This is a genomic window from Catenibacterium faecis (assembly GCF_014306455.1).
GTDB lineage: Bacteria > Bacillota_I > Bacilli_A > Erysipelotrichales > Coprobacillaceae > Catenibacterium > Catenibacterium mitsuoka_A.
In genome coordinates, this window is the sequence record NZ_JACRWG010000006.1 from 1 (window position 1) to 57,671 (window position 57,671).

The following is a 57,671-nucleotide window of genomic DNA, read 5'->3' on the forward strand; positions in this document are numbered from 1 at the left end:
TGACGTTTCTAAATTAACTAAACCATAAAATTCAACTATTCTATTTTTTCTAAATTATTCAAACTTGTTTTTAAGTTTGTCTTTTTTTATACGTTTTGATTGATTTTTGTTTCACACTTATCCTCCTTTCTCTATCTTTATTATTAATATTAGCGACTTTTTAAAAATTGACAACCAAAACCATTTCCACTTAGAAGTGGAAGCGCTTAATATGGTAACACTTACATTTCCTTTTGGAAGTGGAAATTGCATAAATTGAGAAATGGAAGAAGATTATTTATACTAGGTATTGTCGAAGAGAGGTGAACAGCAATGAACGAATTACTAAACGAACAGACAACATTCCTAGATGTTGATGAGAAAGACAAAGATGGCATTCTTAAGTTTATCAGTCATAAAGCAAAACTGCTTGATATTACTGATGATGAAGATGCTTTATATCATGACTTTCTTGAAAGAGAAAAAGAATTCTCAACAGGATTGCAAGATGGATTTGCAATTCCACATGCAAGAACAGATAACGTTAAGAAAGTAACAGTTATGTTCTTACGAAATAAAAATGGTATTGATTGGCAGACTCTAGATGACAAGCCAGTTAAATATATTTTCGCATTACTAGTACCTAAGCAGAGTGCTGGTGATGTGCATTTGAAGATGATTTCTTCACTTGCAACAGCATTATTAGAAGATGAATTTAAAGATACAATTATTTCATCAAATGATAAGGCTGAATTAACACGTTATATTTTAAAAATGATGGAGGAGGAAAATTAAAATGAAAGTTGTTGGTATTTCAGCTTGTCCAGCTGGTTTAGCGCATACTCCAATGGCTGCAAAAGCATTGGAAAAGGCTGGAAAGAAGATTGGTTTTGATGTCAAGATGGAACAGCAGGGTTCAATGGGGCAGGTTAATGCTATTACAAAAGAAGAAGCTCAGGCTGCTGACTTTGTATTAATTGCATCTGATCAGCATATTGAAGGTATGGACCGTTTTGAAGGTAAACCAGTTATTCGTGTCAATATTACTACTTGTATTAAGGCACCTGAAGCAGTTTTAAAGAAATGTGCTAAAGCTGTTGAAGAAAAAAAAGGATAAAAAAATTCATAGGCCTATTGCGGAGACCTATGAATACATACTATATAGTGAGTACGCACTCTCATTATATAGCAAAAAATTTATATTGAGGAGAAAAAGTTTATGAAAAAGTTTTTTAATGAAGCTAAAGGTCATATGATGACTGGTATCGGCTACATGTTACCACTTATCATCGGTGCTTCTTTAGTCGTTGCAATTCCATTAATTATCGCATTATGTACTGGCGTACAGAGCTTAGATCCATATGCTAAGGCAACTGGATTCTATCACACTTTATGGCAGATTCAGCAAGTAGGTTGGGCTGGTATCGGTCTTGTTAATACAGTTCTAGCTGGTTTTATTGCTTACTCTATCGCTGAAAAGCCTGCTATTGGTGCTGGTTTAATCGGTGGTGCTATCGCTTCTAATTATCAGGAAGGTTTCTTAGGAGCTGTTATTGCTGGTTTCTTAGCTGGTTACACTGTAAGATGGTGCAAAAAGACATTTAACTTACCTGAATCATTCCAGTCAATGATGCCATTAGTTATTTCACCATTCTTTGCTACAGCTGTTATTGCTCTTGTAATGGGTGTTATCTTAAATACTCCATTATCAATGTTAAATACTGCATTAATTTCTTGGATTCGTACTATGACAAAATCAGGTACTAATCAGGTTCTCTTAGCTATCATTTTAGGTGCTATGATCGGTTCTGATATGGGTGGACCTATCAACAAAGCTGCTTGGATGGCTGGTAACGTATTAATGGCAGAAAAAATCTATCAGCCAAACGTTTATATTAACTGTGCAATTTGTATTCCACCACTAGCATATGCTATTTCTACTGTTATTAAGAGCAAATGCTATTCAGATTCTTTCAAAGATGCTGGTAAAGGTAACTGGGTAATGGGATTTGTTGGTATCACTGAAGGTGCTATCCCATTCACATTAGTAAAAGCGTCTCGTCTAGTTCCACTTAACATGATTGGTTGTGCATTAGGTGCTGCTGTAACATGTCTTTTAGGTGCTAAGGCTACTATTCCTCCAGTTGGTGGTATTTATGGTTTCATCACTATTGGTAGTGGATGGGCTTATTTAGTAGGTATGCTAGTAGGTGCATTATTCATCGCATTTGTTGCTCCATTACTTGCTAACTTCAACGTTGATCCAGAATCAGAAGACGAAACTATGACTGAAGACGACGTAGAAATTTCATTTGAATAAAATTTAATAAAGAAGGCAATGCCTTCTTTATTTTGTTAAGGAGAAGATTATGGCAAAGAAAATTCATATTGTTCCACATTTTCATTGGGACCGTGAATGGTATTTCACAACATCACGTTCAAAAATATATTTAATGAAGGATTTAGGAGATGTACTAAATACGTTAGAAAAAGATCCTGAATTCAAGTACTTTATGTTAGATGCACAAGGTTCATTGTTAGATGACTATATTAAATGGAGACCAGAAGATGAGGCAAGAATCAAAAGATTAGTACAGGCTCACCGATTAGTTATTGGCCCTTGGTATACACAGAGTGATTTAATGGTTATTTCTGCTGAATCAATTGTTCGTAATATGTACTATGGTATGAAGACATGCCTTAAATATGGTCCATATATGAATGTAGGCTATGTACCAGATTCATTTGGTATGGCTGGAAATATGCCTCAGATTTATAATGCATTTGGAATTAAAGATACATTATTCTGGCGTGGTGTAACGAATGATATGGTCAAACATACAGACTATAACTGGCGTGGACATGATGGAAGTACAGTATTTGTAACTCAGATTCCTCATGGATACTATATCGGTGGTAATATTCCTGAAGATGCTGAAGATGCAAAGAAATTCTGGAAAAATGAATGTTTAATCAAAGCTGGAACTGGTGCAACAGACAATATTTATTTTCCAAATGGCTTCGATCAGGCTCCGATTAGAAGAAATCTTGTTGATTTAGTAAAAAAACAGCAGGAAGCAGATCCAGAAAACACATATGTTATTAGTTGTATTGAAGATTATATTAAAGATGTAAAAGCTGCACATCCTGAATTAGAAGAAGTAGAAGGAGAATTGATTTTAGGTAAACACAGTCGTGTACATAAATCTATTTTCTCATCTCGTTCGGATTTAAAGGCTTTAAATACAAAGCTTCAGAATTATGTAACTCATGTTTTAGAACCTTTAATGACAATGTCTTATTCTTTAGGTAATGAGTATCCACATGGTCCTATGGAAACTATCTGGAAATTATTGTTTGAAAATGCAGCACATGATTCAATCGGATCATGTATTTCAGATACTGCTAATGAAGATGTTTATATGCGTTATAAACAGGTGAGAGATATTGCAGATGCTTTAGTAGAATTACATACAAGACTTATTGCAACTAGTATTAAAAATAATGCTGATATGACTATTACATTGTTCAATACATTACCATTTGTCAGAGATGAAGTTGTAACAGCAAAAGTTTATCTTCCAGGTACAGATTTTGCTTTGAAAGATAATAAAGGCAATGATGTAAATTATACAATTCTAGAATCAAAAGATTTAACTGATTATGTTCTATCTCAAACAATTAAATTAAATCCAAGCAAGAAGGTTTATACACCTGAAAGTGTTATTGAAGCAACTGTTGCAATTGAAGCTAAAGACCTTCCAGCAATGGGATATGTTCAATATACTTTAGATTTCTCTCATTTTTCTAAGAAGGAATTAAAAGAATCTACAATAGTAGAAAATGAATTCTATTCTATTCATTTAGAAGAAGATGGAACTCTTACTATTGTTGATAAAACAAATAATCACGTTTATAAGAATCAGGCAGTGTTTGAAGAAAATGGTGATGGAGGAGATTCATTCAACTATTCACCAGCACATCAGGACTTAGTAACATATTCAAAGGATCATTTAGTAGATAGCAATATTCAAGCATGTGACTTATATGCTACATTGAATGCAGAATATAAATTACCAATTCCAAGTGATCTTGACGAACGTGCATTAGGTAAACGTTCTATTGAACTTCCAGTTAAGATGTCTGTATCCTTAAGAAAAGGTTCACCTGTTATTGATTTTGATGTACATGTAGATAATGTTGGTAAATCACATCGTCTTTGTGTTGTATTTGATGCTGATCTTGTTTCAAAAGTAAATATTGCGGATGAGCAGTTTGGTGCTATTGAAAGAGAAAATGTTCATGAAAAAGAAATGGCTCTTTATAATGCAGCATTAGAAAGATCAAAAACAGTAAAAGAAGAAGTTAATAATGATTTGCCAGTTAACTTCCGACAGAGTGATACTACATGGCAAGAACCACCTATCTCTATTGAACCTACACAGAGCTTTGTAAGCTTAAGTAATAGTGAAAGAGGAATAGCATTAATTCCTCAGGGAGTACGTGAATATGAAGTTATTGATGATCATGCAATCCGTTTAACACTATTTAGAACTTACTCATTTATGGGTAAAGAAAATCTCATCTATCGTCCAGGACGTGCGAGCGGAGAACGTATTATTGAAACACGTGATGCTGAATTACAGAAACCACTTGATTTCTTATTTGGTTTCACTACTTTTGCGGGTGATTTCAATAGTGCACATATCGCAAATACAGCAAAAGCATACAATACTCCAGTTGTTGCAAGAGAATATTCAGAATTCTTAAATGGTAGACTAATCTTCTCAGAACCAGAAGTAGAAGGTACAAAAGAAGATAGTTATTCATTATTCTCTACAGAGAATAAACTTGTAGTAAGTGCAATTAAGAAAGCTGAAGATAAAGACGGATATATTATCAGACTTTATAATGGACAGTTCCATGAAGAAGAAAGTGATACATTAGTATTTACTCAAAATATTAAGAAAGCATATTATGTAGATTTAAAAGAAGAATATGCAGATAGTATTGAAGTAGTAGATAATACTATTCATGTTAAGCCTCTTACACATTGTAAGTTCACAACAATTTATGTAGAAACAGAATAAATATGAACCCCAGGGATGAATATGTCATACTTGGGGTTTTTTTTGCGTGAGTAGAGAAGTAGAGGAATGTGGATAATAAGTGTATAAAAATAATACAAAAATGTATTATAACTATTGAAAGTAATGCAAAAATGTATTAGTATTAAACTGTAAAGTAAATATCGTGTACAGAGGAGAACTGAATATGGAAAAAGTATCAAGATACATTTATGAAATCGATTTAAATATAATTACGGAGTGGAATGAAGAGATGGAGTTTCCTACAGATATGGATCCTGTTGAAATTGTAGATTTTAATATTCCATACAGTACAGCAAATATATTAGATGCAATCAACTTTTTTGAAAAACAAAAAGATATTATTTCGGAAGACGAATTTTTGGAACTTGTCGCAAGAGAGATAGATGTGACAGATGAAGAGTGGTATAAGCTTGTTAAAAAGGAAAAACTGGAATTTAGTGATTATTCAGATTTTATAAAGACAAAAGAATTGAGAACTTTAGCATGGAATTTTTCATATAAAGGACATTATGATTCAGATGATAGTTCAGCATTAGATGAATTACTTATTGTTCAATCTGAGAATTTTAATATGAGAGTAATTTGTGATAGGGCAGGTGTTAGCTATTCAACATATAGAGGATTTAAAAATAATAAACAACCATTCTCGGTTATGAAGAAAATTAAACTATTAAGATGTATGAATGAAGTGGGGAATATGTGTTGGGATAAAGACCTTGAACAGAAATATCTGTATTATTTAGAAAAGGAACTATAGAATAATATAGGAATTTGATAAATGTTATTTATCTGTGATTATTATTCTATGAAATTGGAAATTATATTGGATCATACATTTTATGGAGTAAAGGAAATGATGGTTTATAAAAAGATTTATTTGGAAAATATAAAAGAAAACTTATGATTATTGCAGATATTCCTTGTCAAGATTAAGAGCAGACTTCCGATTTATGTAATGTTTTATATGAAATTGGTAACTGCTAAACCTTTTGATCAAGAATTTATATGACCGCCTAATAATAGGCGCTGTAGCGCTACTATATAATGCATACATTTAAAAAGAAGAGTAATATATATATTAGGATAGTAAATGAATTTATTGATTGTAGGATAAGTGGTTTGTTGTAAAGATATGCTTAAAAGTGAATAATTGTTTGAAACAAGATATAATATAATTATGCTTTTTGTTTACAATGATTTAGAAAATAATAATTGAAATCAATAAATATTGATTATTGTTGAAGCCTGGAGGACAGAAATAAATGATAGATATAATGGGACAAGAAATTCTTGAAATGTCAGAAAAAATAATAAATACATTATTAAAGGATCAAACTACTGGTAACAATATTTGCTGGGGAACAGAACATTATATTGAATTGGGACAGGATTACTATCCACAAGAACCAATAACAAAAGGTTTAATTGTTGGAAATAGACAGAATGTTATTCGTCCTAGAATAGTTAAAGATAATGAGGAAAAAGCAAAAAGAACTAAAGATAAAGCAGAGGTATTTACACCTTCATGGATATGTAATGAGCAGAACAATTTGGTGGATGAAGCTTGGTTTGGAAAGAAAGATGTATTTAATACAGTTATTGATAGGACATGGAGGGCTACTACAGAAAGAATTGTTTTTTCTGAAGATAAAGATTGGAGAAAATATGTAGATGCTCGAAGACTAGAAATAAGTTGTGGGGAAGCACCTTATCTTGTGAGTAGATATGATACTGTTACAGGTTGCGAAATCCCTGTTGAGGAACGTATCGGTTTATTAGATAGAAAATTAAGAATAGTAAATGAAAATACAGTATCTGAGGAAGATTGGTTTAAGTGGGTCAAAAGGGCATATGAGAGTACTTATGGATTTGAGTATCAAGGAGATAGTTTGCTGATAGCAAGATGTAATTTGTTATTTACATTTATAGAATATATGGAACAGAGATTTGGACATAAGCCAACTGAAGCACAACTTCAGGCAATTACAAAAATTATTTCTTGGAATATCTGGCAGATGGATGGAATTACAATGACAGTACCATACAGTGAAAGACCTAAAGCAAATGTGCAGTTTACTATCTTTGATTTTATGGATAATGAGGAAACATCGGATAAAGAACAAGTACCATGTTTAGTTAAAGATTGGAGAGCTAATAAAAAACTGGAATTTAGAAGCATGGTAGAAGGAGAATAATAATGAGTAACGACGGGAAAATTGAATTTCAAAATTGTTTTAATTACAAAGTGATTTATGTGTTTACAATAGAAGATGAAGTACATAAAGGACTTGTTAAAATTGGTGATGCAACATTGAATACTGAATCTACAATTGATAACTTGGAACCTAATTGTAGAGAGTTAAATCAAGCAGCATTAAAAAGAATTAAATCATATACTAATACTGCAGGAATAAAACCTATACTTTTACATACTGAACTAGCAGTTAAAGAAATTCATAAAGATGATGGTAGTATAGAAATAAAAGCTTTTAGGGATCATGAAGTACATAGAGTATTAGAAAACTCAGGAATAAAAAAGAAAAAAATTAATGGTACAACAGGAAAAGAATGGTATCAAATCGATAAAGCTACAGCTATAGAAGCTATTACAGCCGTTAAAAAGAGTTATGCCAACTTAAGTAACACAAAAGCATCTAATTTCACTCCGATAATTTTTAGACCAGAGCAAAAAGAGGCTATTGAGAAAACTATAAAACAGTTTAAGAACGGCAATCGTATGCTTTGGAATGCTAAGATGCGTTTTGGAAAAACTCTAAGTGCATTGGAAGTAATTAGAAGATGTGAATTCAAAAAGACACTTATTTTAACTCATAGACCAGTTGTAAATGATGGGTGGTATGAGGATTTTAAAAAAATCTTCTATGATACAGAATACTTATATGGATCTAAGTTAAATGGATATTCAGTAGATGAATTAAATAAGAAAGATACTCATTATGTTTATTTTGCTTCTATACAAGACTTGCGTGGTTCTTCAATGGTAGGTGGAAAATTCAGCAAAAACGAAGAGATATTCGATACTATTTGGGATTTATTGATAGTCGATGAAGCTCATGAAGGTACTAAAACAAGTTTAGGTGATGAAACAATCAAAGCTATTTTAAAAGATGATTCAAATGAAACTAAACTATTAGCTTTATCAGGTACACCATTTAATATCTTAGAAGAGTACGATGAAAAATCTATTTACACATGGGATTATATTATGGAACAGGAGAGTAAATCTGAGTGGGATAAGAACAATTTTGGTGATTCCAACCCATATGATGAGCTTCCTGAAATGAGAATCTATACTTATGATTTAGGGGATTTACTTCATAATACTAACTATATTACATACGAAGATAAAGCATTTAACTTCCATGAATTTTTTAGAACTTGGACAGGTGATTATAAGGTAGATTATGCTCAAATGCCAGAATCTGCAAATGTAGGAGATTTTGTACATGAACGAGATGTTTTATCTTTATTAAATTTAATGACAAAAAAAGATGCCAAAAATAATTATCCATTCTCAAAAGAAGAATATAGAGAATTATTCAAACATTCTTTATGGATGGTTCCAGGTATAAAAGAAGCAAAGGCGTTAAAAAAATTAATGTTGAAACATCCAGTATTTGGAAGTGGTCAATTTGAAATTGTAAATGTTGCAGGTAGTGATGATGAAGAATCTGCTGAAGCATTACAGAGTGTAAGAAATGCAATTAGTAGTGCTGAAAAGAATGGGACATATACTATTACTTTATCTTGTGGAAAACTAACAACCGGGGTAACTGTTAAAGAATGGACTGCTGTCTTTATTCTTGCAGGATCATATTCAACTTCTGCAGCAAACTATTTACAAACTATTTTCCGTGTACAATCTCCATGTAACAAAGATGGAAAAATTAAGGAAAAGGCTTATGTATTTGACTTTGCACCTGATAGAACGCTAAAAATGGTATCCCAGGCAGTTTCTATTTCTACTAAGGCTGGAAAAACAACTACAAACGATAGAGTAATACTAGGGAAGTTCCTGAATTATTGTCCAGTTATTTCAATATCTGGATCTAAGATGCAGGAATATAAAACAGATAGACTCTTACAACAATTAAAGAAAGCATATGCTGATAAAGTTTTAAAGAATGGATTTGATGATTCAAAATTATACAATGATGAGTTAATGAAACTTGATGAACTAGATATTGAAAAGTTTAATCAGCTAAAAGGTATTATTGGCAAATCAAAAGCTACTGAAAAAACAAACGAAGTAGATGTTAATAAACAAGGGTTAACAGACGAACAATATGAGAAAGCAGAAAAATTAAAAAATAAGAAGAAAAGGGAGCTTACTCCAGAAGAACTTGAATTTTTAGAGAAATTAAAGAACAAAAAGAAAGAACGTAATAATGCCATTTCTATTTTAAGAGGTATATCTATACGTATGCCTTTGCTTATTTACGGAGCAGATGTTCCTTATGATGAGGAAATCACTTTAGATAAATTTATAGAGAAAGTAGATAAATCATCATGGGAAGAGTTTATGCCTGATGGGGTTACAAAAGAAATTTTTAAACAATTTAAAAAGTATTATGATGAAGATGTTTTTATTGCTTCAGGTAGAAAAATAAGAAATGTTGCTAGAGAAGCTGATACTTTAGAACCTACTGAAAGAGTCAAAAAGATTGCCTCTTTATTCTCAAATTTTAAAAATCCAGATAAAGAAACTGTATTAACTCCTTGGAGGGTTGTTAACATGCACATGTCTGGTACATTAGGTGGTTATGATTTTTGGAATGAAAATCATGAAAATGAATTAAAGGAACCAAGATATGTTGACCAAGGAAAAGTCACTGACGAAACCTTGAGTAATTCAGACTCTAAGATATTAGAAATTAATTCTAAGACAGGCTTGTATCCATTATATGTTACGTATAGTATCTATCGTGCTAAGTGTAATAAGTATCATGAAGAAGAGTTGACTATTGAACTAAAGAAACAACTATGGAATGATACTTTAGAAAATAATGTATATGTAATTTGTAAAACGCCAATGGCTAAACAGATTACAAAGAGAACTTTAGCAGGGTATTCTGAGGCAAAAATTAACGCACATTATTTTGATGATTTAATTAATCAAATGGAAAATAAAAAGAATGATTTTATTGATAAAATTTCTCGTGCAACATATTGGAAGAAAGGAACGATTGGAAAAATGAAATTTGATGCGATAGTAGGTAATCCGCCATATCAAGAAAATGATGGAGGTAATGGTTCAAGTGCGAGACCGTTATATCATTATTTTGTGGAAACTGCGAAAAAACTGAAACCGTTATATATATCTATGATTACTCCATCGAGATGGTTTGCTGGAGGAAAAGGATTAGATAACTATAGATTAGAAATGTTAAATGATAATCATATATCAAAAATGGTTGATTTTATTAATGCAAAAGATTGCTTTCCGGGTATAAGTATTGGCGGTGGAGTCAATTATTTTTTATGGGACTCTAAGCATTTAGGTAATTGTGATTTTTCAAGTGTACATGATGGAGAGATATCATCGTCAAGTCGAGTTTTAAATGAGTTTCCAGTTTTTGTAAGATACAATGAAGCTGTTGACATTATTCATAAAGTTAATTCATTATCTGATAGAAAAGTTAGTGAATTTGTTTATTCAAGAAATCCTTTTGGATTCTCTTCTTCTTATAGAGGGAATAATATGCAAGACAAAAATCATGATATAAAATTGTATTCTAGTAAAGGTGTTAGTTATGTGAAAAACGATGATGTCAAAATAAATATGAATATTATTGATAAATATAAGATAATGATAAGTAAAGTAACAAGTGAACATGCTGGTGAACCTAATAAATCTGGTAAGTTTACAGTGCTTTCAACTATTAAATTATTAAAGCCTGGAGAAGTTTGTACAGATTCGTATTTAATTATTTATGCTACTGATACTGAACAGAATGCTTTAAAGTATTTAGATTATGCTAAGACTAAATTTTATAGATTCCTTTTACTTCAATCTATTTCATCAATTAATTTATCTAAAGATAAATTTGATTTTATACCAAGCATTGACTTAACGATTACTGAGAAAATTGATGATTTATATTTATATGATAAATTTAGATTGAGTGACAATGAAATTAATTATGTGGAACAAATAATGAACGAAAAAGGCTAGGTGAAGATTTATGGAAAGCATACAAAATAGAAGTGCTATATGGGATATGCATATACATACTTGTGATTGTCCAAAAGGTTCTAATGAATTTGTGAAAATGAATAGGGAAAAGTATATTGAAAGAATTATTGAAATTTTTGAATCTAATTCAGATTTAGAATTATTTTCTTTTACTGATCATAATCAAATTAGTATTGAAGTATATAGAGAGTATATAAAGCAAAATGGAAAGACTAATTTTCTGGTTGGAGTAGAGCAAGATGTGATTTTTGATCCTGAAGATGATCCGGATGCAAAACATTTATTGATTTATTTTGATATAGAGAAACATAATTTTGAAAATCAAATAGATTTTATGAATGATTATAATAACTTCGTAAAAAAAGGAACTGTCACAGTACATGATTTATTAAGTTATCTAATTGAAAAGTCAATAAAATTTGTTTTATCACCTCATGCTTTCAAACAGGGAAAAAGAGGCATAGAAAACAAGTGGACAACAGAAGAAATTACTGTTGATAAAGCTCATAAATATACAGGTCAATTTTTTTGCTTTTGGGAAGCACAAGGATACTCACAAATTGCTAAAGCTGAAGAATTTTTAGAAAACTTTAATCTTAATAATAAAATTTCTATAATTTCGTTTTCAGATTCAAATAATTTTACGAAATTAATTAATTATATTAATCAGCCAACACAATATTTTCTATCTTTACCTAATTTTAAAGGACTAGAATTAGTTGCTTCAGAGAATAGAAGAATATTATCTAAAAGATATGAAGTGGCTTCGGGAAATTATGGAAATTTAATAGGTAAAGTTACTTTTGGTGAAAACGATATATTTTTTTCCAATAAATTGAATTGTATCATTGGGGGTAGGGGAAGTGGGAAATCAATATTGCTTGACTCTGTTGAGTATTCCGCTAATGGAAGACCACTCGTTACGGTAGAGAAGTCCACTTAATACGCTGGACAAGTCCACCTCACCAAAAAATTGAATACGGTTAGAAGTCCACAATTAATTTAAAAGAAGGCATAATAATTCTTTATCATTATTATGCCTTCTCCATTTTTATTGTTTTATTCTTGAGTATTCCTCACGTAATGATTTTCCGTGTAAAGTAATAAGATAGGAACTATTAATGATTCTATCTAGAATAGCGTCTGCAATAGGTCCTCCATCTAATAATTGATGCCATCCATCAAAGGAGTATTGACTACAGAAAATGGTTGATTTTCTATTACAACGAATCTCCATTAACTCTAGAAGGTCGCTTCTTTCAGATTCGTTTGTTGGCTTCAATAAGAATTCATCAATAATCAACAGATCATATTTCCCTAATCTTTTTAAGTAATCGCTGTATTTTCCTTGAATTCTCTTTTCTTCAAATTTTGAAAATAATTCAGGCAATCTGATATATAGCACTGTCTTTCTATTGCGACAGGCATGTACGCCTAATGCATTAGATAGCCATGTCTTTCCACATCCTGAAGCACCTACAAATATGACATTGAGACCTCTTTCTATGTAGTTGTTTGTAGCCAGTTCTTCCATTTGAGAGCGATTAAGTTTTCTATCTGGATTATAGTTGATATCTTCTATGCTCGCTGTAGAATCATAAAAATGGGCATCTTTTATATATTTTGTGATTGTATGATTGACTCTGCTTTCATATTCCATATCAATCAGTTCATTAAATCTTTCTTCAAAAGATAACTGATTATAGCTTGGATCACTGATTTGAATTTCATATTGTTCAGCTATTACAGGCAATCTCATCTGTCTGAGTTTTTTTACTGTATCCTGACTACTCATTGTTTTTTCCTCCGTAATAATCTTTACCACGTACAAATGCAAGCGTATCTGAGACGTGTTTATTATTTGTAGTACTTCTATCTTTCATGTCTTGATTTGACTGTAGAATCATTTTAATATTCTTATAGCTAGGCTGATAGATGTGCTTCAACGCCAATTTACACGCATCTTCAAGTCTGGCTTTTCCATATTTATCAGATAATTTGAGTAATGATAGACAGCCCTTATAAGCCTGTTCTTCTACTTTGCATCGTTCAAATAATCTTTCTACAACTCTGGTTGTTTCTGGACCAATGGATAATGCCCAGTTTACAAAACGTTCCTTATTCCACTGGAATTTTCTGTGATTTTCAGGCATATGACTTTCATTGGTCGAATATTGATTTACACGTCCATAAAGTCTCTGATGTGAACAAATCTGATTCGTTTTATAGTAGACAGTTACAGTACTTTTGGTCAGCTTAACATCTACATAATTGCCTACATATTCATGCGGTACAGAATAATTCATCTTATCAACTGAAATATGATAATTGAGTTGAACCTTTGCACGCTTCCAGGAACTCAGTTCAAATGGAGTTTCAGGAAGAGGGTGCATATAATCTTTTTCCTCATCCAGATAAACTGATCTTCTTGAGCCTTCTCTTTTCTGGAAGGGTTTATTATTGAAAACATCCAGTTCCTTTAGTATAGCTGCATTTAAATCATTAAAAGAAAAGAACTTTCTGTTTCTTAGCTTACCAACAATAGCGATTGTACAATCACCAACAGACCCTTCGACAGCAGCTTTATCTCTCGGTTTTCGGACTCTTGCAGGAATAATAGTTGTATCATAATGATCAGCCATTTCCTGATAAGACTTATTGAGAACAGGATCCTCGTATTTCTTATTGGATATGACACCTGTCTTAAGATTATCAGGAACCAGAAGTCTTGTTACGCCTTCAAAGTAGCTGTAGGCATTGATATGACAATCAATCCAGTCTGCAATCTTCATAGTAGGACAAGCCTGAACATAACAAAGCATGCTGAATGGGAGTGTTGCTTCAAATAGATACGCTTTAATACTTTCACCAGTATAACGATCGAATACACACATGGTGGTTCCATTCCAATCCACCATTAATTTATCCCCTGGCTTATGTGTGATATGCATTGTAAGATTGTTTTTCTTTACATAATCACGATACTTTTCACAGAAGTAACTGTACTGATAGAATGGGAATTTACTATTTCTGCAATCTTCTGCATATTCTTCCCATAATAATCTGATGTTTGTCCCTGGTCTTAACAGTTCTTTATGAATATACTGATAATCAGGTTGTTTAATGATTAGATTAAGTTTAGTCTCCTTTCCAAATAATAGTTTCTGTACTTCCATTTCATTTTGATTCTGGATCATTGACCAACAAATATTATTTTCATCAGCTGCTTTAGATACTTTTCTTACTGTATCTCTTGATACCTTAAGTGCTTCAGCTATCTTTCGCTGACTGAAATTTTGAGATCTCATTTCCAAAATCTTCTTAACATCTCGCATATAAAAACACCTCCTAGTTGCAAGATTTGATAAGTATTTATTACTTATCAAATCCATTTTACAACCAAGAGGTGTAAATCTTCATATTAAATATGGTGGACTTGTTTAACGGATTCACTGGACTTTTCTAGCGTAACGTATGGACTTATTTTACCGTATGGAGTGGCCTTGCCACTCCGTAATATTCATCTATAGCCAATAGACTGGAAAATGTTGATTTAAGACAAGAAAGAGTTGGTTATATAAATGCTTTTCCTGTAGAAATTTACAATTACTCAAATAATCCAATTGAAAAACATAATTTTCAATTTGATTATTTTAAACAATCTTATGTGGCAGATTTGTTTGATAATAACGATTATTATAATAAAATTAGACATCAATTTGAAGATGAATTAAATGATATTGAGGATATTGATGTAAACAAAATTAAAGATGATAATTATAATTTATTTTCATCTAATTTAATAAACTACGAGACATGTGAACATTTAGAAAACATCTCCGATTTTATTAAGAAGTACATAATTGTTTCTGATAATGCATTTAAAAACTCATATGCTAAAAAAGATAAAGGTAAAAACAAGACTATCTCTTATGGAAGTTATGATAATCTTAGTGAAAAAATGATTAAATTAATTCCTAAACAGCTACAAGACGATGACGAGATAAGAAATTCTGTTTCCAATTTATTGAGTGTTGTTGCTAAAAAAACACATGAATATAATTTGAATGTAATTAATCATGATGTTATTAAAAATTTAATGATAGATGAATATTTTAGATATAAAAACAATCATAGTGATCTTAATAAAGAAAAAGCAGAAGTAGAGAATTTGCTTATACAAACATTTAAGCGTAAATCATATGTGTATAGTAAGCGAGTCAATATAATTAATTCATATATTAAAGCTCAAAAAGAATTTGTTAGTTACTATGAAAATTATGTGGATATAGATGGTGAAAAAAATAAAGCATTCAGAATAAAAAAAATATTAAAGGTAGAAACTCCTTTTGATTATCTTATAAAACTATTTAATGAATATTTCTATAAAAATAATTTAAAAAATAATGTATCTGATAAATATATTGATTTAGAAGTTGCAATTAATTATTATTGTTATGAAAAGAATAAAAGTTTAAAAGATGGTAAGTCATTAGAAGAACTTGATGAAGAATTAATAAATTTTAATTTAAACTATGATTATCATCCTCAAATTCTTTACTTGATAAATGGTGAATATGAGGATTTACTTGATTTATCTCCAGGTACTCAAACTAATATTCTTATGGAGTACCTTGTATATAAGGATACTGATAGACCGATTTTGATAGATCAACCTGAGGATAATGTTGATAATCAAACTATTTATAATAAATTAACAACGTGGTTTGGCGACTTGAAATTGAAAAGACAAGTAATTGTAGTGACTCATGATGCCAATATAGTTATAAATGCAGATGCTGAAAATGTTATTATTGCTAATCATGACAAGAAGGACTCGTTTGATTACACATTTGGTGCATTGGAATTTGGAGATAATTTAGAAAGGGCTTCTAAAATATTAGATGGTGGGAAAGAAGCAGTTAAAAGGAGATTAATGAAGTATGGAGAATGAAAAAATTCAGTTAAGATTAAATGAAACAGTGTCTGTCGAATTGTCTTCAGATACACCTGATATGCAAACAATGATTGATATAATAGTTGAGAATAGAGCAACTATAAATATTGATGATATTACTGTCTCATGTCCTGACGATAATGATTTTGATAAAGAAGGATTTGAGGAAATGATTAAGGAAGTAATTAAACAGTACTTGGAGACATTACGATTAGAAGAATCTTGTTATCAACAAATAATTGAAAGTTTAAATGTTTAGGTTATGGAATAATTACTATTTATTTGTTGGAAATGTTGCTAGTTTTATTGTGTTTAATCACTTTAGTTGATTGCTTATTCCGATTGGGTTGAACAAGTATTTCGATACTTTTGACTATCTAACCATTTTCATAGATTTCTGATTATGTTGACCAAGTATTCCGATAGGCCTGACCAACAATTCCGATAGGGTTGATCAATTAATTAAATTTATATATGTATCCCAGAACGGTTTAACACCCGTTCTTTTATAATAAATAAAAATATTTTTTTAACCCCTCATAAAAGGCACTGTAGAACACTAACTCAATACATTTCTTTTTTAAATAGACTACAATAGAACTATAGAAAGAAGATACATCAAGAAGGGAACATCAATTATATGAAAGAAAATCACAATAAAGATAACATATTATTTTATTTCGTATTATTTAGTTTCATTGTTTCAATATTATTAGGGCTTATAATACTTATTACAGATTTCATGAAAGGTCCAATACCTAATTATCTAAAGTATGGCTTTAAGACTACAGAAGTCAAAAAAATGTACCAAAAAGAATATGTACCAGAAATACAAGAATATATCCAAACAACTGATCTTCCAGATGTAACTATTAAGGTAGATCGTTGTTCATATACTGAATACAATAAAGCATATGGTGTACCTGTATATCAACTAGATTTCACTTATTCAAGTCATACAGTTGATGATTATTATGAATCAGCTATTGATTCTAAACGTGGTGCAAAAGACTTATTCTATAAGATATTAGAAGTAAACGGGAATAAGAATTATTATGAGAATGAATCTAAAATATTTTGGGATGGTGAACCTTTTGAATCAGAAGGAAGAATGGTGTTATTTCAAGAAGATGATAGATTTATAATGAAATTATCTGGTGACAAGCATAATTATGAAATAGAAAATCAACAGTATTATGATAAGCTCACTATTGATGGTGAATTAGTATATGAACTAAATAAACCTGGACCAAGCACTTACACTCCATCAAAACCTAAGAAGGAATACAATAGTTATGAATCAAGTGAATCATCTAGTGGTTATAATGATGGCTATAATTCAGCAATAGATGATGGCGATTATGATCATGATAGATATCGCACTGATCCTTCTTATAGACAAGGTGTAGATGATGGGTTTGATGAAACAGATGAAGATTATTAAGAGGTGATTTATATGTATGAAAGTTTAACTAAATATTTAGATGAGTTCACAGGAACAGAATTTGGTACATGGATTATTGATAAGAAGAATGATGGAACACCAGAACATCCACTTCAGTTCCCTTTCGTTAACTATTCAAGAGTTGTAGACCAGTTCATTCATGATGTCTATTCTTTTGTAGATAACCATGAAGAGATGGGATTACATAATTATATAAAAATTCTAGAAGATAATGGCATCAAATGGAATGCGCAATCAATGGAAACAGCAGTGGTTGACGATTTAGATGCTAAATGTGTTGTTGCCTTGATTTATGGTGCTATACGCGCAGAAAGATTTTGTGATGGGACAATACTCGCATTCTTAAAAGATGGTACGATTGTACGATGGCTTGAAAGACTGAAAACATTGGATGCGGATAGCAAGAATGTTGCTGCAAAATAAATAGAGGAAGCTGTGAAGAATATATCAATGAATATGGAAAGTTAGAATAAGATATTGATATATACGAATGTAAAACATTTTTAAGGAGGTTTATATGGTTGATTTAATTTTATTCCCATCTAGTTATTTTAATGTTTCAAAAGTAGATGAAGATTTACAGGCTGAATATGATGCAGTAAAAGCAACAGGACTATTTGATATAATTCTTTTTGGATATGATAAGTGGTTTGAGGAAGACCAATTAGTTATCAAAGATGTACCTCAAGTAGAAAGAACTGCAGTATATAGAGGATATATGATGAATCCAGAAAAGTATGAAAGGTTTTATCAACGTCTTCTAGAAAACAATATCCGTTTAATAACTACTCCAAAAGAATATGAGTTAATGCATATTTTCCCCAATGTATATGAACTATTAAAACAGGATACTGCAAAAATGGAAATATATCCTCTTCATACTCAGATTAATATTGATAGTATTAAACATACTTTTGGTAGATTTATGGTTAAAGACTTTGTTAAATCTGTAAAGGGTACAGAGTTTCCTAAATATTTTGACAAAGATACGACACAGGAAGAATTTGATCAATGGATGGAAGTCTTTTATCAGTATCGTGGTAATTTGTTGACGGGTGGAATATGTATTAAGGAATATCTTAATCTAAAGTATTATGGTGACCACACCAATGAATATAGAGTCTTTTATATAAACAATAAAATAGCAACTATTACTAGAAATTCAGGGCAGAATATATATGCACCATTACCACCTCAACAATTATTAGAAAAGTACAGTCATCTGGAAAGTGGATATTATACTGTTGACTATGCTGAATTAGAAGATGGTTCATGGAAAATTATTGAGGCAGGTGATGGTCAGGTTTCAGGGTTAGCGGAGTATCAGGATTATGAGCAATATTTCAAAGTGCTCTATGAATACTTAAATGAATAGAATCTACTCAAAGAAAAAACTCATGACAATAAATCGTGAGTTTTCTTCCGCACCAAGTGCCATTTACATATGTCATTCTATGTGAAAGTTAATAAAAAATCAATTCAGATTATCAAAAAGACATATTCTTTCATTATATGTTTAAAAATCAATAGTTATTATAGATTATTAGTTGATTATATGCACTTTACCATGCCACCGTCAACATTTAAGGCAACACCAGTAATATAATGTGCTGGTTCACTAGATAAGAATACAGCAGCTGATGCAATTTCTTCAGGTTTAGCATATCTACCCATTGGTATATTTGTCTTAGCAAACCAATCAATAGATTCATCACGACTCATACCAGTAGCACTTGCTAATTGATCACCTAACTGTCCTTCTGCATGCCATAACGGTGTATCTACAGGACCAGGGCACACAGCATTTACATTCACATTAAATGCTGCACAATAATTTGAATAATCTTTAGTAATCATAATATCAGCAGCCTTAATAGTATCATAACTAATTAATCCTCCTGGCTGTTTACCAAAAATAGAAGCTGTATTTACAACACTTCCCCAGCCATTTTTCTTAAAATGAGGAATACATAAATTAGTTAATCTCACTGGTGCATACATCATAAGTTCTGCATGTTTTCTGAATGTTTCTTCAGGGAATGTTGCAATATCACCCATTAAAGCTGTTCCTGCATTATTACATAGAACATCAATCTTTCCAAAATGTTCAGCAACATTTTCAATAAAATCTCTGCAGTTCTTTTCGTCTGTAACATCTACTTTTTCAACATAAACTTCATTATCTTTTAGTTCTGTCTTTAAAGCATTCAACCCTTCTAGATTTAAATCAGCTAATGCAAGTTTTGCTCCTTCTTTTGCATATGCTTCAGCAATAGCTTTACCAATACCAGAAGCGGCTCCTGTTACGATTACGACACGATCTTTTAAACCTAATTCCATAACTAATCAATCCTCCTTGTATGTATAATTTATATATATAATTATACTCCTCGATAAAGTGCATATTCTACCAATACAGTGTTTTAAAAATAATTTACCTGAAACAAGACAATTAATTAAAAAAATACTTGAATAAGTACATTGTAAGCGCTATCATTTCACTGTATGAAAAACGTATAGGATTGTTACTATTGAATTAGGCAAGACCAGAGTAAACCTTCTTTTTAAGAGGGGTACGTTGGTCTTTTTTTGTTGGTCCTATATAGAAAAGAAAGGAAAAGGGATAATGAACAAGAAACAAGGTGTTATTGGATTAGTTGCTACTGTCATGATTGCGAATGCCGCATTTGTTGATGTAAGACCAGTCTATGCTGTAGAAAACTTAAATCTTGCTAGAGGATGTACTGTTAATGCAAGTAGTTATGAAGTAGATTCTACATCACCAAGCAAAGCAGTAGATGGTGATATGAAGACTCGCTGGGGAACTGCACAGAATAAGGCAGAAAATGAATGGATTGAAATTAATCTAGGTGGAGAAAAGACAGTACGTCAGATTAATATCAATTTTGAAAGAACAGATGATGCACAGAATATTCTAGGCTACAAAGTAGAATTAGAAGAAAACGGGAAATATGTAGAAGTTTATAAAAAGACTACTAAGGCAAAACAGAATGAAATCATTCAGTTAGATAAAGATCATCAAGCCACTAAAGTAAAGGTAACTGTACTTTCTGCAGATGGAGGTACAATCAACTGGAAGAATGTCGGAATCAATGAAATTGAAGTCTATAGTAAGATTGTAGAAAAGGCAGATGCTACGTCTAATAAGAACCATATGGCAAACGCTACAGTCACTGCTTCAAGTAGTGAAACTAATACACTCAGTCCAGATAAAGTAAAAGATGGAAGCACAGAAAACCGCTGGGCAAGTGATTATGAAACTCCAACAACTAAGATCTGGTTAAATACTAAATTTGCTAGACTTACTCTCGTTAAGGAACTTAAGATTCATTTCTATGAAAGAGATGTAGCACCAACGCCATCTAACGTAAAAAGCTTTGATATTAAATACAAAGATAAAGATGGTGTAGAAAAACTTGCAAAGAGCTTTACTAATACAAAAAAGGGTGACGGTTATAATAACGAAGTTGTTGTTAAGTTCGATGAACCTATTGAAGCAAAAGAATTAAAGCTTTGTAACTTTGTTGCTGAAGCACCATCATGGAATAACGTAAGTATTGCTGAAATGGAAGTTTATTCTAATGAACAAACAGCACAAAAAGCAACTCTAAACTCTGTTGTCTCTTCTATTGAATCTCAGAGTAAGACAATTGAAGCAAGTGTGAATACATTAGATATGCCAGCTGTACCAGCAGGATTTACTGTAAGAATCAATGGTGCAGACCTTGAACAGATCATTGGTGCTGATGGTAAGATTGTTCATCCATTAGTTGATAAGAATGTAAAGGTCTCTTATGTAGTTACAGAAACTGAAACTGGAAAAGAAAAGAAGACTGCAGATGTTGACTATGTTGTAAAAGGTATAAATGAACAGTCTGTAAATAAGAATACTAAACCTACTGTTATTCCAGAAATCCAGGAATGGCATTCAAACTCAACAGAAAAGATTTCTGTTAACGCATTAAAGACAGTGACTTATACAGATGATAAGTTAAAAGCTGTTGTAGATGAATTTGTACGTGATTATAAAGATTTCACAGGTATTAACCTTACAGTGAAAAAAGGTGTCTCTCAGGCTAATGCATTCAACTTTGAATTAAAAGCACCAGATACTCTTCTAGGTGATGAAGGATATACAATGGATATCCAGAAAGACCGTATCAATGTTGCTTCTGTTCATACAACAGGTAACATGTATGGTATGCAGACAATCCTTCAGATGTATAAAGAAGACAATGAAGGCTATAAGATTGGTAAAATGCGTGACTATCCTCGTTTCAAGACACGTGGATTCTTATTCGATGTAGCACGTAAACCAGTTTCATTGGATATGATGAAGGAAGTTGCAAGAACAATGCGTTACTATAAGATGAATGACTTCCAGGCTCATTTATCTGATAACTACATCTTCTTAGAACAATATGGTAAAGGTGATAAGGAAAATGAAGCATTTAAAGCCTATGAAGCATTCCGTCTAGAATCAGGATTATCTAACGATAAAGGTGAAACACCTACTGCAAAAGACTATTCTATCTCTAAGAAGGACTTCAGAGAATTCATCCAGGGTGAAAGAGCACTTGGTATGAACGTAGTACCTGAAATTGATGTTCCTGCTCATGCAACTTCATTTACTAAAGTATGGCCAGAATTAATGGTTCAGAATAAAGTATCACCTTTAAATGGAAACAGACCACTTATTGACCATCTTGATGTCTCTAAGAAAGAAACAAAAGATAAGATCAAAGAAATCTTTGATGATTATACAAAAGGTGCTAATCCAGTATTTGATGGAGAAACAACTGTACATATTGGTGCAGATGAATTCTTATCAAACTATACAGCATATCGTGGATTCGTTAATGATTTAGTTCCTCACCTAAAAGAAACAAATACAGTACGTATGTGGGGTGGTTTAACTTGGATCAAAGATAATCCAGTGACTCAGATTAAGAGAGAAGCTATTGATAATGTAGAAATGAACCTTTGGTCAGCTGACTGGGCAGATGGTATTGAAATGTATGATATGGGCTATAAGCTTATTAATACAATTGATGACTTTGGTTACATGGTTCCAAATGGAAACAAAGGACGTGCTAATGCCTATGGAGATTTATTAAACGTAAATAGAATCTTCAATCAGTTTGAAGCAAATAAAGTAAGAGTTAGAGGTGGTTCTTATAAGTATGTTCCTGCTGGTGATGATCAGATGTTAGGCGCTGCATTCGCATTATGGAGTGATAACATCGATAAGAGTGCATCAGGTTTAAGTGAATCTGATTTATACTGGCGTTTCTTTGATGCATTACCATTCTATGCAGAAAAGACATGGGCTGCGACTGGTAAGGAAAAAGGCAGTGCAGATGCTCTTGCTATAGTGGCTCAGGATAAGGGAACAGGACCTAATACAAACCCTTATTACAAAGAAAATAAAAAGGGTGAAAACTATGAAAGCTATGATTTCAATAATGGTTTAAAGGATAGTTCTGAAAACAAACGTGACCTAAAAGAAGGAAAGAATACTGAAATCAAGGATAATGCATTAGTATTAAAAGATGGTATAAGTTATGTCACTTCTCCAATTAAAGAACTTGGTAACGGTAATAAGCTATCATTTGATATTAAACTAAACAAACCTGCTAAACCAGGAGATATCCTATTTGAATCAGATGCTGACTATGGAACACATGATATTAGAATCATGGAAGATGGTAAGTTAGGATTCACAAGAGAACTTTATAACTATTATTTTGATTATGAATTACCAGTAGGTAAGAAAGTCAATATCGCAATCACTACAGCTCAGCAGAAGACAAGTCTTTATGTTAATGGTGAATATGTATGTGATGCAAAAGGTAAGTTTATTCACAATGATATGGTGAAGAAAGACAATATCACTCATTCAACATTCGCCTTACCATTAGAAAGAATTGGTTCTAAGACAGAAACAGTTTCTGCAGTAATTGATAACGTAGTAGTAACTGAAAAAGCACCAGAAGTAGATCTTTATAATAAAGCTTCTTGGACTGGTAAAGCTGAATCAGAAACACCAACAGCTCACGGCGGTCAGAATGAAGGTATTATCGGTATGGCATTTGACAATAAGCCTTCTACAATCTGGCATTCAGACTGGTCACAAGCTACAAAAGATAAGGTTCCTACTACATCAGGTGCCCCAGGTACAGGTAAGGGTGCTGATGGAAGTATTTGGACAGAAATTTCATTTGATAAAGCTTATGAAATCAACCAGGTATCATTCACACCACGCCAGGATTCTAACAGTGGTCAGGTGACTAAAGCTTCACTTTATATCCAGACTGAAAAGAATGGTGAATGGGTAGAAGTTGCGAAAGATCAAACATTTGATGCTAACAAGTCAGAAAAAACATTTACTTTTGATAAACAGAATGTTTATGGATTCAAGTTTGTTGCTTCTGAGTCTAATGATGGCTGGGTAGCTATCTCTGAATTCAATATTGCGAATAAAGAAGTGACTAATAACACTTATACTGTTTATGTAGAAGCAGAAAAAGGTGGTAAAGTAAGTGGTGGTCAGGAAGTTAAAGCAGGTAAATCTGTGACTATTACTGCAACACCTAATAGAGGTTATGTATTTAAGGGATGGTATCGTCCTAATGGTGATCTAGTATCTGATAAAGCAGAATACACATTCATGGTTAATGGTAATACAGCTTTAATTGCGAAGTTTGAAAAGTCTGCAGAAGCAGATGTAAAGATTACAAATATCCAGAAGCTAGATGATCTTACTGTAGTAAAAGGTACTTCATTTGATTCATTAAATTTACCAAACAAAGTATCTATTACATTAGAAAATAATGAAACAGAAGAAGTAGACGTAACATGGAATAAAGCATCTTATAAGGCTAATGAATGTGGTACATATGTATTAGAAGGTACTCTTACATTACCAGAAGGTGTTGTAAACCCAGATGGCTTAAAAGTAGTTGTAAAAGTAACTGTTGAAAATAAGAAGTATACAGTTGTAGTAGATAGTGATCAGAACATGGGTACTGTCTCTATGGATAAAGAAGATGGTATTTATGAAGAAGGTTCAAATGTGACTGTAACAGCTAAGGCAAATAAAGGTTATGAATTTGTAAACTGGACAGATGAAAATGGAAAAGAAGTAAGTACTTCTAACCCATATACATTTGAAGCAACTACAAACACTACGCTAAAAGCAAACTTCAAGAAGGTAGAAGTAACTCCAGCTAAACCATCATCACAGGATATCCTAGATGATTTACTTGCAGGTAATAAAGTACAGTCAGTTGTTGCTAAGGGACAGACACAGTTTGTACTTCCTGAAGTACCAGAAGGCTATAGTATTACTATGACTAAGGTAAGTCCTGAAGGTATTATCTCATTAGATGGTAAAGTAACTACTCCTAAGAAGGATACAGATGTCATCGTTACTATCACTGTAACTGATGCAGAAGGAAAGACTGCAAGTCATGACTTTACTGTACATGTGATTGGACTTAATGAAGTAGATAAGGAAACTCCAAAAGATCCTGAAACAGGAAAAGATACACCTAAAGATCCTACTCAGGATAAGAAACCAGCTAAGACAGGTGATGCAACATCAATTGCAAGCTGGATCTCTATGATGACAGTAGCAGGTGCTATGTTACTTAAGAGAAAGAAAAGATCATAATACTTAATATTGGTCTGAGAGATAGCGAAAGCTATCTCTTTTTTGAGTTCTAAAACAAAGAAAAAACCCACGACATAAATCGTGAGTTTTCTTCCGCACCGAGTGCCATTGATGTATATGATTGTATGCTAGATTAAGTAGAAAATCAATAGAATATTTACGATTAAAAAAATAATTTAACACCTGTAATTAGGCATTGTCATAGCATAAGTCTAAACATTATTTTAGAAAAAGTAATAGAATAGACATAGAAAGGGTGATGATTATGGTTGAATTACTAGATAAACTCATGAATACATTGTATGAAAAAAGTACTATTTCACATAATAAGAAACACTCAGAAATAATAGAGAAAAAATTGGATTTTAAGGTTGTAGTTATAGTTGATTTTGAAAACTATCAAGCTATTCCTACAGACTTGTTAGACAAAGAGTATGTTTATTATTTGTTTTGTGGATTTGTCACTACAAAACCAGCACAAGAATATCGGGATATGTTAGAAGGGTATGATATTAATATAGTAGAAACTAAGCATACAGGTACTAACTTTGTAGATAATAGAATCTCTATGTATATTGGTTATATGTTCGGTAAATATAATCCTAAGCAGGTCATACTGGTATCTAATGATATTGATTATTATGAAATGATTAGGGATTTAAAGTCTAATGGATATCCAGTCATACTAAGAGAGCCATCATTAACACGTAAACAATTATTAAAAAGACAAACTGATTATTTTTGTGAACCTCTAAAGAAAACTGCTCCAAATAAAACAAAACCGATAGATAATGATATGAAAAAGCTTATAGAGTTTAATAATGGAAATGACGTGATTGCTGCTTCTAAAATACGATGTTATTTAAGGACGGTGAAGAAGCTGGATAAGAGTGAAATAAATAAAACTATTGAGAAAATCAGGGCATTATACAAGGTTGTAGAAGTAAGAGGAAAAGAAGAATTTTATAAAATCACATAAGAGGTCAAAATAAGAATGCAGGTTTTTCCTGCATTCTTATAAATTAGATATCTTTTGAATATTTATCCACCATGCGTTGACCTAATCTTAATAGGTGTTCTCTCATCTCTTTAGGCTCTAATACTTCCATCTCATCATAGAAATTTGCAAAGTAGTTCCTAAATTGCATATCAGAACAATCAAAATAAAATATTCTAGTCTTCTCATTACTTTTATCTAATGCGACAGGTTTCTCAAGATAATTGAGAGTATTGTAACGTTCTAGTCCTTTCTCAGTAAATTGTATTTTAAATTCAGTATTATGATTGATAGTGAATTGGGCACCATTACGTTTCATTCGCTTAAAGCGATTAAGTAGCTCTTTACTGAATGTACAATTTTCTGGAAGTGTAAATATGGTATCAATGTTGTATAAGTGGATTGATCTAGCACATTCTTTTCCTTTAATTATTTTTTTGTATAGTAAATAATTAAAAAGCTCTTCATTAGAAAAACATACTTCTTTTGGATAAATGATTTGGAAATCACTATTATGAGTTCGGTCATATTTAGATTTTATTTTTATAGCTTGATTATTTTTTATGGCATCTTCTAATTGTTTTAATTCCTCTTTGAATACTATTCTCTCTCTTTCATACTGGGGATTATTTAAGTAAGAATAGATAATATTTGCAATAAACTCTGATCTAGATACATTAACTGGACAAGCGTCTAGAACGCATTCTAATTGATTTTCGTTATTATTCACCCTGAAATGTATCTTATCTTTAATTCGTTTTTCCTTTGTGCTAATAGATTTATCAATAGAGTTCTCACTTATATATTTTGTTATTTGCCAGACAGCATCTTCAATTAATGGTTGACTTGCTTGATCTTTAAATGAGTCTTTGATCCTATCGTGTAATTCTTTTGTCTCTTGATTATATTTTGGATAATGATTCACTATGATCCTTTTTATTAGAATAGTTTCTTTAGGGCTCATATGAAATAGTTTTCTATCTTTTTGTAGATTCTTATGAGCCACTGGATCAAGGTAAAATGTAACTTCGATGTTTTCCATTTTTCTATTTCCTCCTGAGCCCTCGCTAGTTATGGGCTCTATATAACTATATTTTAAGAAAAAAACATGATAAATACAATGAAATTACGGGCTGAAAAAAATATCAAAAACTCATATTCTCATAAAATGTAATGGCTTACAATGAGTTTGAGGTGATAGAAATGAAAGATTTACTAAAAAAAATATTTGATCAAAGAAGTAATGGATTGTATTTTGTGAATACTCCTACAGGTTCTGCAAAGTCCTATAGTGCAGTACAATTGATGAAGAACAACTATAAAACATTTAATCAACACTTTATATTCATCACTAATAATCTCAACAACTTACCAATGAAAGATTTAGAAAAGGCATTGGGGGATGATTACAAATCTCACGTAATACGTGTAGAAAGCATCATAGATAATATTCTGCATCATTTTGATGAAACTATCATTCCTGATGAATATAAGAAGATAGATTCTTATAAGAACCTTAAGAACTGTCTTAAATCTTATCAATATCAATATGAATATATTCAAAAACATTCGGATAAAGCACCACTCGCTGCGGATTTGTTTAAAGTGGTTCAAGATAAGCTATTAAATGCGGATTCAGCTTTTAGAAAAGATATAAGAAAGAAATTACTGACTCCTAACTTTAAGAAATTCAGTAAAGACGAAAGAAAAAGAATCATTAAGTCTAAGTATAGTTGGTTAAGAGATTTATATCCTGTGATGTTTGTAGAGGATTATAAAATCATTTGTATGTCTGTTAAACGATTCTTTACTTCTATAGATCCTATTTATGTGAAGAAGTATAGATTCTCAGAATCAAATATTATTGATAACAGTATTCTTTTTATTGATGAAGTAGATGCAACTAAAAATGAAATCAATAATATCATTATAGAGAGTAGTTTAAGGTCAACAGTAGAATTGATTCCTATGGTTCATCGTATGACTGATCCATTTATTAATTGGAAAGATATTGCACCTAAAAGATTACAGGACCTAGTACCTGAAGGAGATAAACAGTTTGATCAAATTAGAAAGAGAGCTTTAGAAATTAGATTGAATTGTCATGATGAGCTTCCTTATTTCTGCTCAGAGATTAAGAGTCGTAATTTCTTGATGAGTGATTCAACATTCCATGCAAACTTTGAAGATAAGTCTAGAAAGAATGCATATGTATATTATGATAAAAACTATAATCAAATGACAATTGAAATTAAAAATAGTCGACATGATTTGCCTTGTAAACTAAATGATGCTTATAGTTTATTTTCTGTTATTCGAGATATGAGCGGTTATTTGGTCTCCACAAAGCGATATATTATTAAATTAGCTTCAGATCTGAAAGATAAGCATAATTCAGAAGCTAATGAAGAAGACTATATTACAGATGAAGAAGCGATTCATTCTATTTATAATACGTTTAAGTTAGCTAAGTCTGACATATTATATTTTGATAATGATATCAATATTCAGCCGGCTATAAAGGTGGATAAAACAGATAATCGTTTTAAGAAAACAAATGGTTATTACAACCGTGGTATTCGTTCTTTTGAATTCACTAACAGTAAAGATAATAGCTTTAATACATTTTTCAGTTATATTAATTTGTTTAAGAGTGCTGAGTATGTATTGATGATGCTTGCGAAAAAGGCAACTGTTATTGGGTTGAGTGCTACATGTAATATTGATTCAGTTTTGTCTAATTATTCATTAAGATATCTAAAAGAGAATTTAGGGGATGACTTTCATGTTCTTGAAGAAGAGGATCGTCAAAGAATAGCAGAGACATATTCTTTATTAAATCAAAAATATGATTCTGAAGAAATCAAAGTAAAGATTGCAGAAGTAATCAATTGTACTGATGCAAGTACAAAAGATATGATTCAATTGGTATTTGAAGACCCTAAGATTCAATCAAAAGCAACAAAAGTATTTATTAAGGAGGGAATCAAGGATAAATATCAGATACAAAGATATTTAAGAATGGCACAAGCTTATAGATACTTTATTCTACATGCTGATATTAAATCGTTCTTATGTTTAAATAATGCCTTACCAAAAGACCAAGGTCAGTTTAGAAAAAGTGTGCTTGATGATTTATTTGGTATAGTTAACAAAGAATGTAGCTTTAATAAGAATAATGTAAGTGTTGAAGTATTAAAGAGTGGTTTATCTTTTGATGAAGATAAGAAGAGTATATTGGAGCGTTTATCTAAAGGAGAAAAAATCTTTGTGATTTCTGCATATGCAACTATTGGTGCTGGACAAAATATGGCATATGAGTTACCAGATGGATTAGATACAATAAATCTCACTGATTTCGCAAATGAAGAAGATGGAAGAAATAAGAAAAAGGATTTTGATGGAATGTATTTAGGTGATATCACTAATGTGGTCACAAATCTGATGGATACAGAATCTGGATTTGAAGAAGAAAACCTACTTCATTTCCTCATTGAATTAGAAAATCTATATGAGAATAATGAAATCACTCATCATACACTCAATAAATGTATTGGGGCAGCTTATCAGAAATTAAAGGAACCAAAGCTTAGAGGTTCTACACAAGAACTTAGAGGATGTCGAAGTATTCGTTTATTTAAGACAAAACAAATCATTCAGGCTATAGGACGTTTGTCTCGATCATTTAATAAGAACAAGATGATTTATATCTTAGTGACAAGAGATATTGTGGATAATTTTGATACGACAATATTAGAGAATGAAATTCTTTCTCCAGAAACAATGAAACTTGCTGAATATGCAAAAGAAAGACAAGAAAGTGTTCCTACATATGATTATGTGGAGAATGAAGCGAGTCGTATTTCTAGTGTTGGTAAGTTTCATATCTATGAGTTCTTATCAGGAGATTGGACAGAGAAACAAATAGAACTCTATAAGGAATTAGGTGAAACATGTCTTCAATGTCCTACAAGTTCTAACTTGGATAATGATATTGTGAGAGAATACTATATTCATTCAGAAGCGCCTCTTAATAAATACTATTTCATGGGGATGTATGATTTTGAATATACAGATGTTTTCTTCAATCAGACAAAGGAAGAAGTAATATCACGAATTCAAAATAATAAAAATAAGCAGGATTGGTTAGCCAGTAATCTGCATGAAGTAAGTGAAGAAAATGCGCGTCTTTCTAAAATGTTGAATTATCCTGGTTTAAGAGAAGAATTTATTAAACATGGTTATGCAACTAGCTTTGAAGAAAACGATTATATACTCTCACCAGTACTTTATCAAAATATTTATAAAGGAAGACTTGGTGAATTTGTGGGTCGTTTTGTAATTAAGAAGGAGTTAGGTATTGATTTAGAGGAACTTAGTATAGAAGAATTTGAACGTTTTGATTTTAAACGTGGGAAGGTTTATATCGATTTCAAACATTGGAGATATTCATCTTATGGTGCAAACACAATCACTAATAAGATTCTAAATAAGCTAGATGAAGTAGATGGAAAAAAGGCTATTGTAATTAATATTTTTGATGAGAATGAAATGGATAAAATCATAGAATCTAATAGAATTATTGAAATTCCAGCTTTATTAGAAAACGATGGATTTCATGCTAATCCTGAAGCAATCAATAAAATAAGAATGTGTTTGGAGGACTGTAAAAATGATTAAGACAAACAAAGTGAAATTAGATCTTCACTACAACAATATTATTCGTGATTATGATGTTTATAAGGTTTATCAAGAACACAAAGGAGATGACGAGAAAGAACGTACTGTAAGAAAATCAAGTATGGATAAGATTGGAGATAAATTCTCTCCAGTTATATCTGTAATTTATAAATCAGGTGGAATTGCATATATTCTAGTTGAAAAAGGAACTGTGCGTTTAGAAGAGTTTCAATCACATATAAATAGCTTTGGCCAAGGAGTATTTGTGGAAGAAATAGATTTAAGTAATCATACAAGTATGAGTTCAGGTGATTTATGTCAATTACTTATCAATACGTTTCCAAATATAGACCTATCCGAGAAGTTTAATAATACCTTAGGTAGATGCTTCTATTTTAATCAGAATTCTTTTAAAGAAGATGTTATAACAGCATATAGTGTGACTATCAGTGATTTAGATTCAAGTAAACAAGAATGCGTTGTGAATATCAATGGGGAATCCTATAATCTATTATCTAAATTGTTGAAGTGTTATGCGAATAATGAAAAAGTATTAAAAAAGATTCGTAAATTATCTCGATATTACAAGTCTGGAGAAGGTTATATATTTCGCGAGGTTGATTCATACAGAAGTGATGATCAATGTTATGTGTTAAGGGGGATATATGGAAGAAAGAATAAATACATTGCACTGGATTTGGATATAAAAGACTTACAAGCTTTTGAAAATTCAAAGAAAGGAATGTTGTATCAATTCTTTAAAGATGTTGATAATAAACTCAAGGATTATGTTCAATTCACTCCTTTAGAACTGAAATACGATGATATCTTAAAGAAATATTCAAATACTATTTCTATAGAACATAGAGAAAAACTATTTAATGATTTAGGAATCAATGTCATTGATCGTGTTGAAGATGTATTATCAAAAAAGATGGTTGCAATGATGGTTTCTAAATTAAGAGAGAGGGGTATTGAAAATGTAAGTTTTAGTCAAGATAAACTGTTTAATGTAGTTTTGATTCATGATCAAGATTACTATAAGAAAGAAAATTTACCTGATCAACATACAAACGATTTGAATACTCAGCATTTTACTTATGAAAACTGTATTACCAAGAGTAGTGAAATTGATATTAATGAAAATGTAGTTGATAAGATTTTGACTGAGCTTATAGTAAAGATGGATGTTGCAAATAAGTGCTTGTCTACATATATATGGGAATGGGATAAAACAGTAGAATATGTAATGCAGGATTTAGTCTATAATAAGGAGACTAGGAAGAAAGAAAGGATATACTTGGTATTGACAGTATTTCCTGATGGCAGCATGGAATTCTATAAGGTTGAGGATGATTCATTGGACGTATATCAAAGCTATGATTCTATTTTTAAGAATAATACCGATGCAGTCTATACACCAGAAATGTTGATTTCTACTCAAGGCTATCAAGCTTTGATTAGTGACAGTTTAATGAAGGTTATGCCAGACTTGGATGAACTTTACTTTAGACTAGACGCTTATAAGAAGGAAAAAGAAATCTCGAAGGGTGATTTAGTTCGTTTATTGGAATCTTTTATGCAATCACAACCAAAGTATAAAGAAGAAGTAGAGGGTGTATTAAAAAGTTTGAATAAAGATACTTATCAATACCAAGAAATAGTTAGAAAAGCAACTAAAGCAGGTGATGCACCACTTATTAATTTAGCAACTTCTTTAGGAAAAGAGTTTGTAGGGCATTGTAGAAACAACTTTAGAATGGTTTTGAATCCATGTCTAAAGAGTGATGTAGTCAATGTATTCCAACATATTTATATTTTGAAGGATGAAGAAGAGCCTAAGAAACTATACTATTATGTTGGTAAGAAGGATTCCATGAAGTTTACTCTCATCAATTCTTGTCATATTCGAAAAATTATGATGTTAGAAGGAGATTTTGATGAAGTATTTAAGAATTTTCTCTTTGATCAATTAGCAGTGGACTTTATTAGAAATAGAGGATATACAGTAGTTCCATTCTTGAGAAAGTATATAGAAGAATTCAAATAGCAAAAAATAGGCTGTAGCGAATCTAATCGCTGCAGCCTATTCTTCTAATAACCAATCTATGATATTAATTACCTTAATACCATCATAATTTCCAAGTGTATATCTATCTAAAGTAAGGATTATTTTCTCATAATTGTCTTCGATTAGTTTTAGAGGACGAATCTCTCTGTTAAAAGTATTCTCATCCACAAGTGATGCAGTAACCTGTATATAAGTATAGACATCATTTCTTTTCGCAATAAAATCAACCTCTGTATGCCCACTTCGTCCAATATTTACAATATATCTTCTTCTTAGAAGTTCTAGATATACAATATTTTCAATTGTGAATCCTAAATCATAAGATTGCTTTGGAAGAATATAATTGCGAATTCCTGAATCTACAATATAATACTTCTTGTTTGATTTTAATACTTCCTTGCCTGATATATCCATCACTTCAACAGGATAATAAAGATATGACTCACACAATGCTTCAATATAATTGCTGATTGTATTAGGTGAAGTTTTTCTTTCGTTTGATTTAAAATAATTAGTAATACTACGTATGGAAACAGGGCTTCCAACAACACTTGATAAGTATTTAGATATAGCTTTTAGTAGTGCAACATCAGTTACATTCTTCGAATCACTTCCATTGTTTTTTCTATTAATTCTCTCTTCAATATCTTTTACAATCACGGTATTATATATTCCTTCTAGATACATATTAATCTGTTCATTATCCAATTGTATTTGATTAATATAAGGAAAACCGCCTGTTTTCATATACTTCTGAAATGCCTCTTCTTTATTTGATTGAGGACTATAAATTTCTTTAAAAGACAAAGGAAGAACGGGGATTTCTATGTATCGACCACTTAAATAAGTGGCTAGCTGACCAGAAAAAATATATGAATTTGATCCTGTGATATAGATATCTATATTTTCTTTTACATGAAGGCTATCTACAACTTTTTCATAAGAAGGGACGTTTTGTATTTCATCGAGAAAAATATACATCATTTTATTTTTTGCCAGTCTATCTTTGATATATTGGTAGAGCTTTTTATAATCTTGTAACTCTTCGTATTCGAGTTCTTCAAAGTTGATAGAGATAATTTGCGATTGATCAATACCGTTTTCTAATAAATATTCTTGATATAGTTTTAAGATTGTACTTTTTCCGCAACGTCTAATACCAGTCAGGACTTTTATAATATTTTGATCTTTCCAGGATAGTAGTTGATTTAGATATTCTTTTCTTTCAATCATTATGGTCACCTCATTTCTGAATAAATTATATCATACTATCTTGGTTGATTCAATTTTATGTTCAAATTTGAGAACACTAATACGTAAAATTACAGTGGTGTTCAAATTTGAGAACACTAATTCTTGAAATAACAGTGGTGTTCAAATTTGAGAACACCTTATGTTTGATTCTTATTTACATAATGAAACCAATAAGAGAAAATAAAAAAGAATAAGGAGATACACCAATGAAAGAAAAGAAAACATTAGAAGAACTTATATAAGATTATAATGAATGTAAAGAAATATTTGGTGATGCTGATTTTACCAGTATTATGATAGCGGAATTTATTTGCGATACATATTGTGAAAGAAAACAATATGATAAAGCATCGGAATATGCCAAAAGAAATTATGAAGCGAGTTTAAGAGAATATGGTGTTGATGATATTACGACATTTGATTTACTGGCTAAACTTATAAAATGTTATGAAAGAGCAGAAGATAGGGAATCTATTGATTCTGTTGTTGATGAATATTATAGAATTCGAGAAGAGACTCTAGAAATTGAAATACCAGATTCAACGGATGATGATATTCTATTCTAACACTCGTGAGTGTTAAATGAGCGTTAGAAAGTTAAAAACCGCATAACTAAGCCAAAAAATTAATATAATAATGAGCGTTAAAACGTATTAAATGAGCGTTAGAATAATATATACTATTTCTTTTTAAGTGTTACTTCCTTGAAATTCAAGTATATCCTTAATAGAATTAAATAAGAATATACATAAAGGAGTAAATAAAAATGTTAAGAAAAGATTTCTTATGGGGTGGTGCTGTCACTGCTCATCAGAGTGAAGGTGGATATACTGAAGGAGGAAAAGTTCCTGCAGTATGTGACTTAACAGTCACTGGTAAGTTTTCAGATTTTAAAAATGGTATTGATGCTTATCATAGATACAAAGAAGACTTTGACTTATATAAAGAGTTAGGCTTTAATGCATACCGTTTCTCTTTAGACTGGTCTAGACTTATGAGTGATGAGAATACATATAATGAAGAAGGTTTTGCTTTCTATGATGAATTTATTGATGAACTAATAAAGAGAGGGATAGAACCTATTCCTACACTCTATCACTTTGAAATGCCTGTATTCTTATATGAGAAATACAATGGTTTTGCGAGTAGAAAGGTAGTAGATCTATTTGTAGAATTATGCAAGAAGATTGTAGATCGTTATTGTCATAAAGTAAAATACTGGATTATCTTCAATGAACAGAATGGAATACTACAGAAAGGACCAAAGATGTTCTTTGGGGCTGTTTGTTTAGAAGGAGAAAACCCTATTACTCTAGATCATCAAATTATGCATCATACATTAATAGCGCATAGTTTGATTAACGAATACATTCATCAAAAAGGAGGCTATGTTTTAGGTATGGCCACTATTGTACAAAGCTATCCTGAAACATGTCACCCATTAGATACATTAGAATCTATGAAAGCCCAAAGTGAAGCATTTGTATTCCTAGATATCTTTGCGAGAGGACATTACAACAGCTATTTCCTAGCAAATATGAAACAAGAAGGGACTATGCCAGTTATAGAAGAAGGAGACTTTGAAATACTTAAGAAGGGTAAGACAGATGCTCTTGCGATAAGCTATTATATGTCTACTATTAGTCATTATGGTGAAGATAGTTTGACTAATGTAGAAGATGTAGTCATCAAGAAGAACCCTTATTTAGAAATGTCTGAATTTGGTTGGACAATAGATCCTATTGGTTTACGTATTACTTTAAGACAGCTCTATGATAGATATGAAATGCCTATCTATATTGTAGAGAATGGTTATGGATATGATGATCAGTTAGTAGATGGTGTTATAAATGATGATTATCGTATTGATTATATGAGAAAACATATTGAAGAGATGAAAAAGGCTGTAGAAGAAGGTGTAGATTGTAGAGGATACTTGTCTTGGGGTCCTATTGATATCTTAAGTAGTCGTGCACAGATGAAGAAGAGATATGGTTTTGTCTATGTAAATAGAGATAATGATGACTTAAAGGATATGAGAAGAATTAAGAAGAAGTCATTTGAATGGTATAAGAATGTAATAAGTAGTAATGGGGAAGTATTGTAAGGAGGAGTAATCCTCCTTTTTTAAATCGGAAAATAAGTTAAAAATCAATTATTCACTTAAAATTTAGAGAAAAACAAGAAATTCTTTTGAATAATATAGTAGAGATAGAACGTTACTTGTCTTCAGGAACGATTAAAGGAATAGTTACTTTCACAATGGCAAGAGAAATATTGAGAGAAGGAGGTTATTTGTTGATTGATGAAATAGAAAATCATTTCAATAAGGAAATAGTAAGTACTCTTATGCGTTTCTTTAAGGATAGTCAGTTAAATAAGAAAGGTGGTGTTTTATTCTTTTCTACTCATTATCCAGAACTTATGGATGAATATGATCGTAATGATAGCATATTTATTACCAGAAATAGTAATGGTATTACTGTAGAAAATCTTTGTACTATTTTGAAAAGAAACGATATTAAGAAGAGTGAAGCTTATGAGAGTGGATATCTTCAAGGAACTACACCATCTTATGAGGCTTATATGAAGTTGAAGAAGAGTATGAATAAATAACTGAAAAAGTATGAGGAGGGTAATAGTGTTGAAATCTAAATACTCTATAGATGAGCAATTGAAAAAATCTCGAAGACAAGAACGTTCAATTCAATATTATGAGTAAAGAGGAAGCACGAGAGTATCTACAAAATAATACGTACTATTTTAAGTTAAAATCTTATGAGAAATCATTTGAATACAACGTGTCAAAGAATCAATATATTAATCTTGAATTTGCATATCTAGTGGAATTATCTAAGCTAGATATGTGCTTAAGAGAATTGATTATTAGAATATCATTGCATACAGAACATTTCTTAAAGGTTAAATTAATTGATGATCTTACCAAGAATGAAAAAGAAGATGGCTATCATGTTGTACGAGAACTGTTTTCTAAATATCCTTTTATGCTAGACCATATCAATCAAAAGAAATATAATTCAGCATGTGCAGATTTGATTCATAAATATGAGAATAATTGGGCTGCTTGGAATTTGATTGAAGTTATATCATTTGGTGACTTTATTAGGTTATATGAATTTTATTATTCATTATATCCAGAACAGGGTAATGCGATTGTCAGTGATCTTATATGGTCCCTGAGATTTATTAGGAATGCATCGGCGCATAATAACTGTTTGTTGAATACTTTAAGAAAACCTTATGCATATACACATTTATATGATAAAAAGAAAAAGGCCATTATAGTTAATAAAAGTCTTATTTCATTGTTAGCATCGGTTCCATCTATCACAAAAAAGAACAGAAAGAAAAAGATGACTAATCCTGTTATTCATGATTTTGTGGCAAGTTTATTCTTGTTTGATGAAATATGTACAATTCAAGTATTCAAGAAGAAGATATTTGCTGAACTTAAAGATTTTATAGAGGGAAGATTGATTAAAAATAAAGAATATTTCAGTAGTGATAATGTTTTTACCACAATTTATGATTTTGTTAAAAATATAGTTGACTATTTATTTGAAAATAGCCTATAATACATATAGGAACAAAAACATTTATGTTTTATGTAGCCCGACGCCTGCGTTGGGCTACTTTTTTTATCTGAAATTGTCAGAAAACTATTATCTCTATATAAAGTGGATATGCCTATAAGAATAAGAGTATCCTAGAATGTGTAGAAACATAAATGTCATGCTTCAAATACGAGGTAATTCTGAGTGGGTTGTCATAAATGTTATTGACTATTTATATGAAAAGAATCTATAATACTGACGAAGGACAAAAACATTTATGTTTTATGTGATGCGACGCCTGCGTTGCGTCACTTTTTTTATTTCATCTCACAGTACATAAACTGTGAGTTTTTTTATTTATACCTCAAACTTGGCACGTGCATTGCAGTATATATAAGTGAATAAACAATGGAGGTATTCTATGTACGATGTAACAGCAACAGGTGAACTATTAATAGACTTCACTAGAAATGGTTTAAGTGAACAGAATAACCGTATCTATGAAGCCAATCCAGGAGGTGCACCATGTAATGTACTTGCTATGCTTGGAAAATTAGGTTATAAAACTGCTTTTATTGGTAAAGTAGGAGATGATGAGTTTGGTAAACTATTAAAGAATACAATCTCAGAACAAAAGATTGATTCTATAGGTCTTGTAATGGATCCAGATGCAAAAACAACACTTGCTTTTGTAGACAATGATGAAACAGGTGACCGAAGCTTTTCTTTTTATAGAAAGCCAGGGGCAGATATGTTGCTTAAGAAAGAAGAAGTGAATTATGAATTAATTGATAACTGCCGTATCTTTCATTTTGGCTCTTTATCTATGACAGATGAACCAATGAGATCTGCAACTTATGCGATGGTTGATTATGCAAAAAAGAAAAACAAGATTATTTCTTTTGACCCTAACTTAAGACCACCTTTATGGGAAAGTGAAGAATTAGCTGCAAAGCAGATCTGGTATGGTATTGAACAGTGCGATATCTTAAAGATTGCAGATAATGAGATTGAATGGCTCACAGGTACTGATGATTATGATAAAGGAATTGAAATCATTAGAGAAAGAACTCATGCAAAACTCATCAATGTCACACTTGGTCCGAACGGTAGTATTGCTTACTATGGTGATCATAAAGTATTTATGGAACCTTATTTAAATAAGGACACTATAGAAACAACAGGTGCAGGTGATACTTTTAGTGCCTGTGCACTTCATGCAGTACTTAAACATGGTTTAGATAACTTAACTGAAGAAAATTTAAAAGAAATGCTTCAGTTTGCGAATGCAGCAGCTTCTTTGATTACAACTAAGAAGGGTGCATTAAGAGTAATGCCAGAAGAAAAAGAAATAAAAGAATTAATAAATACATACTAAAAGTTGGCATGTCAATTGCAGTATATATAAGTGAAAAGAAAAAAGAAAGGAGAAAATATAAAACAGAAAACTTAAAAGTTGGCATGACAATTGCAACTTATATAAGTGTAAGGGGGGATATGAAAATGAGACATATTTTAATAGCCACACATGGCTTGCTTGCTTCAGGTGCAAGATCAACAATGGAATTCTTAATCGGTAATGTAGATAACGTAGACTATATTACAGCTTATGTAGATGGACAGAAACCTATCAATGAGCAGATTGAAGAATATTTCGCAAAGATTCCACAGGAAGATGAAGTAGTTATCTTTACTGATATTAAGGGTGGAAGTGTAAATCAGAAGATGATTCCATATTGTGTAAGGGAAAACACTTTCTTGGTATCAGGATTCAATTTAGCTGTTCTTATTGAAGTCACTATGACTCCAGAAAAACTTACTAACGAGTTCTTAAAGGCTAAGATTGAAGAAGCTAGAGAACAGTTATGCTTAGTAGAAATTGAAAAAAACACCACAGAAGAAAACGATGACGATTTTCTTCTATAAGAAAGAGAGGAAAAGAAAATGATTGTTTGTTTAAGAGTTGACGAAAGATTAATTCATGGACAGGTTGCTATGACTTGGACAAAGGAACTAAAACTTCATGGTTTAGTTGTTGCAAGTGATGAAGCAGCATCAAACGAATTACAGAAGATGTCATTAAAGATGGCAGTGCCAGAAGGTATTAAATGTATTATTAAATCAGTAGAAGGCGTTTCATCAATCTTAGATGATCCTAGATCAGAAAAGATGCGCTTAATGGTTCTTGTGCCAACAGTACGTGATGCTGTTACTTTATGTAAGAAATACAAGAATATTGAAATGGTTAACTTAGGTAACGCTGGAAAGATGACTTCAGGTGAAAAGATTACTTTAACTAAGGAAGTTATGCTTACAAAAGAAGAATTAGAAGCATTAAAAGAATTAGTTGAATTATATCCAGATACATTTTTCCAGGGTACACCTTCAATGGAAAAGAAACTTGCTACAAACGTATTAAAAAATTTATAAGAGATAGGAGAGAGTTATTATGTTAAACGCATTTTTCGTCGCATTGGCAGTATTCGTAGGCGTTGGAGGACACGAATTATTCGGTATGGTCATGTTAAGTAGACCAATCGTTGTTGCACCTCTTACTGGTTTATTGCTAGGAGATGTTCAGACAGGTTTATTAGTTGGAGCATCTTTAGAATCAATCTTTATGGGAGTTGTCAATGTAGGTATTTCAAGTACTGCTGAGCCAGCTCTAGCTGCAGGTCTTGCTACAGCCTTCACAATTCAGATGGGTGGAAATGTTGGTACTATTATTCCAATCGTATTCCCACTTGCTGTATTAGGTCTTCAGTTCATGAACTTTATTTTCTCATTCGTTATTGGTCCATTCGCACCAAAATTTGAACAGCTAGCTTTAGAAGGTAAAGATAAATCAATCACAGCCCTTCACTTTGGTTTATGGGTATTACACTATGGTTTATATGCTTTAATTCCATTCTTTGCTGTATGGTTAGGATCTGATGTAGTGCAGACAATCTTACAGTCAATTCCTAAGGTAATCATGAATGGTTTAACAGTTGCTGGTAACATGCTTCCTGCTGTAGGTATGGCTATGTTAATGCAGATGTTATGGGATAAGAAAACTGGTATTTACTATATTCTTGGATTTGTTGCAGTGGCTTATTTAAAATTACCACTCATCGCTATCGCAGTATTAGGTGTTGTTATCGCATTAGTAACAGCACAGCGTGATATGCAGTTAAAAGATATGATGGCTAAACCAGCTGTTGCAAGCGCATCAGCTAATGAAAGTGAAGAGGAGGACTTTTTCGCATGAAACTAATGAATAACATTGATAAAGAAGAAAAGAAATTAATCAGAAAGATGTTCTGGAGATCAGGTGCCATGTATGCATCTGTTAACCCAGTTACTATGGGTGGTGCAGGTTTCTGTTATGCTATGATTCCATTCATCAACCATTTCTATAAGAATGATGAAAAGAAAAGACGTGAAGCTCTTGCAAGACATGTCTCTTACTTCAGTACTACAGTACCTCTTGCATCATTTGTAATGGGTATTGCTGGTTCAATGGAAAAAGAAAACAGTGAAAAACCAGACTTTGATGCTAATGCAATTGGCTCTATTAAAACAAGTTTAATGGGTCCTTTAGCTGGTATTGGTGACTCATTATTCTGGGGTGTATGGAGAGTAGTTTGTGCAGGTCTTGCTATTGGTTTTGCTAATGCTGGTAACATCCTTGCTCCAATTATCTTCTTAGTATTATTCAACGTACCAAACTTCCTATGCAGATACTATGGTGCATGTTTAGGATATTCTTTAGGTGCTAAGTATATTGAGAAATTATATGCAAACGGCATGATTGAAATCCTTACAAAAGCAGCAGGTATTGTTGGTTTAATTATGGTTGGCGCTATGACTAGCCAGACAGTCGTATTTAAGACAATTCTTGAATTCAAGATGAAGGGACAGTCATTAATGAATGTTCAGTCAGCTCTTGATAGTATCTTTAAAGGTATCGTTCCATTATTAATGACATTTGGCTGCTATAAGCTATTAAATAAGAAAGTCAACGTTATCGCAATCATCTTCGGAATTGTTGCACTAGGAATCGTTTTATCACTATTAGGTATTTGTTAATAAATACCACAGGAGGGTCGCTTTGAATACAATGAAATGCAATCCATTCTATATGTTAAGAATCAAGAATGGAATCTATAGTACAGACAATGCAATCAGTTATTATCGCAATAAGCTTCCAGATGATACATTTTCATTTGATTCATCTAATCAAAAAGTTCAAGCCAATCTTGATGAATTTGGCACAATTAAAAACCTTACCTTCTTTCATCACAACTACTACATGGAAAGCAAACCAGGTGTCTGGGTAGGAAAAGACTTTGTTCAAGAACATGATCTTTCTATCTCTATTACCTGGAACGGTAATAAAACTGAATTGAAATCTGATAACTTAGATGTCATCTCTGATCTTGCAGATAATCTTTTTCCAAGAAGTATTCATCATTTTACCTGGGGAACAGTCAGCTTAATTGCTTGTGCACCTATTACTCGTGATGGAGAAAGATTAAGCAGTTTAATGTATGCCATTATCATTGAGAACCAAAGTGACTCGCAAAGAGAAGGAGCCTTAGAACTCCCTTCTCTTTATAAAAAGAAATACTCTGATACAAGAAATGTATTAATAGAATGCCGCGATACACAATCTCACAACAGTATTTCATTTACTTTACCACCTCATTCTCAAAAAGAATTCATGATTGCTTTCACTGATCCTAATGCATATCAGGATACACAGAAACTGTTTAGTAGAAGTATTGATGAATGGTTAGAAGAAACACGTCAATATTATAAACAATGCATAGGTAAAGTCCATTTTGATAACGATCCAATGGCAGGGTACTTAATTGAAAGAGCCTATCAGCAGGCGTCTGGTGCTTTTGCCATGAATAGTTATAATCAAATACTTGGTTCAAATTGGGGCACTTACCCCGTTACTCCTCATATATGGAATAAAGATATGTATTATTCTAGCTTGCCTTATACAATGACCGAACCAGACCTATGTAAAAAAACAATAAAATGGTTTGCCCAATATGGTATCAAATACCCAGGTACTAAATTTGAAGGAGGAATCTTCCATTCATTAAGTAATTCTCTATCGGTGATTCTACTTTCTGGTGCGTATTATGATTATTTTGGTGATCATCATTTCTTTCTAGATAATGAAGATTTATATAAACAGATGAAGGAAATCCTTAACAAAGTCATTACTTCTAGAAATCCAGGTGAACCACACCTATACCACAGTATCTGGATTTCAGATGCCTACTCCCTTGGTACATATCATACAGGATCAAACATTTGTGTATATCGTGCATGTCGCTCCCTATCAAGACTTGCACTTGAAATCTTTGACGAGAAGGAATATGCGATTGAACTAGAAAATGAAGCCCAGGCAATCAAAAATGATATAGAGAAATATATGACTGTAGAAACGAATGGTCATCGTATTTTTCTAGAAGGTATTGCGTCACTTGATCTAGATGCAAAAGAACATATGTCAGATGAGTGTTATCGTAAAGAGATGCTTGATCAAGGACTTCAGTTCTTAACTGATGTGAATCATGACGGTACTATCACATTAAGAATGCATGATGGTGAAGAATCAGACACTACATTATTGAAATATTATGGCTATGAGGCAGGAGACAGAACAACTCACTATGGACAATTCAGTTCAAGTGATGAGAATCCTACTTATAGTAAACTGAGCAGAGGGATTAAATGGGGTAACCAGTCAGGTGCAACATTCCCAGGATATATTTCAATATTGAATGGTGCAGATAATGTAGAAAACTGGAGTGGAGAAAACGGCAGATTTAAAGAATTAGAAAGACTAGCTGATTTAGATGGCAGCTGGTGGTGGTGGCCTTATAAAGTAGGGTCACCTACTGGAGATGTCACACGAATGAACAGTTGTGGTAAATGTGGATGGGCATCAGGTATCTTCTATATCTTGTTCATTACAGAATTCTTAGGAATTAACTATGATGCACCAAATAAACACTTAACTATTCATCCTAAGGAATTTATTGGAAACTTCTTCTGGGAGGATTTCCATATCGGTGAATCAAGATTTGATATCAAGGTAACTGATCAGCACATTCACATTACCAATAAAAATAGTTATTCAATTACTGTCAATCAACATGCAGTAAAGGAAGGAGAAGATTATGAATTTACTAAGTAATATCATGACTTATAAAGGAGAACGTTCTAGAGCTGTATCACCAGAAAACCCAACTGGTGAAAAAGGCAAAGCATGTATGGAAGCAAGTGCTTTAGGTCCATCAAGAAAAGGACGTGGAAGCATTAAATTACCTATGGGTGAAGAAACAGTGATTGCGGATATTAAAGGTCCAGGCATTATTAGACATATGTGGATGACAATCCGTGAAAATACTGAAAAAGGCAGCTTTGTCATGAGAGATGTCGTCTTAAGAATCTATTGGGATGGTAGTGATACACCTGCAGTAGAAGCCCCTATTGGCGATTTCTTCTGTAATGGTTTTGGTGAAAGATGTGATGTTGCTTCTTTACCAATCGTTGTGAATCCTACAGGAGGGATGAACAGCTATTTTGAAATGCCATTCGCAAAAAGAGCAGTCATCACAATGACAAATGAACATCCTAAAGATATTACATCATTCTTCTATACTATTAATTATGCTGAAGTTGATGCTTTACCTGAAAATTGTTTATATTTCCATGCTTATTGGCGCAGAGAGCGTCAGACTGAGCTTGCTAAAGACTATGTCATTCTAGATGATGTTAAAGGTAAAGGCTACTATGTAGGTACTTACCTTGGTTTAACTGCATTAGAAAGATATTGGTGGGGTGAGGGAGAATTCAAGTTCTACCTAGATGGTGATGAAGACTATCCAACAGTTTCATCAACTGGTTCAGAAGATTACTTTGGTGGTGCCTGGGCATTCCATCAGAAAGATGAACTAGGAAGACCTTCGGTGAAACCATATTCTAACTTATTCTTAGGGTATCCATTCTATTCAACAAAGGATAAGACAAGAGAAAGATTTGAAACAGGTAAGCTGAATGCTGTTCATGCCTTTGGTAATGACAGCCTTCCTCGCCATGGCTTATACAGATTCCATATCTTAGATCCAATTGCCTTTGATGAAGATATCAAAGTCACATTACAGCAGATTGGTAACGATGATCTTTCATTATATGAAAGACAGGATGATGTTTGTACAGTCGCTTATTGGTATTGTGATCATAAAGAAGGATTCGATAAAGAATTCCCAAATAGAAGAGCAAGACTCCCAAGATAGTCAGACAGGAAGATATCCCTATATCTTCCTTTTCATGCGTGTTGGCATTAAATTGTTTTCTAACAGTTTTCAAGTTATAATTAATTAAGAGCAAGGAGGTATCATGATGGATGTAAAAGATAAGGTTTATATATCACTTCAAGAATGCTTAAATGAGTCTGAAAAGATTCCTACATCTCAGATTGCAGACAATCTACATTTAAGTAGACAGATTGTGACGCATTATTTAAATCAGCTTTTTGATGAGGGAAAAGTAAAGAAAACAGATACAAGACCGACTTACTGGTATATTGAAAAAGAAGAACAGAATGCACCTGTCGAAGAAGAATTAGATTCAGAAGTATTTGATTCTATGATTGGTGCAACAGGAAGTCATAAGAAAATAGTAGAAATGTGTAAAGCCTCTGTTTCTTATCCACCAAATGGTCTTCCAATTCTTATTATTGGTGAAAGTGGTGTAGGTAAAAGCTATATCGCAAAGCTCATTTATAAGCATGCATTACAGACAGGGAGTATCGATAAAAAAGCACCTTTTGTCGTATTAAACTGTGCAGACTATGCCAATAACCCTGAACTTCTTTCTGCTACATTACTTGGTTATAAGAAAGGTAGTTTCACAGGGGCTGATTCTGATAAAACAGGCTTATTACAGGAAGCAGATGGTGGTTATCTTTTCTTAGATGAAGTACATCGTTTATCATTTGAAAACCAGGAAAAACTATTTGTATTTATGGATACAGGTAAATATCGACCTCTTGGTGATTCTAAATGGAGACATTCAAATGTGAGATTCATATTTGCGACAACAGAAAACCCACAAGAAGTCTTATTAGAAACATTTAGAAGAAGAATAACATTACAGATTACCATTCCTAACATTACTGAACGTCCTTTGCAGGAACGTATAGAACTCATTGAAACATTCTATAAAGAAGAAGCAGAAAAGATTAAAAAGAATCTCACTATTTCTAGTGGAGCTGTTAAAATGCTTTGTTTCTCTAAGTTCCCTGGTAATATTGGTAGACTAAGAAACTTGATTCAGGTCAGCTGTGCAGAAGCTTATTTCAAACACGGTAAAGAAGACAATCTTCTTATTTCTGAAGCAGAGCTTATTCATGCAGGAGGAGATATACCAGTTAATACAGTAGGATTCCAGGCCGAACGTAATATGGAAATATCTGTTATATGGAATCAGCCTAAAGAATGTATTCATCAGGAATATTATGATGAACACCATACAGAAATCATGAATCTTTTTCACAAGATAGAATCTGCATCGTGGAGTCAGATAGATCAGCTCTATTTGAATTTTCGTGCAATACTTAGAAAAATCAATACTACTTATATTAGATCAACAGAACAGCGTTTCTTTATGCAGGTCTGTAAGGATATATTGATTCGTTATGGTGTTAAAATGAATGATTCCTGTGGTAAAGAATTATATTTACTTTATATAACATTCAATGAAATGCATATTGAAAAAGAACAGGAATGGAAACTTAAAACTTATTTTGAACAATCATGCCCTAGAGCTTTCTATGTTGCAAATCGCATCATTATTGAATTAAAGAAGTATGAATTACATCTAGAAGATAATCTTTCATTTTTATTTGCATTAGCTATTCATGAATATATTAGCGAATCTTTAGAATTAAATGGTCTTATTGCAGCCCATGGTGATACAACAGCTTCTAGTATTGCGAAGGTTGTCAATCAGGCCTGTGGTACCTTTATTATGGAAGGTATTGATATGCCTATGGATACAACACTTGATCAGACTGTCGAAAAGGTACAGAACTATCTCTTACATTCTGCTAAGGGTAAAGGACTCATCTTACTTGTAGATACAGGATCTTTAAGTAGTATGTATTCAAAGATTAAAAATAATTTATCTGGTGATTTGTTGATTATTAATAACGTTTCTACCGCAATCGCATTAGATGTTGGCTTAAAGATGTTAGGTCATGGTTCATTTGAACAGATTGTAGAAAGCACAAAAAGAATTAATAGCTTTGATGTTCAGTTCTTTGAAGGATTATCTAAGAATAAGAATATTATTATTTCATGTATGTCCGGTGTAGGTATTGCGGAAAAGATACAGGAAATCATGAAGAAGACATTAGGAGACTGTGGTCTTGATTTTGTAACTATGGAATACAAGAAACTTCTTGATTTAATTAACGAAGATGATCATAAGAACTTTGATCAGACTCTTATGATTCTCACAACATCTCCTCTTCATGATGGTATTTCTACGCCTTGGTTAAGTGTCTATGATATATTGGATGGTCATGGTGAAGAAAACTTATGGAATGCGTTAAGAAGTGTAGTCACACCAGAACAGTTTGAAGCAACAAAGAATGAATTTGTAAGATTCTTTACAATTGAAGGTATTGTCAGCAGACTACAGTTCCTCAATCCTACAGTCGTTATTCAAGATGTAGAAACAATTCTTCATCGTTATCAGGATTACTATAAGATGGAAATGTCAGGTCATATAAGATTAAACCTCTATATGCATATCGCATTTATGTTTGAACGTCTAATGACTGCAGATGATATAGATGATGAAGAAGAACCTACAAATCCATCACAAAAAGAATTCTATCGTATCTCAAAAATTGTTTTCCAGGATGTAGAAAAGAAATACCGTATTCATTTAGATAATTATGAATTATCTATATTGTATGAATTATTGAGTAAAGTCATTAAGGAGCCAATAGGCTTAGATGAAGCTTGAACTTAAACATAGTCAAAAACATCAAATATATCAGAAACAGATTGAAAAGAATCAAATTCTACAAATGGATGTCCAGCAGCTTCTTGCCCACATAGAGAAGATTTCTTTTGAGAATCCATTAATAGATACTGATGAAATGATAGAAACAAGTTCTGATGTAGGAAAAGAATTTGATATCGATAGTTTATCTAGAAAAACTGAACAAACACTCAAAGAAGTCATTCACTGGCAGCTAATTAATAAGGATATACACAATAAGGAATTAGTAGAATCTCTTGTAGACTTATTAGATGATAATGGATATCTACGTCTCTCAATAAATGATATCTGTACTTATCTAAAGTGTGATGAAAAAGAGTATTTAGAAGCTAAAGATACATTATCCAAGCTAGATCCTCCTGGACTTGGTGCTAATACATTAAAAGAATGTCTCCTTCTTCAATTAGAGCGCCTCAAAGAAACAGAAGATATTCATCTCACAAAAATACTTGTAGATGAATGTTTAGAAGACCTTTCTAAAAGTCACTACCATGCTGTTTCCAAGAAACTTGGTATATCACAAAACAAAGTAAGAGAACTACTGCAAATTATCCTTACATTAAATCCACGTCCAGCTAGTAACTATAGTTCTTCTCTTGAAGTCAATTATCCTGTGCCCGATATTATAATCAAGGATGGTATAGTTCAATTAAATCCTGTGATTTATAAGGATATAAACATTAATACAAACTATTTGTCTCTTGATGAGAATAAAGAAACTAAGAAATATATAGAATCCAAATTAAGACAAGTTTCTTGGCTCCAACAATGCCTTAACCAAAGAAAGAATCTCATATATGATATTGCGGTTTTCTTATTAGATTACCAGCAAGACTTCTTTATGAATCAAGGATCTTGTCATCCATTACTACAAAAAGATATCGCAATGCTGCTTGGAGTACATGAATCTACAATCAGTAGAGCCATCAAAGATAAATACATATATTGTGACAAAGGCTTTATTCTTCTAAGTGATCTTATTCCAAAAGGTACAGAAGATAACTCTGTTGATTCTATCAAAGAAACAATTAAAGAAGTTATTGATAATGAAGATAAGAACAAGCCTTTAAGTGATCAGAAAATTACTAATCTATTAAAAGATAAGGGTATTGAAATATCTAGAAGAACAGTTGCGAAATACCGTTCAGAATTAAATATTCCAGATGCATCTGGCAGAAAGCATGTAAAAAAGTAGAACTGTGTGTTCTACTTTTTAGCTATTCAGGATAACAGTCGTTAGTTACTCTTAGTATCTTTTTGATGATTTTCTATTATACTCATAGCATAATAATGATACGAAATAATAAAAATCATATCATAAAGGAGATAAGAACATGAAGCACACTTATTGTACAAACTGCAGAAAAGAAACAACCTACACATTGAAGAAACAGGAAATCAGAAAAGTTATTAAAGATAAAGAATATACTTTCTTGATTACTGTCGCAGTATGTAATGAATGTGGTGAAGAAATATCTCTACCTGGTTTACTAGATTTAAATATTAAAGAAATAGATTCACAGTATAGAGAAAAGGAAAATCTAATTACTATCGAAAATATCAACAGATTATTAAAGATATATGATATTGGGAAGGGACCTCTCGCATTAGTTCTTGGTTTTGGTGAAGTGACTATCAAAAGATATATAGATGGACAGGTGCCTTCTCTTGAGTATTCCAATATTATGAAAAAAGCTTTACTTTCTCCTGATTATTTCTATAAGAAATTAGAGAAAAATAAAAATAAGATTACTCCAGCTTCTTATAAGAAATCAAAAGAAGCAGTGAGCAATCTACAAGAATTATTTGTATTATCAGATAAGATTAGACAGGTCATTGCTTATTTGTTTAAAGGATTAAATGAAGTTACACCATTGATGTTGCAAAAACTTCTTTATTTAATTCAGGGAACCTCTTATGCCTTATATGATCATCCTGTGTTTACAGAACACTCACAGGCATGGGTTCATGGTCCTGTCTATCCTGATGTTTATCATTTATTCAAGCAGTTCAGTTTTAATCCTATTGATGATGATCGATTTGTACTCTTTGAAGAATTAGAGAATACATTAAGTGAAGAAGAATGTCATGTGATTGATTTAGTTATTCATACATATGGTCTCTATAGCGCTAAAGTATTAGAAACAATCACTCATACACAGGATCCTTGGATATCAGCTAGAAAAGGATATGAAGGGACAATCCTTTCTCATGAACCTATTATAGAAGAAAACATAAGAAACTATTTCCAGACATTACATAAACAATATGACTTCTCTCAAAGAGAAGGAATTAATCGCTATATTCATAATATAATCATGTAATGACTATGTATCACTTATTCTCTTTTCCGTTATGTGAATAACTAAAAATCCATCATACAAATCTTAATAGACACAGACCAATTATAATAATCATCCTGATAACATGAATACACTCTTGCATTAAGTATCTTACCTGAATCCATTAATCTAGCATAAATACTATTATCACTCTTTGGAATATACCCAAGCTTTTCTCTATCTGTAGTCATCACCTTAATCGCATTACTATCGTATTTATTATCTGCTTCTCTTTCTAATAGAAGAGGTACATTCTTTTCTAGTGTTTTAAATGCCTCTTGGTTATTGCAATAACGTGTTCCTGCAATATTAGTAAAAGACAAAAAGATTTCGTTCATTAAAGGCATAACCACGTTCTCTATACCATTCATTTTAATAGCTTCTAAAACCATATCTCTCATCTTGTTCATAAGTGCTCCTCCTAACATGCATGCATGATTTTTGTAAAACTATGATATTGTTTATTTAAATCATTTCTATAACATCTATATTTCAATATTTCCTTTTTCAGACTCTCTTCTTTTTCTTGAGGTGAATAAGATGGTTGTTTGATATAAAAATCAATTTCTTCTTCTATACTATTTATTCTGATCATGAGATAGATAATATCTATATTATGTCTTGTAGAATGTGTCTCATAATCCACCAGCGCCTCTATATTCATCAATTCTTTTAAATCGTTATATCTATATGAATCGATAGAACGTTCCCACAAAGGGTGTTCTTTATCTATTCTTTTGACAATTCTCTTGAATATCTTCTTGGCTTGTTTCATTCCATCATGATTAAGAGATTTCTTTATTCTCTTTTTATGATTCTTTAAATTCTCTAACTGATGCATATAATCTTCTTTCACAACATCTATGTAACTATCTATTTCTTCTTTATATATCATAATTTGAAGATTATTGCATCTTTGACAATAGGAAATTCTTTTTTTTAAGAAAATGCACTCAATCATGAGGCCATAGTATTCTTTATACAAATCTCTAAACATCTTATAATATTTCTTCTCATTCTCTTCAGCATTATTCTTTAACTCATCTCGTTTAATAATCAAGCTTCTATATAAATCAATTAAGTATTCTTGAGTAACAGGTGTATGTTCCATAGTCTACCTCCTCTTTAACTACATTATACAACTTTCATCAAAATAATGTCTTGAGCAAGACTCTCATAAAGTACATTTATAGGTGTTCAAATATTTTTTTGCGTAATGACTATGTATCACATATTAACTATCTTACTATGTGCACAAAAAAAGACAGAGATTAACTCTCTGCCTATATTGCCTTATAGATTGCTTCACTGACACTACTTACCACATCATTGACTTCTTTCTTTAAACTATCAGGAGAACTATGGAAAGTAAAACTATAATCACTTGCCTTGAACAAAGGTAAATCATTATAGGAATCACCAATACCAAGCATCTTATTCGCATTAAAATGTTTCTTAATAGCCTTTACTCCTGTACCTTTAGAAATACCCTTTGATACAATATCAATTACATTTTTATTCTGATAACCAGATACCATAGGATATCTATCATGAACATCTGATACAAATGTTGCTGCTTCTTCATTGGTATCAAACACTAAAGAAATACTATAGAACTTTGAGTCCTTGATTTCTTCAAAATCCTTAATCATAGTAAAAGTAGGAAAATCAATAAAATCAGTAAAATAGAAATGAGATTCACTTTCTGTCTGTACAATAATGTTAGAGTAGTCTCTATAATGATTATATATATCCCTCACAAGTTCTTTATCTAAAAGGTGTTCCTCAATCACATGTCTATCCTTATCTAATAATAGTGCACCTGTACACATAATATAGAAATCGAAAGGAATACCCTCTACATCATATAAACAGCTTAGTGGTCTTCCTGTACAGACACCAAATAGATTCTCTTTTTGAAAAGCTGCGATGGCCTCTCTATCTGTTTCTGTTACTTTTTTATTATGAACTAAAGTACCATCTAAATCAGTTGCAAATACCTTCATTTTTATATCCTCCTAGTACATCTATAATTAATTGGTGATCTTCATCATGGGCAAGTCCTGATATAATCACACACCCACGTAACTCACCTTTTATAATAAGTGGAAAACCTCCACCACATATCGCAATAGTAGAATCATTCTCATCATATACATGTCTTTCTTCTTGATCTAGAAACACATAATAAGTGCTATGTTGATATCTTTCCACTGTATTTTGCTTTCGATCTAACCACTCTACACCTCTTTTGCCAGGCATTAAGTATTGGAATACAATATCTCCATCTAACACAATTCTAATACGTACCGGTTGAGTTGTTTTCTTTACTATTTCATTTCCAATACAATATGCATCTTCTGCATCAAAATGATCAAAACTTAATTCTTCCTCTAACTTTAATACATCTTCTTTATTCACGTTCGTCACCTTATTCATTTCTATCACAGATCATCTGACTATAAAACAGTTTTCATATGTATAGAAACAAATGTTCTGTTATTCTTATTTATCGATAGAATTGATTGAACTAAAAGTTCAATCATTTACCTGATGATAAATAATCGCATAAAGATTACTTAACACATACTGAAAAGCTAATTGTGAATAGAATGTACTAATTCTATTCTCTTTCTCACAATCAGGAATCATAATCAAATCATCACAATAAGCCATTAATGAATTCTTCTTATTCGCAGTAATAAGTCCAATTCTCACATGATTCTTAGTTAATGTCTGTACACACTCTAGAAGTCTTTCTTGCCCTCTATAACTAATAATAAGTGCATAATCATCCTTGTTCATGCGTTTAGAAATATGTCTCTCTTCTCCAAACTGTGTTGCAAGAGTAGGGAATATATTTACTTTTACAAGCTTATTCGTAAAATTAATCACTGTAGTCTGTGTATCTCCATAACTAAACAAAAAGATACGTTTCTTATGAATAATCTCATCTGCCATAGACTTGAGTACATCTATATCTAGACTAGAATATACCTGTTTAATACTCTCCTGGTACAAAGAAAACATATTCTTCATAATCTCTTCAGTTGTTTCATTAAACTGAAAAGGTGTCGTATAATCCACATTCTCTACAATATACTTATTTGCTTCTCTTTCTTTAATTAAATCTACCTTTAAAGCTTTATATCCACTATAACCTGCTTTACGGCACAATCTAATAATAGTCGCATTAGAAGTATAAGTCTTTTTCGCTAAATCACTAATAGACAACTCATCTAATAAATCTAAGTGATTCATTAAATAATCAATCACTTCTTTTTCAGTCTCTGTATATTTATTTTCTTGTGATATATCTAGTATCATGGGCTTCAACTCTCTTTCTATTTTAATTGAATTCTCTTTGATTAAAAGAGTAAACGATAACATATCTTTTATTCTTTTTATATGATATCATGTATTAATCTTTTAGGGGGGAATAACATGAATCAGACACAAGATTTCACTAAGGGAGTTATCTGGAAACAGTTGCTTTTTTTCTTTTTTCCTATTCTTATAGGAAGTTTCTTTCAACAGTTATATAACACTGTTGATACAATCATTGTTGGACAAACAGTAGGCACAAGCGCACTTGCTGCAGTTGGTTCAACAGGAAACTTAACGAATTTAATCATTAACTTCTATGTAGGCTTATCTACAGGTGCTTCCGTAGTCATCGCCCAATACTATGGTGCACAAAATAATAAGAAAATTCATCAGGCAGTGCATACTTCTTATAGTCTTGCAATTGTCAGTGGCATACTCATGATGCTTTTTGGCTTATTCTTCTCATATCAGTGTTTAGATGCTATTGGTACACCACATGATATATTGAATGATGCCACTCTCTATATGCAGCTTTACTTCTTATGTATGATTCCAGGCGCAATCTACAACATCGGTGCAGGAATCTTAAGAGCAGTAGGGGACAGTAAAAGACCACTTTACTACTTAATTGTATGTAGTATTGTGAATGTCATATTCGACTTTATCTTTGTAGTCATCTTCCATCAAGGTATTGCTGGGGCAGCTATCGCAACAGTCATTGCACAATCAGTCTGTGCCATACTTGTTACTATTCAATTAATGCGTACAAATGAAGTCTACAAGCTTAAATTATCAAAGATGAAGTTTCATCTACCTGTACTAAAGAAGATTATTATGATTGGTGCTCCTGCTGGAATACAATCTACAATGTATAGTATCTCAAACATTGTCTTACAAAGTCATATCAATGCTTTTGGTACACAAACAATCGCTTCATGGTCAGTTTATGTAAAAATAGATGCCTTGTTCTGGATGATGATTGCGGCTATTGGTGCAGCAATCACAACATTTAGCGGACAGAACTATGGTGCTCATCTTCATGACCGTATTAAAAAGGGTACAAGAACAGCCCTTGCTATGGCTTTCATTATGACTATTTCAATCAGTACAATACTCTGTTTAACAGGCAGTTATATCACAAGATTATTCTCATCAGATCCACATATTATTGAAGAATGCTATAGCTTGATGCTGTTCTTAATGCCATTCTATTTCTTATATTGCTGTGTTGAAATATTCTCAGGTACTATGAGAGGATGTGGGGAATCCATTAAACCAATGATATTAGTATGCTTAGGTATATGTGTACTACGTATTGCCTGGCTCACATTCATTTCACCACATTATCCAACTATTAAAGGTGTTGTTGTTTCTTATCCAGTCACTTGGTTTACGACCTCACTACTCTTTATTATTTACTATAAACATTTCAAAAAGCATCATTTTGATGCCTAATCAAGGAACAAAGTCTCACTTTGTTCTTTTTTTAGTACAATTTAATAATTTATTTTTACGGTGATAAAAAATCTTTGACATATATTATGAATTGGTGTAATTTATAAACATAAAAGAAAAGGGGGATTCATGTGAAAGGATTTTTTGATAACTTAGGATTTTTTGCCAGTCGATTCAATCAGGCTATAGTGATTACTATTGAATTATCAATCATATCATTAATAGCTGCGACTATTATTGGAATCATTGTTGGATTAGTCAATACTTCAAAAAGTAAGTCAGTGATCATGAAGATATTAAAGGCAATCGCCAACCTTTATATTTATATCATTCGTGGTACACCAATGCTTGTACAAATATTGATTATATATTTTGGCTTGGGACAGATGTTAAGACCTACAGGATTTAGATGGTTAAATATTGGGGGTACTTTTACTGCTGGTACTGTTGCCCTATCACTTAATGCCGGTGCTTATATGGCAGAAATCGTCAGAGGTGGTATTGAAGCAGTAGACAAAGGACAGATTGAAGCAGCCAGATCGCTTGGCTTAACTTATGGTAAAACAATGAAGAAGATTGTCTTACCACAGGCTTTAAGAACGATGTTACCTTCAATCATCAATCAGTTCATTATTTCTATTAAGGATACTTCATTATTATCTGTTATTGGTCTAACAGAATTGACTAACGTTGGTAAAACAATTGCCGCAACGCAGTCAGCTCATATGATGGTTATTTATTGTTTTATGGCTTGTTATTATTTATTTATCTGTACAGTACTTGCACAGGTATCAAAAGTTGTAGAAAAGAGGTTATCTTATGGCAAATAAAAAAGTCTCTGTCAAAAACCTCAAGAAGAACTTTGGTTCTTTAGAGGTTTTAAAAGACATTTCTTTAGATATTAATGAAGGTGAAGTTATCTGTTTAATTGGTCCTTCAGGATCAGGTAAATCAACATTCTTAAGATGTTTAAACCGTCTAGAAGATATTACAAGTGGTAGTGTTATTATTGATGGTGAAGATATCACAGATCCTAAACTAGATATCAATAAGAAAAGAGAAAACATCGGAATGGTATTCCAGCATTTCAATCTTTTCCCACATATGACAGTCAAAGAAAATATAATGCTTGCACCTATTGAACTTAAGAAGATGACAAGTGCAGAAGCAGAACAAACTGCTTATCAATTATTAGAACGTGTTGGTCTAAAAGATAAGGCTGACAGTTATCCAGCACAGTTATCTGGTGGTCAGAAACAAAGAGTTGCTATTGCGAGGGCCCTTGCAATGAAGCCTGATATTATGCTTTTTGACGAACCAACTAGTGCACTCGATCCAGAAATGGTTGGAGAAGTACTCGCTGTAATGAAAGATCTTGCAAGTCAGGGTATGACAATGGTTGTTGTCACTCATGAAATGGGCTTTGCGAGAGAAGTAGGTACTAAAGTTATATTCATGGATGGTGGATATATTGTAGAACAGGGTAATCCATATGATGTCATCAATCATCCACAGCAACAAAGAACAATAGATTTCTTAAACAAAGTATTATAAGGTATCAACACATAAGTGTAGATATATAAGGGAGGAAACGATTATGAAAATGAAGAAGTTCGGTGCTATTGTATTAGCAGGTTTAATGGCAGTTTCATTAGTGGGTTGTGGAGGAAATTCTAGTAGCAAGAATGAAGAAAAGACTTACATTATTGCGACTGATAAAACATATCCTCCATTCGAAATGGAAGATGATTCTGGTAAATTAGTTGGTGTCGATATGGACTTAATCAGAGCTATTGCCAAGGATCAGAAATTCAAGATTAAGATTAACTCATTAGGTTTTGATGCTGCATGTACAGCACTAGAATCAGGTGAAGCTGATGGTGTTATTGCAGGTATGTCAATCAATGATGAAAGAAAACAAAAATATGATTTTTCAGATCCATACTATGAAACAGGTGTTTCAATGGGTGTTGCAAAAAATTCAGGTATTAAAGGTTATGCTGATTTAAAAGGTAAAACTGTAGTTGCTAAAACATCTACTGCAGGATTAAAATATGCTCAGTCTATTAAAGATAAATATGGATTCAAACTAGAAGTAGTAGAAGAATCTACATTCATGTTTGAAAAAGTTAAATCTGGTGAAGCAGCTGCATGTTTTGAAGATTATCCAGTATTAAAATATATGGTTAAGACAGGTCAGTTAAACTTCGATATTCCTTGTGGTAAAGAAAGTCCAGCAAACTATGGTTTCGCAGTATTAAAAGGTGAAAACAAAGAATTATTAAAGAAGTTCAACAAAGGTTTAGCTAAACTAAAGAAGAACGGTGAATACGATAAGATTGTAGCTAAGTATGAATAAGACTTGTTAAAGAGTGATAAGATATATTTCTTATCATTCTTTTTTTATGATATACTTTGTCTATGAAAAAAATGAACTCTATACCACTTATTTGTGGTTTATT

The 57,671-nt window shown here is 31.9% G+C and carries 46 protein-coding genes (1 of these 46 running past the window's edge); 36 read left to right on the forward strand and 10 right to left on the reverse strand.

Annotated elements, in window-relative coordinates; genetic code table 11:
- The first annotated feature begins 312 nt into the window (after positions 1–312).
- The 8 genes from H8909_RS02960 (at position 313) to H8909_RS02995 (ending at position 12,250) form a co-directional block, all read left to right on the forward strand.
- Entirely contained in the window at positions 313–774 is a 462-nt protein-coding gene (locus H8909_RS02960) for a PTS sugar transporter subunit IIA (protein WP_006506736.1), read from the forward strand.
- Between the two features lies 1 nt (position 775).
- Positions 776–1,096 carry a PTS fructose transporter subunit IIB gene (locus H8909_RS02965; RefSeq protein ID WP_187011763.1) on the forward strand — a complete coding sequence of 107 codons (321 nt, stop codon included), beginning with the start codon at positions 776–778 and terminating at the stop codon, positions 1,094–1,096.
- 102 nt (positions 1,097–1,198) lie between these two features.
- A complete protein-coding gene (locus H8909_RS02970) occupies positions 1,199–2,299 on the forward strand; it encodes a PTS fructose transporter subunit IIC (RefSeq protein ID WP_187011764.1) in 1,101 nt (366 codons plus the stop codon).
- A gap of 49 nt (positions 2,300–2,348) precedes the next feature.
- Positions 2,349–5,069 carry a glycoside hydrolase family 38 N-terminal domain-containing protein gene (locus H8909_RS02975; protein WP_187011765.1) on the forward strand — a complete coding sequence of 907 codons (2,721 nt, stop codon included), beginning with the start codon at positions 2,349–2,351 and terminating at the stop codon, positions 5,067–5,069.
- A gap of 184 nt (positions 5,070–5,253) precedes the next feature.
- Positions 5,254–5,847, forward strand: coding sequence for a hypothetical protein (locus H8909_RS02980; protein ID WP_187011766.1), 594 nt, complete (start codon positions 5,254–5,256; stop codon positions 5,845–5,847).
- A 505-nt stretch (positions 5,848–6,352) separates the two neighbouring features.
- Positions 6,353–7,285 carry a restriction endonuclease subunit M gene (locus tag H8909_RS02985; RefSeq protein WP_187011767.1) on the forward strand — a complete coding sequence of 311 codons (933 nt, stop codon included), beginning with the start codon at positions 6,353–6,355 and terminating at the stop codon, positions 7,283–7,285.
- A gap of 2 nt (positions 7,286–7,287) precedes the next feature.
- On the forward strand, positions 7,288–11,286 hold the full coding sequence (locus H8909_RS02990; RefSeq protein ID WP_187011768.1) for an Eco57I restriction-modification methylase domain-containing protein: 3,999 nt from the start codon (positions 7,288–7,290) through the stop codon (positions 11,284–11,286).
- Between the two features lie 10 nt (positions 11,287–11,296).
- On the forward strand, positions 11,297–12,250 hold the full coding sequence (locus H8909_RS02995; protein WP_187011769.1) for a hypothetical protein: 954 nt from the start codon (positions 11,297–11,299) through the stop codon (positions 12,248–12,250).
- Between the two features lie 108 nt (positions 12,251–12,358).
- On the opposite strand, the gene istB is transcribed toward H8909_RS02995, so the two are convergent.
- Together istB and istA are read right to left on the reverse strand one after the other, a co-directional pair.
- Positions 12,359–13,102 carry an IS21-like element helper ATPase IstB gene (gene istB / locus H8909_RS03000; RefSeq protein WP_187011770.1) on the reverse strand — a complete coding sequence of 248 codons (744 nt, stop codon included), beginning with the start codon at positions 13,100–13,102 and terminating at the stop codon, positions 12,359–12,361.
- Complete coding sequence (gene istA, locus H8909_RS03005; RefSeq protein WP_187011771.1) at positions 13,095–14,642, reverse strand: IS21 family transposase; 1,548 nt, start codon at positions 14,640–14,642, stop codon at positions 13,095–13,097. Before istA ends, istB begins: the two co-directional genes overlap by 8 nt.
- Positions 14,643–14,983: 341 nt before the next feature.
- Here istA and H8909_RS03010 point away from each other — a divergent pair, with 341 nt between their 5' ends.
- From H8909_RS03010 to H8909_RS03030, 5 genes are all read left to right on the forward strand, one after another.
- Positions 14,984–16,261 (forward strand): hypothetical protein, encoded by a 1,278-nt coding sequence (locus H8909_RS03010; protein WP_187011772.1) that lies wholly within the window; start codon positions 14,984–14,986, stop codon positions 16,259–16,261.
- Positions 16,251–16,523: a hypothetical protein gene (locus tag H8909_RS03015; protein WP_187011773.1), complete on the forward strand. Its 273-nt coding sequence runs from the start codon at positions 16,251–16,253 to the stop codon at positions 16,521–16,523. Before H8909_RS03010 ends, H8909_RS03015 begins: the two co-directional genes overlap by 11 nt.
- A gap of 381 nt (positions 16,524–16,904) precedes the next feature.
- Complete coding sequence (locus H8909_RS03020) at positions 16,905–17,708, forward strand: hypothetical protein (RefSeq protein ID WP_187011774.1); 804 nt, start codon at positions 16,905–16,907, stop codon at positions 17,706–17,708.
- Positions 17,709–17,720: 12 nt separating this feature from the next.
- Positions 17,721–18,152 carry a DUF6508 domain-containing protein gene (locus H8909_RS03025; protein WP_187011775.1) on the forward strand — a complete coding sequence of 144 codons (432 nt, stop codon included), beginning with the start codon at positions 17,721–17,723 and terminating at the stop codon, positions 18,150–18,152.
- Positions 18,153–18,246: 94 nt separating this feature from the next.
- Positions 18,247–19,104, forward strand: a complete 858-nt coding sequence (locus H8909_RS03030; protein ID WP_187011776.1) for an ATP-grasp domain-containing protein — start codon at positions 18,247–18,249, stop codon at positions 19,102–19,104.
- 176 nt (positions 19,105–19,280) lie between these two features.
- Here H8909_RS03030 and H8909_RS03035 read toward each other — a convergent pair whose 3' ends face one another.
- The gene (locus H8909_RS03035) at positions 19,281–20,069 is read right to left on the reverse strand and encodes an SDR family NAD(P)-dependent oxidoreductase (RefSeq protein ID WP_187011777.1); all 789 of its coding nucleotides are present in this window, start codon (positions 20,067–20,069) and stop codon (positions 19,281–19,283) included.
- A gap of 286 nt (positions 20,070–20,355) precedes the next feature.
- Between H8909_RS03035 and H8909_RS03040 the strand changes: the two genes are divergently transcribed.
- Together H8909_RS03040 and H8909_RS03045 are read left to right on the forward strand one after the other, a co-directional pair.
- Complete coding sequence (locus H8909_RS03040) at positions 20,356–25,425, forward strand: discoidin domain-containing protein (RefSeq protein ID WP_187011778.1); 5,070 nt, start codon at positions 20,356–20,358, stop codon at positions 25,423–25,425.
- A 265-nt stretch (positions 25,426–25,690) separates the two neighbouring features.
- A complete protein-coding gene (locus H8909_RS03045; RefSeq protein ID WP_187011779.1) occupies positions 25,691–26,404 on the forward strand; it encodes a PIN domain-containing protein in 714 nt (237 codons plus the stop codon).
- A 43-nt stretch (positions 26,405–26,447) separates the two neighbouring features.
- Here H8909_RS03045 and H8909_RS03050 read toward each other — a convergent pair whose 3' ends face one another.
- Complete coding sequence (locus H8909_RS03050; RefSeq protein WP_187011780.1) at positions 26,448–27,464, reverse strand: WYL domain-containing protein; 1,017 nt, start codon at positions 27,462–27,464, stop codon at positions 26,448–26,450.
- Positions 27,465–27,625: 161 nt separating this feature from the next.
- Here H8909_RS03050 and H8909_RS03055 point away from each other — a divergent pair, with 161 nt between their 5' ends.
- Both H8909_RS03055 and H8909_RS03060 read left to right on the forward strand, forming a co-directional pair.
- Positions 27,626–31,102 carry a hypothetical protein gene (locus H8909_RS03055; RefSeq protein ID WP_187011781.1) on the forward strand — a complete coding sequence of 1,159 codons (3,477 nt, stop codon included), beginning with the start codon at positions 27,626–27,628 and terminating at the stop codon, positions 31,100–31,102.
- Positions 31,095–33,152, forward strand: coding sequence for a hypothetical protein (locus H8909_RS03060; protein WP_187011782.1), 2,058 nt, complete (start codon positions 31,095–31,097; stop codon positions 33,150–33,152). Before H8909_RS03055 ends, H8909_RS03060 begins: the two co-directional genes overlap by 8 nt.
- A gap of 36 nt (positions 33,153–33,188) precedes the next feature.
- Here the strand turns inward: H8909_RS03060 and H8909_RS03065 are convergent, their stop codons facing one another.
- Positions 33,189–34,406: an ATP-binding protein gene (locus H8909_RS03065; RefSeq protein ID WP_187011783.1), complete on the reverse strand. Its 1,218-nt coding sequence runs from the start codon at positions 34,404–34,406 to the stop codon at positions 33,189–33,191.
- Positions 34,407–34,720: 314 nt separating this feature from the next.
- Here H8909_RS03065 and H8909_RS03070 point away from each other — a divergent pair, with 314 nt between their 5' ends.
- The 14 genes from H8909_RS03070 to H8909_RS03135 all read left to right on the forward strand — a co-directional run bounded on the left by H8909_RS03070 (position 34,721) and on the right by H8909_RS03135 (position 50,409).
- A complete protein-coding gene (locus H8909_RS03070; protein WP_187011784.1) occupies positions 34,721–34,993 on the forward strand; it encodes a hypothetical protein in 273 nt (90 codons plus the stop codon).
- A gap of 200 nt (positions 34,994–35,193) precedes the next feature.
- Complete coding sequence (locus H8909_RS03075; protein ID WP_187011785.1) at positions 35,194–36,534, forward strand: glycoside hydrolase family 1 protein; 1,341 nt, start codon at positions 35,194–35,196, stop codon at positions 36,532–36,534.
- 86 nt (positions 36,535–36,620) lie between these two features.
- A complete protein-coding gene (locus tag H8909_RS03080) occupies positions 36,621–37,043 on the forward strand; it encodes an AAA family ATPase (protein WP_202985889.1) in 423 nt (140 codons plus the stop codon).
- A gap of 98 nt (positions 37,044–37,141) precedes the next feature.
- Positions 37,142–38,023, forward strand: coding sequence for an Abi family protein (locus H8909_RS03085; protein WP_187011786.1), 882 nt, complete (start codon positions 37,142–37,144; stop codon positions 38,021–38,023).
- Positions 38,024–38,423: 400 nt separating this feature from the next.
- Positions 38,424–39,380, forward strand: coding sequence for a carbohydrate kinase family protein (locus tag H8909_RS03090; RefSeq protein WP_187011787.1), 957 nt, complete (start codon positions 38,424–38,426; stop codon positions 39,378–39,380).
- 125 nt (positions 39,381–39,505) lie between these two features.
- On the forward strand, positions 39,506–39,928 hold the full coding sequence (locus H8909_RS03095) for a PTS sugar transporter subunit IIA (protein ID WP_187011788.1): 423 nt from the start codon (positions 39,506–39,508) through the stop codon (positions 39,926–39,928).
- An 18-nt stretch (positions 39,929–39,946) separates the two neighbouring features.
- On the forward strand, positions 39,947–40,432 hold the full coding sequence (locus tag H8909_RS03100; RefSeq protein WP_187011789.1) for a PTS sugar transporter subunit IIB: 486 nt from the start codon (positions 39,947–39,949) through the stop codon (positions 40,430–40,432).
- A 19-nt stretch (positions 40,433–40,451) separates the two neighbouring features.
- Complete coding sequence (locus H8909_RS03105) at positions 40,452–41,252, forward strand: PTS mannose/fructose/sorbose/N-acetylgalactosamine transporter subunit IIC (RefSeq protein ID WP_187011790.1); 801 nt, start codon at positions 40,452–40,454, stop codon at positions 41,250–41,252.
- On the forward strand, positions 41,249–42,073 hold the full coding sequence (locus H8909_RS03110) for a PTS system mannose/fructose/sorbose family transporter subunit IID (RefSeq protein WP_006506710.1): 825 nt from the start codon (positions 41,249–41,251) through the stop codon (positions 42,071–42,073). Before H8909_RS03105 ends, H8909_RS03110 begins: the two co-directional genes overlap by 4 nt.
- A 31-nt stretch (positions 42,074–42,104) precedes the next feature.
- On the forward strand, positions 42,105–44,204 hold the full coding sequence (locus H8909_RS03115; protein ID WP_238928204.1) for a glucosidase family protein: 2,100 nt from the start codon (positions 42,105–42,107) through the stop codon (positions 44,202–44,204).
- Positions 44,188–45,306, forward strand: coding sequence for a glycoside hydrolase family 172 protein (locus H8909_RS03120; RefSeq protein WP_006506708.1), 1,119 nt, complete (start codon positions 44,188–44,190; stop codon positions 45,304–45,306). The genes H8909_RS03115 and H8909_RS03120 overlap by 17 nt, the downstream gene beginning before the upstream one ends.
- A gap of 106 nt (positions 45,307–45,412) precedes the next feature.
- Positions 45,413–48,046: a sigma 54-interacting transcriptional regulator gene (locus H8909_RS03125; protein ID WP_238928203.1), complete on the forward strand. Its 2,634-nt coding sequence runs from the start codon at positions 45,413–45,415 to the stop codon at positions 48,044–48,046.
- Positions 48,036–49,280, forward strand: a complete 1,245-nt coding sequence (gene rpoN, locus H8909_RS03130; RefSeq protein ID WP_187011792.1) for an RNA polymerase factor sigma-54 — start codon at positions 48,036–48,038, stop codon at positions 49,278–49,280. Before H8909_RS03125 ends, rpoN begins: the two co-directional genes overlap by 11 nt.
- Before the next feature lie 139 nt (positions 49,281–49,419).
- The gene (locus H8909_RS03135; RefSeq protein WP_187011793.1) at positions 49,420–50,409 is read left to right on the forward strand and encodes a type II toxin-antitoxin system antitoxin SocA domain-containing protein; all 990 of its coding nucleotides are present in this window, start codon (positions 49,420–49,422) and stop codon (positions 50,407–50,409) included.
- 41 nt (positions 50,410–50,450) lie between these two features.
- On the opposite strand, the gene H8909_RS03140 is transcribed toward H8909_RS03135, so the two are convergent.
- The 5 genes from H8909_RS03140 to H8909_RS03160 all read right to left on the reverse strand — a co-directional run bounded on the left by H8909_RS03140 (position 50,451) and on the right by H8909_RS03160 (position 53,754).
- The gene (locus tag H8909_RS03140; RefSeq protein WP_187011794.1) at positions 50,451–50,837 is read right to left on the reverse strand and encodes an HIRAN domain-containing protein; all 387 of its coding nucleotides are present in this window, start codon (positions 50,835–50,837) and stop codon (positions 50,451–50,453) included.
- An 11-nt stretch (positions 50,838–50,848) separates the two neighbouring features.
- Complete coding sequence (locus H8909_RS03145) at positions 50,849–51,538, reverse strand: hypothetical protein (protein ID WP_187011795.1); 690 nt, start codon at positions 51,536–51,538, stop codon at positions 50,849–50,851.
- 172 nt (positions 51,539–51,710) lie between these two features.
- Positions 51,711–52,433 carry an HAD-IIB family hydrolase gene (locus H8909_RS03150; RefSeq protein WP_187011796.1) on the reverse strand — a complete coding sequence of 241 codons (723 nt, stop codon included), beginning with the start codon at positions 52,431–52,433 and terminating at the stop codon, positions 51,711–51,713.
- Positions 52,414–52,848, reverse strand: coding sequence for a heme-binding protein (locus H8909_RS03155; protein ID WP_369409797.1), 435 nt, complete (start codon positions 52,846–52,848; stop codon positions 52,414–52,416). The genes H8909_RS03150 and H8909_RS03155 overlap by 20 nt, the downstream gene beginning before the upstream one ends.
- A gap of 117 nt (positions 52,849–52,965) precedes the next feature.
- Positions 52,966–53,754 carry a MurR/RpiR family transcriptional regulator gene (locus H8909_RS03160; protein WP_187011798.1) on the reverse strand — a complete coding sequence of 263 codons (789 nt, stop codon included), beginning with the start codon at positions 53,752–53,754 and terminating at the stop codon, positions 52,966–52,968.
- A gap of 117 nt (positions 53,755–53,871) precedes the next feature.
- Here H8909_RS03160 and H8909_RS03165 point away from each other — a divergent pair, with 117 nt between their 5' ends.
- The 5 genes from H8909_RS03165 to H8909_RS03185 all read left to right on the forward strand — a co-directional run.
- Positions 53,872–55,209 carry an MATE family efflux transporter gene (locus tag H8909_RS03165; protein WP_217106815.1) on the forward strand — a complete coding sequence of 446 codons (1,338 nt, stop codon included), beginning with the start codon at positions 53,872–53,874 and terminating at the stop codon, positions 55,207–55,209.
- Between the two features lie 131 nt (positions 55,210–55,340).
- Positions 55,341–56,039 carry an amino acid ABC transporter permease gene (locus tag H8909_RS03170; RefSeq protein WP_187011800.1) on the forward strand — a complete coding sequence of 233 codons (699 nt, stop codon included), beginning with the start codon at positions 55,341–55,343 and terminating at the stop codon, positions 56,037–56,039.
- Complete coding sequence (locus H8909_RS03175; RefSeq protein WP_187011801.1) at positions 56,029–56,763, forward strand: amino acid ABC transporter ATP-binding protein; 735 nt, start codon at positions 56,029–56,031, stop codon at positions 56,761–56,763. The genes H8909_RS03170 and H8909_RS03175 overlap by 11 nt, the downstream gene beginning before the upstream one ends.
- 43 nt (positions 56,764–56,806) lie before the next feature.
- The gene (locus tag H8909_RS03180; protein ID WP_117459973.1) at positions 56,807–57,568 is read left to right on the forward strand and encodes a transporter substrate-binding domain-containing protein; all 762 of its coding nucleotides are present in this window, start codon (positions 56,807–56,809) and stop codon (positions 57,566–57,568) included.
- A 62-nt stretch (positions 57,569–57,630) separates the two neighbouring features.
- Positions 57,631–57,671, forward strand: partial view of a hypothetical protein gene (locus tag H8909_RS03185; RefSeq protein WP_226793649.1) — the 5' end (the start) only. Its footprint extends 229 nt past the window's final position; only the first 41 of its 270 coding nucleotides appear in the window; it begins with the start codon at positions 57,631–57,633; its stop codon lies off the right edge, out of view.

Coding starts and splice junctions, on each gene's coding strand:
- H8909_RS02960 (WP_006506736.1), top strand. CDS start 313: ATGAACGAATTACTAAACGAACAGACAACATTCCTAGATGTTGATGAG.
- H8909_RS02965 (WP_187011763.1), top strand. CDS start 776: ATGAAAGTTGTTGGTATTTCAGCTTGTCCAGCTGGTTTAGCGCATACT.
- H8909_RS02970 (WP_187011764.1), top strand. CDS start 1,199: ATGAAAAAGTTTTTTAATGAAGCTAAAGGTCATATGATGACTGGTATC.
- H8909_RS02975 (WP_187011765.1), top strand. CDS start 2,349: ATGGCAAAGAAAATTCATATTGTTCCACATTTTCATTGGGACCGTGAA.
- H8909_RS02980 (WP_187011766.1), top strand. CDS start 5,254: ATGGAAAAAGTATCAAGATACATTTATGAAATCGATTTAAATATAATT.
- H8909_RS02985 (WP_187011767.1), top strand. CDS start 6,353: ATGATAGATATAATGGGACAAGAAATTCTTGAAATGTCAGAAAAAATA.
- H8909_RS02990 (WP_187011768.1), top strand. CDS start 7,288: ATGAGTAACGACGGGAAAATTGAATTTCAAAATTGTTTTAATTACAAA.
- H8909_RS02995 (WP_187011769.1), top strand. CDS start 11,297: ATGGAAAGCATACAAAATAGAAGTGCTATATGGGATATGCATATACAT.
- istB (WP_187011770.1), bottom strand. CDS start 13,102: ATGAGTAGTCAGGATACAGTAAAAAAACTCAGACAGATGAGATTGCCT.
- istA (WP_187011771.1), bottom strand. CDS start 14,642: ATGCGAGATGTTAAGAAGATTTTGGAAATGAGATCTCAAAATTTCAGT.
- H8909_RS03015 (WP_187011773.1), top strand. CDS start 16,251: ATGGAGAATGAAAAAATTCAGTTAAGATTAAATGAAACAGTGTCTGTC.
- H8909_RS03020 (WP_187011774.1), top strand. CDS start 16,905: ATGAAAGAAAATCACAATAAAGATAACATATTATTTTATTTCGTATTA.
- H8909_RS03025 (WP_187011775.1), top strand. CDS start 17,721: ATGTATGAAAGTTTAACTAAATATTTAGATGAGTTCACAGGAACAGAA.
- H8909_RS03030 (WP_187011776.1), top strand. CDS start 18,247: ATGGTTGATTTAATTTTATTCCCATCTAGTTATTTTAATGTTTCAAAA.
- H8909_RS03035 (WP_187011777.1), bottom strand. CDS start 20,069: ATGGAATTAGGTTTAAAAGATCGTGTCGTAATCGTAACAGGAGCCGCT.
- H8909_RS03040 (WP_187011778.1), top strand. CDS start 20,356: ATGAACAAGAAACAAGGTGTTATTGGATTAGTTGCTACTGTCATGATT.
- H8909_RS03045 (WP_187011779.1), top strand. CDS start 25,691: ATGGTTGAATTACTAGATAAACTCATGAATACATTGTATGAAAAAAGT.
- H8909_RS03050 (WP_187011780.1), bottom strand. CDS start 27,464: ATGGAAAACATCGAAGTTACATTTTACCTTGATCCAGTGGCTCATAAG.
- H8909_RS03055 (WP_187011781.1), top strand. CDS start 27,626: ATGAAAGATTTACTAAAAAAAATATTTGATCAAAGAAGTAATGGATTG.
- H8909_RS03060 (WP_187011782.1), top strand. CDS start 31,095: ATGATTAAGACAAACAAAGTGAAATTAGATCTTCACTACAACAATATT.
- H8909_RS03065 (WP_187011783.1), bottom strand. CDS start 34,406: ATGATTGAAAGAAAAGAATATCTAAATCAACTACTATCCTGGAAAGAT.
- H8909_RS03070 (WP_187011784.1), top strand. CDS start 34,721: ATGATAGCGGAATTTATTTGCGATACATATTGTGAAAGAAAACAATAT.
- H8909_RS03075 (WP_187011785.1), top strand. CDS start 35,194: ATGTTAAGAAAAGATTTCTTATGGGGTGGTGCTGTCACTGCTCATCAG.
- H8909_RS03085 (WP_187011786.1), top strand. CDS start 37,142: ATGAGTAAAGAGGAAGCACGAGAGTATCTACAAAATAATACGTACTAT.
- H8909_RS03090 (WP_187011787.1), top strand. CDS start 38,424: ATGTACGATGTAACAGCAACAGGTGAACTATTAATAGACTTCACTAGA.
- H8909_RS03095 (WP_187011788.1), top strand. CDS start 39,506: ATGAGACATATTTTAATAGCCACACATGGCTTGCTTGCTTCAGGTGCA.
- H8909_RS03100 (WP_187011789.1), top strand. CDS start 39,947: ATGATTGTTTGTTTAAGAGTTGACGAAAGATTAATTCATGGACAGGTT.
- H8909_RS03105 (WP_187011790.1), top strand. CDS start 40,452: ATGTTAAACGCATTTTTCGTCGCATTGGCAGTATTCGTAGGCGTTGGA.
- H8909_RS03110 (WP_006506710.1), top strand. CDS start 41,249: ATGAAACTAATGAATAACATTGATAAAGAAGAAAAGAAATTAATCAGA.
- H8909_RS03115 (WP_238928204.1), top strand. CDS start 42,105: ATGAAATGCAATCCATTCTATATGTTAAGAATCAAGAATGGAATCTAT.
- H8909_RS03120 (WP_006506708.1), top strand. CDS start 44,188: ATGAATTTACTAAGTAATATCATGACTTATAAAGGAGAACGTTCTAGA.
- H8909_RS03125 (WP_238928203.1), top strand. CDS start 45,413: ATGGATGTAAAAGATAAGGTTTATATATCACTTCAAGAATGCTTAAAT.
- rpoN (WP_187011792.1), top strand. CDS start 48,036: ATGAAGCTTGAACTTAAACATAGTCAAAAACATCAAATATATCAGAAA.
- H8909_RS03135 (WP_187011793.1), top strand. CDS start 49,420: ATGAAGCACACTTATTGTACAAACTGCAGAAAAGAAACAACCTACACA.
- H8909_RS03140 (WP_187011794.1), bottom strand. CDS start 50,837: ATGAACAAGATGAGAGATATGGTTTTAGAAGCTATTAAAATGAATGGT.
- H8909_RS03145 (WP_187011795.1), bottom strand. CDS start 51,538: ATGGAACATACACCTGTTACTCAAGAATACTTAATTGATTTATATAGA.
- H8909_RS03150 (WP_187011796.1), bottom strand. CDS start 52,433: ATGAAGGTATTTGCAACTGATTTAGATGGTACTTTAGTTCATAATAAA.
- H8909_RS03160 (WP_187011798.1), bottom strand. CDS start 53,754: ATGATACTAGATATATCACAAGAAAATAAATATACAGAGACTGAAAAA.
- H8909_RS03165 (WP_217106815.1), top strand. CDS start 53,872: ATGAATCAGACACAAGATTTCACTAAGGGAGTTATCTGGAAACAGTTG.
- H8909_RS03175 (WP_187011801.1), top strand. CDS start 56,029: ATGGCAAATAAAAAAGTCTCTGTCAAAAACCTCAAGAAGAACTTTGGT.
- H8909_RS03180 (WP_117459973.1), top strand. CDS start 56,807: ATGAAAATGAAGAAGTTCGGTGCTATTGTATTAGCAGGTTTAATGGCA.